The 41,505-nt window shown below is 39.9% G+C and carries 36 protein-coding genes and 1 pseudogene (1 of these 37 cut by a window edge); 20 read left to right on the top strand and 17 right to left on the bottom strand.

Annotated features, from left to right (window positions below; genetic code table 11):
• Positions 1-370 carry the start of a DNA topoisomerase (ATP-hydrolyzing) subunit B gene (gene gyrB / locus KK060_RS08265; protein ID WP_254153239.1) on the bottom strand. The gene continues 1,586 nt to the left of window position 1, outside the view, so 370 of the gene's 1,956 nt are visible here — the first part of the coding sequence; its start codon is at positions 368-370; its stop codon lies beyond the left edge, outside the window.
• Between the two features lie 805 nt (positions 371-1,175).
• Complete coding sequence (locus KK060_RS08270; protein WP_254153240.1) at positions 1,176-1,541, bottom strand: CoA-binding protein; 366 nt, start codon at positions 1,539-1,541, stop codon at positions 1,176-1,178.
• A gap of 85 nt (positions 1,542-1,626) precedes the next feature.
• Between KK060_RS08270 and KK060_RS08275 the strand changes: the two genes are divergently transcribed.
• A complete protein-coding gene (locus KK060_RS08275; RefSeq protein ID WP_254153241.1) occupies positions 1,627-3,537 on the top strand; it encodes a M61 family metallopeptidase in 1,911 nt (636 codons plus the stop codon).
• An 82-nt stretch (positions 3,538-3,619) separates the two neighbouring features.
• Here KK060_RS08275 and KK060_RS08280 read toward each other — a convergent pair whose 3' ends face one another.
• The 3 genes from KK060_RS08280 to KK060_RS08290 all read right to left on the bottom strand — a co-directional run bounded on the left by KK060_RS08280 (position 3,620) and on the right by KK060_RS08290 (position 8,084).
• Positions 3,620-5,191, bottom strand: a complete 1,572-nt coding sequence (locus tag KK060_RS08280; RefSeq protein WP_254153242.1) for an NAD(P)/FAD-dependent oxidoreductase — start codon at positions 5,189-5,191, stop codon at positions 3,620-3,622.
• Between the two features lie 70 nt (positions 5,192-5,261).
• The gene (locus tag KK060_RS08285; RefSeq protein ID WP_254153243.1) at positions 5,262-7,052 is read right to left on the bottom strand and encodes a toxin-antitoxin system YwqK family antitoxin; all 1,791 of its coding nucleotides are present in this window, start codon (positions 7,050-7,052) and stop codon (positions 5,262-5,264) included.
• A gap of 60 nt (positions 7,053-7,112) precedes the next feature.
• Positions 7,113-8,084, bottom strand: coding sequence for a tryptophan 2,3-dioxygenase family protein (locus KK060_RS08290; protein ID WP_254153244.1), 972 nt, complete (start codon positions 8,082-8,084; stop codon positions 7,113-7,115).
• 67 nt (positions 8,085-8,151) lie between these two features.
• Here KK060_RS08290 and KK060_RS08295 point away from each other — a divergent pair, with 67 nt between their 5' ends.
• A complete protein-coding gene (locus KK060_RS08295) occupies positions 8,152-9,372 on the top strand; it encodes an acyl-CoA dehydrogenase family protein (protein ID WP_254153245.1) in 1,221 nt (406 codons plus the stop codon).
• 198 nt (positions 9,373-9,570) lie between these two features.
• Here the strand turns inward: KK060_RS08295 and KK060_RS08300 are convergent, their stop codons facing one another.
• The gene (locus KK060_RS08300) at positions 9,571-10,653 is read right to left on the bottom strand and encodes a DUF1573 domain-containing protein (RefSeq protein WP_254153246.1); all 1,083 of its coding nucleotides are present in this window, start codon (positions 10,651-10,653) and stop codon (positions 9,571-9,573) included.
• 102 nt (positions 10,654-10,755) lie between these two features.
• Here KK060_RS08300 and trpS point away from each other — a divergent pair, with 102 nt between their 5' ends.
• Positions 10,756-11,727: a tryptophan--tRNA ligase gene (gene trpS, locus KK060_RS08305; RefSeq protein ID WP_254153247.1), complete on the top strand. Its 972-nt coding sequence runs from the start codon at positions 10,756-10,758 to the stop codon at positions 11,725-11,727.
• 76 nt (positions 11,728-11,803) lie between these two features.
• Here the strand turns inward: trpS and KK060_RS08310 are convergent, their stop codons facing one another.
• The gene (locus tag KK060_RS08310) at positions 11,804-12,163 is read right to left on the bottom strand and encodes a hypothetical protein (RefSeq protein WP_254153248.1); all 360 of its coding nucleotides are present in this window, start codon (positions 12,161-12,163) and stop codon (positions 11,804-11,806) included.
• A 231-nt stretch (positions 12,164-12,394) separates the two neighbouring features.
• Here KK060_RS08310 and hppD point away from each other — a divergent pair, with 231 nt between their 5' ends.
• From hppD to KK060_RS08330, 4 genes are all read left to right on the top strand, one after another.
• Entirely contained in the window at positions 12,395-13,489 is a 1,095-nt protein-coding gene (gene hppD / locus KK060_RS08315; RefSeq protein WP_254153249.1) for a 4-hydroxyphenylpyruvate dioxygenase, read from the top strand.
• A gap of 107 nt (positions 13,490-13,596) precedes the next feature.
• Positions 13,597-15,327 carry a phospho-sugar mutase gene (locus tag KK060_RS08320; RefSeq protein WP_254153250.1) on the top strand — a complete coding sequence of 577 codons (1,731 nt, stop codon included), beginning with the start codon at positions 13,597-13,599 and terminating at the stop codon, positions 15,325-15,327.
• A gap of 8 nt (positions 15,328-15,335) precedes the next feature.
• A complete protein-coding gene (locus tag KK060_RS08325) occupies positions 15,336-15,791 on the top strand; it encodes a DinB family protein (RefSeq protein WP_254153251.1) in 456 nt (151 codons plus the stop codon).
• A 50-nt stretch (positions 15,792-15,841) separates the two neighbouring features.
• Positions 15,842-17,233 carry an alanine/glycine:cation symporter family protein gene (locus tag KK060_RS08330; protein WP_254153252.1) on the top strand — a complete coding sequence of 464 codons (1,392 nt, stop codon included), beginning with the start codon at positions 15,842-15,844 and terminating at the stop codon, positions 17,231-17,233.
• A 20-nt stretch (positions 17,234-17,253) separates the two neighbouring features.
• On the opposite strand, the gene KK060_RS08335 is transcribed toward KK060_RS08330, so the two are convergent.
• Complete coding sequence (locus KK060_RS08335; RefSeq protein ID WP_254153253.1) at positions 17,254-18,699, bottom strand: TonB-dependent receptor; 1,446 nt, start codon at positions 18,697-18,699, stop codon at positions 17,254-17,256.
• Positions 18,700-18,875: 176 nt separating this feature from the next.
• Between KK060_RS08335 and KK060_RS08340 the strand changes: the two genes are divergently transcribed.
• Positions 18,876-20,249 carry a sodium-dependent transporter gene (locus KK060_RS08340; RefSeq protein ID WP_254153254.1) on the top strand — a complete coding sequence of 458 codons (1,374 nt, stop codon included), beginning with the start codon at positions 18,876-18,878 and terminating at the stop codon, positions 20,247-20,249.
• A gap of 8 nt (positions 20,250-20,257) precedes the next feature.
• Here KK060_RS08340 and KK060_RS08345 read toward each other — a convergent pair whose 3' ends face one another.
• Positions 20,258-20,692, bottom strand: a complete 435-nt coding sequence (locus KK060_RS08345; protein WP_254153255.1) for a tellurite resistance TerB family protein — start codon at positions 20,690-20,692, stop codon at positions 20,258-20,260.
• Between the two features lie 109 nt (positions 20,693-20,801).
• The gene (locus KK060_RS08350) at positions 20,802-22,490 is read right to left on the bottom strand and encodes an AMP-binding protein (protein ID WP_254153256.1); all 1,689 of its coding nucleotides are present in this window, start codon (positions 22,488-22,490) and stop codon (positions 20,802-20,804) included.
• Positions 22,491-23,576: 1,086 nt separating this feature from the next.
• Between KK060_RS08350 and KK060_RS08355 the strand changes: the two genes are divergently transcribed.
• The 8 genes from KK060_RS08355 (at position 23,577) to KK060_RS08390 (ending at position 30,210) form a co-directional block, all read left to right on the top strand.
• Positions 23,577-24,044, top strand: coding sequence for an Lrp/AsnC ligand binding domain-containing protein (locus KK060_RS08355; protein WP_254153257.1), 468 nt, complete (start codon positions 23,577-23,579; stop codon positions 24,042-24,044).
• Positions 24,045-24,162: 118 nt separating this feature from the next.
• Complete coding sequence (gene sufB, locus KK060_RS08360; protein WP_254153258.1) at positions 24,163-25,608, top strand: Fe-S cluster assembly protein SufB; 1,446 nt, start codon at positions 24,163-24,165, stop codon at positions 25,606-25,608.
• Between the two features lie 48 nt (positions 25,609-25,656).
• On the top strand, positions 25,657-26,412 hold the full coding sequence (sufC, locus tag KK060_RS08365; protein ID WP_254153259.1) for a Fe-S cluster assembly ATPase SufC: 756 nt from the start codon (positions 25,657-25,659) through the stop codon (positions 26,410-26,412).
• A gap of 7 nt (positions 26,413-26,419) precedes the next feature.
• The gene (sufD, locus tag KK060_RS08370) at positions 26,420-27,730 is read left to right on the top strand and encodes a Fe-S cluster assembly protein SufD (RefSeq protein WP_254153260.1); all 1,311 of its coding nucleotides are present in this window, start codon (positions 26,420-26,422) and stop codon (positions 27,728-27,730) included.
• A 3-nt stretch (positions 27,731-27,733) separates the two neighbouring features.
• Positions 27,734-28,975 carry an aminotransferase class V-fold PLP-dependent enzyme gene (locus tag KK060_RS08375; protein WP_302180036.1) on the top strand — a complete coding sequence of 414 codons (1,242 nt, stop codon included), beginning with the start codon at positions 27,734-27,736 and terminating at the stop codon, positions 28,973-28,975.
• 2 nt (positions 28,976-28,977) lie between these two features.
• Complete coding sequence (locus KK060_RS08380; protein WP_254153261.1) at positions 28,978-29,409, top strand: SufE family protein; 432 nt, start codon at positions 28,978-28,980, stop codon at positions 29,407-29,409.
• Positions 29,406-29,759: an SUF system Fe-S cluster assembly protein gene (locus tag KK060_RS08385; RefSeq protein ID WP_254153262.1), complete on the top strand. Its 354-nt coding sequence runs from the start codon at positions 29,406-29,408 to the stop codon at positions 29,757-29,759. The genes KK060_RS08380 and KK060_RS08385 overlap by 4 nt, the downstream gene beginning before the upstream one ends.
• 37 nt (positions 29,760-29,796) lie before the next feature.
• Positions 29,797-30,210, top strand: coding sequence for a BrxA/BrxB family bacilliredoxin (locus KK060_RS08390; RefSeq protein ID WP_254153263.1), 414 nt, complete (start codon positions 29,797-29,799; stop codon positions 30,208-30,210).
• Positions 30,211-30,316: 106 nt separating this feature from the next.
• Here KK060_RS08390 and KK060_RS08395 read toward each other — a convergent pair whose 3' ends face one another.
• The 3 genes from KK060_RS08395 to KK060_RS08405 all read right to left on the bottom strand — a co-directional run bounded on the left by KK060_RS08395 (position 30,317) and on the right by KK060_RS08405 (position 33,582).
• A complete protein-coding gene (locus KK060_RS08395; RefSeq protein ID WP_254153264.1) occupies positions 30,317-31,900 on the bottom strand; it encodes a Na+/H+ antiporter in 1,584 nt (527 codons plus the stop codon).
• A gap of 29 nt (positions 31,901-31,929) precedes the next feature.
• Positions 31,930-32,850 (bottom strand): NAD-dependent epimerase/dehydratase family protein, encoded by a 921-nt coding sequence (locus KK060_RS08400; protein ID WP_254153265.1) that lies wholly within the window; start codon positions 32,848-32,850, stop codon positions 31,930-31,932.
• Positions 32,851-32,925: 75 nt separating this feature from the next.
• Positions 32,926-33,582: a phosphoadenylyl-sulfate reductase gene (locus KK060_RS08405; protein ID WP_254153266.1), complete on the bottom strand. Its 657-nt coding sequence runs from the start codon at positions 33,580-33,582 to the stop codon at positions 32,926-32,928.
• A 490-nt stretch (positions 33,583-34,072) separates the two neighbouring features.
• On the opposite strand from KK060_RS08405, the gene KK060_RS08410 reads away from it, so the two are divergent.
• The 4 genes and pseudogenes from KK060_RS08410 to KK060_RS08425 form a co-directional block, all read left to right on the top strand.
• A complete protein-coding gene (locus tag KK060_RS08410) occupies positions 34,073-34,483 on the top strand; it encodes a 6-pyruvoyl trahydropterin synthase family protein (RefSeq protein WP_254153267.1) in 411 nt (136 codons plus the stop codon).
• Positions 34,443-35,135, top strand: a complete 693-nt coding sequence (gene folE / locus KK060_RS08415) for a GTP cyclohydrolase I FolE (protein WP_254153268.1) — start codon at positions 34,443-34,445, stop codon at positions 35,133-35,135. The genes KK060_RS08410 and folE overlap by 41 nt, the downstream gene beginning before the upstream one ends.
• Positions 35,136-35,231: 96 nt before the next feature.
• The gene (locus tag KK060_RS08420; protein WP_254153269.1) at positions 35,232-35,741 is read left to right on the top strand and encodes a MarR family winged helix-turn-helix transcriptional regulator; all 510 of its coding nucleotides are present in this window, start codon (positions 35,232-35,234) and stop codon (positions 35,739-35,741) included.
• A gap of 29 nt (positions 35,742-35,770) precedes the next feature.
• Positions 35,771-38,017: pseudogene (locus KK060_RS08425) on the top strand (aconitate hydratase); the annotation flags it as partial.
• A 442-nt stretch (positions 38,018-38,459) separates the two neighbouring features.
• Here KK060_RS08425 and KK060_RS08430 read toward each other — a convergent pair.
• The 4 genes from KK060_RS08430 to ribA all read right to left on the bottom strand — a co-directional run.
• Positions 38,460-39,095: an NUDIX hydrolase gene (locus KK060_RS08430; RefSeq protein ID WP_254153270.1), complete on the bottom strand. Its 636-nt coding sequence runs from the start codon at positions 39,093-39,095 to the stop codon at positions 38,460-38,462.
• A 21-nt stretch (positions 39,096-39,116) separates the two neighbouring features.
• Positions 39,117-39,896 (bottom strand): 5'/3'-nucleotidase SurE, encoded by a 780-nt coding sequence (gene surE / locus KK060_RS08435; RefSeq protein WP_254153271.1) that lies wholly within the window; start codon positions 39,894-39,896, stop codon positions 39,117-39,119.
• Positions 39,897-39,949: 53 nt separating this feature from the next.
• Complete coding sequence (locus KK060_RS08440) at positions 39,950-40,579, bottom strand: hypothetical protein (RefSeq protein ID WP_254153272.1); 630 nt, start codon at positions 40,577-40,579, stop codon at positions 39,950-39,952.
• Positions 40,580-41,505: GTP cyclohydrolase II (ribA, locus tag KK060_RS08445; protein WP_254153273.1), on the bottom strand; the 926-nt coding region annotated here is incomplete at its 5' end.

The following is a 41,505-nucleotide window of genomic DNA, read 5'->3' on the forward strand; positions in this document are numbered from 1 at the left end:
CACCATGTAACCCCCCTGAAACTTTATAGGTATTCTTATCAAATTTACCGCCAGCATGCAACACTGTAAGTACAACTTCAAGAGCTGACCTTTTCTCTTTTTCGTGCATGTCGGTAGGAATACCACGGCCGTTATCGAGAACGGAGATAGAATTATCTTCGTGTACAGTAACGTAAATGGTGTCACAATAGCCGGCAAGTGCCTCATCTATTGAATTATCTACCACCTCCCAGATCAAATGGTGCAAGCCCTTAATGCCAACATCGCCAATGTACATGGCCGGACGTTTGCGGACCGCTTCTAAACCTTCTAAAACCTGGATATTACTTGCTGAATATTCTGTAGGAGTCTTACCTTTTACTTCGCTCATTTTTGGAGTTTCAAACCGTCAAAAATAACCTTTTTGCCTTCTACGAGAGAACTTTCTCAGGAAAATAATTAACTATTTTTAGCTCCTGAAACAGGCCAAAGACAGGGGATTGAAACCTCGAGAAGAAGCTTTCATTTTCTTCTTTTCCTGGCCGATTGTTCAACAAAAACAGCAGTTAATTTATCTGTCATTTCCCTTTCCTTACGCTATTTTCAGATCAGCTTCCTATTTAGCAAATATCAGCGGGTAACGGTGCTGAAACGCCTGTAAATCACATAGATGCTTTATCAGTTGGAATGTGTATGTATTTTCTGCTGTGAGACAAATTGTGACGAATGTTCTTAGAATCACCTTATTGTCCCACCTGAGGCCATTAATGCCTTTGTTCCGGGCTTGATTGTCAGGTTTCCTATCAAATCTGCGGCTCAGCACAGCTAAGATATCAATGGGAATAGATTGGGAATTCATTCTGCCAGCACCGTGCGAGCACCATGTGTGCGCCATACCTGCGAGAAATACCCCTATTTCTCGCAGACATACTGTACGCAGGGTGCTGGCATGGTGCTCGCATCGTACATTTCGAAGCTTATTGCGCCGATATTGGAAAGCTAAATCGCAGCATTCGTAAAAAGACTAAAAATACCTTATGACCGCGTATGGATTGCGGTATGCCAGCCTACTTTTGCTCAAAAAGCAATACAATGGAAAAGATTAAAAAGATCCAATAACAGAAGTCAACGTACCATCAGTAATGAGATTAGCAGGTGAGAATCAGGAGACGCTACTTTTATTTCAAACAGAAGTGCTAAAACTGCCTGCTCCTGAGCATCACAAGCGTGCAACCTTCTACAGCTTCTACACCTTGCTGTTCTGCCATCTTTTCAAATTCGGGATTTTCTGTTCCTGGGTTGAAAATGATCCGTTTGGGCTTCAATTGGAGAATATAATCATACCACTCCGGCTGCCGTTGAGGTCCAATGTAAAGCGTCACAGTATCAACGTTTTCTACCTTCGGCTTTTGGAAAATATCAAGTATCTGAGTACCAAACACCTCTCCTTTTTTAATACCAATAGGCACTATTTCATGCTTATACTCCGTCAACATACGGGCTGCGAGGTAAGCGTATCTTGACTGATCTGTTGTGGCTCCTATTATTACTGTCTTCTTCACCTGAATTGGGTTATTTGAACTATTAAACAATTTCTATACGTTACCAACAAATTAGATATAACTTGGTTCAAATTTAATATCACTTATGCTATTTCGCTTATTTATTGCTTGTTGCCTGCTTATCTCAGCAACTGCTTTCGGTCAGTCTAAAAAAGGAAACGCTTATAACTACACGGTCGACTTAACCAGAGTTACCAATGACAGAGTCTATGTGGAATTATCTCCACCTTCAATTAGTGAATCCGAAACCATATTTTACTTTCCGAAAATTGTCCCTGGAACCTATGCCATTGCCGATTACGGCCGTTATATCGCAGAGTTTACAGCGGTCGATAAAAAAGGCAACAAACTTCCTATAGAGAAAATAGATGATAATTCTTATAGAATTAAAGACGCAAAGAAGCTCAGCAAAGTAACTTACTGGGTTGATGATACCTGGGACACCACAACAACAGGCCCGGAGATTTTCTGGCCTGCAGGAACTAACATTGAAGAACAGAAAAACTTTGTTATCAACACAAGCGGTTTCTTTGGTTACTTTGATGGTAAAAAAGAAAATCCTTTTCAATTTAACGTTGTCAGATCAAAAGATCTTTATGGATCTACAGGATTGATACCTTCCGCTACAGGTGCATCTCCATCCTCTATTAAATTGGAAAAAACCGGTGATAATCAGAATAAAGTAGTAGACGTATACAAGACCTCTGACTATGATCAGCTTGTAGATTCTCCGCTTATGTATAGTAAGCCCGATACTGCGCTTATCAAAGTAGCAAATACAGAGGTACTTATCGGATCTTATTCACCGAACAATAAAATCACTGCAAAGCAGATAGCAGCGAGCATTCGTGAAGTGCTTATGGCACAGAAAGAGTACCTGGGTGGAAAACTACCCGTTGATAAGTATGCTTTCATCTTTTATTTCACTGACAAGCCTGTTCTAAGTTACGGTGCTTTGGAGCATTCTTATTCATCCATGTACTATATGCCAGAGGCAACTATCGAAGAGATGAATCAGCAACTTCGCGATTTTGCTGCTCATGAATTTTTTCATATCGTAACGCCACTTACCGTACATTCTAAAGAAATAGACGACTTTGATTTTAACGATCCTAAGATGTCTAAACACCTGTGGATGTACGAAGGCGTAACAGAATATTTTGCAGGAAATGTTCAGGTTAAGTATGGTCTTATTACACCTGAAGAATACATCGGTACTCTCCAGGAGAAAATGCTTACTGCAGATCAGTTTAAGAATGATGTGCCCTTTACGGAAATCAGCAAATTTACGCTAGATAAATACCATGACCAGTACTACAATGTGTATCAAAAAGGTGCATTGATTGGATTATGCCTTGATATAAAATTGAGAAAGCTATCAAAGGGTAAATACGGGCTAAGAAACCTAATGCTTGATTTGTCAAATAAATATGGAAAGAATAAAGCCTTTGAAGATGATAAGCTCTTTGAAGAGATTACAAAGATGACATACCCTGAAATTGGTGAGTTCTTTAACAGATATGTAAATGGTACTGAACCTCTTCCCCTTCAGGAAGTATTTAGTGATGTTGGGATTGGTTACACGCCGGAAGAAACATTTGAAGATTATAGCCTTGGCATCGGAAACGAGAATGTAGGTGTTACCCAAATTGATAATAAACCAAAAATACAAATTGCATCTACTGCAATGATGAACGCCATGGGAACAGCGCTGGGCTTCCAGGAAGGAGATGTACTGATGAAAATTAATGGAGAAGAAATTCCGGATCTTGGCCCTGAATTCGGTCCATTTATTCAAAAACACATAGCAGCATTGCAAACTGATTCTGTTTTGACTTATACAGTATTAAGAAAAGATGTGAATGGCGAGAACAAGACTGTTGAACTTTCAGCTCCTGTTAAAAAAGTACAATTATCACGAAGACATAATTTAGAACCTCTTCCATCCGCTACTGAGGAGCAACTTGCGTTACGCGACTCGTGGCTAAAACCATAAGTGGCATTAATAGAAAAAAGTCCGGGATTGCATGCGGACTTTTTTCTTTTATACTTATTTATTTCTTGTTAACTTTTTTAAGTTAAACTGTCTTTACAATTTTAGTTACAGCTTCGGCACAACGCTCTCCATCCATAGCTGCAGATACAATTCCTCCTGCATAGCCCGCTCCTTCACCACATGGAAACAAGTTTTTTATTTGAGGGTGTTGTAATGTTTCTTTATCGCGTGGGATACGTACAGGAGATGATGTTCTGCTCTCAACACCAACAATCTGTGCTTCATTGGTAAAATATCCGCGCATCTTTTTTCCAAAAGCTTTGAATCCCTGCTGTAAAGCGTTAGAAATAAAATCGGGTAGCACTTCGCGAAGATCAACAGACGCAAGACCGGGCTGGTACGATGTTTCAAGCAAAGTCTTTGACACTTTTCCCTCTACAAAATCAACAAGCCTTTGACCCGGAGCAACCTGGGTACCTCCCGCAGCTGTACATGCGCGTCTTTCTATTTCTTCCTGGAAGCGAAGTGCGGCAAGTGGGCCATGGTCTTTATAAGCCTGAAAATCTTCAGGCTCAACCGCTACCACAATACCCGAATTTGCATATTTGGAATCGCGACGGGAAGGACTCATACCGTTTACTACAACTTCTCCCGGAGCGGTTGCTGCAGGTACTATAAATCCGCCTGGACACATGCAAAATGAAAATACGCCACGTTCCTTTCCTCTTACGCTTGCCTGATGTACAAGGGCATATGAGCTAGCAGGTAGATAAGGACCACGATCTATAGCGCAGTGATATTGAATCTGGTCTATCAATGTTTGAGAATGTTCTACTCGTACGCCTAACGCAAATGGTTTTTGTTCAATAAGAATTTTCTTACGATGGAGTAGTTCAAATATATCGCGTGCTGAATGGCCTGTTGCCAGAATAAATGCTTCTCCTTCAACCTTATTTCCATTTCTTGTTAACACAGCTGTAACAATGTCATTTTCTACAATAAGATCAGTTACACGACAATCGAAATGAACTTCTCCTCCGTAGTTAATAATTGTTTCTCTTAGGGCAGCAACAAGTTTTGGAAGTTTATTCGTACCGATATGAGGATGGGCATCAAACAATATATCGGACTTTGCCCCTTGCGATACCATTTTCTCAAGAATCCTGTTGATGTCGCCTCTCTTTTTAGATCGCGTATAGAGCTTGCCATCAGAATACGTTCCTGCACCTCCCTCTCCAAAACAGTAGTTGGAATCAGGATTTACAATGTGTGCTTTATTAATAGCGGCAAGGTCTCTTCTTCTGGCCTGCACATCTTTTCCTCTTTCAAGAATTACCGGCTTGTATCCAAGTTCTATCAGACGAAGCCCTGCAAACAAACCTGCCGGACCACTTCCTATTACAATTACTCTTGGTTTATTGCTAACATCACGATAGTCAAAGCTATTCTTTACAGGAACGTTATCTTTTATATCATATACTTCACATTGAAAACGGACGCATACTTTTTTACCACGAGCATCAATAGAACGCTTTACCGGGTTAACAACAACGCTTCCATCATTTGGCAAGCCTAGTTTCTTGTAAAGAATTGCTGGGAATAATTCCTCGTTGAAGGCCTCTTCAGGCCATAGGGTGAGTTCTGTAAGGTGCATAAGTCTGAAAGGTATCTATCCTTTATTGACGATTCACAAAGGTAACAATACACTTGAAGAAATCATTTCCTTAACGGAAAGAAAAAACGTGGCCGATATTTAAGCCGAAATGAATGCTGGCTGAGATCTTCGATTTCTTAATATCCTCGAAGTATGACTTGTATTGATCATCTACATCAAAGCCACGGTAACCGACGTTTCCTGAAACAAAAGTGTCGATGGTAATGCCTTTCGCATTATTACGCTTCATAATCCTGTAGCCAAAAACAGGGCCGTACTCGATGCGCTGTTCAACAGCACCAAAAGTGAAGATATTGGTGCGCGTAGAGGTTATAACCTCATTTACAAAATGGCCGTAGTTTGTGAACCTAACCTCATGTCCAAAATACCACATGCCGGCCTTCATCTGGTTGTAAAGCTTCTGCTTGATGCAAATAGCATATCCCCGCTCAAACTTTTTACCTGAGGGAATCTTTGAATCAGCCAAAAAGAAGGGATCCCTTATTCCAATGAATTCAAACTCATGACCTAAGCGTTCCTGCATATAGAATTCAAATGCAATAGGCAGCCGTCCTGCAAAGGTCATAATCGGATTACCTGCTATTATCAGACCTCTGAATTCGTTAAAACGGGCGTCAAAGTGTGTGAAGGTTCTTCTCTTACTGGAACCAGTATTTGCCGTGCCCTTGCCCGCCATCGATACGATATCTTTCCCTAGTTTTTTGTTATCGTAAAAAGGTCGATAGTAGCCTGAAAGCTTCCCGTCATTTTCATAAATCTCCCAGGTGCCTGTCTTTACTTCTCCATCTAAGGTACCCTTGGTCTGCAGGTTTCCGTTGGGATAATATCCATAGTACACACCTTTGCCATTTTTATATTCACACTCTCCCTCGCGGACTCCATGTTCATAATAATACTCCCACTTACCCTCTCGCTTGTCGTTAACAATCTTCCCTGTTGTTTTTAATTTCCCGCTGGAATAATATTCTCTATATTCTCCTTCACCTGCAGCATAAGATGTCTCACTCTTTACAATTCCACCTGTGCTCATCGTCTTCCATATTCCACTTTTCTTACCTCCCTCGTATTCTCCGGCAGATGATACTGATCCATCTTCAAAATAGTGCTCCCATTTTCCTGCGGGAATATCGTGAGCAAAAGAGCCTCTCGATGAAACTTCTCCATTGGGATAATACGTAATCCACTCACCTTGCTTCTTGCCATTGTTATATTCACCCTGCGATTGAAGTGTTCCATCTTCAGCGTAGAAGCGCCAGTGTCCAACATTTCTGGTGCCCATTCGTGGCCCCTCAGATAATACCTTGCCGGAATGATAGTACTCGGTATAAGTACCATAATCATCCGTGTAATCAATCTCCCCTTTTAAAACTCCATCTTCAAAGTACATCTTCCATAAGCCAACACGCTTGTTTGTTTTGTACTCTCCTATTTCTTTTACCTGACCGTTCTCGTAGTACATCTTCCATTCTCCATCCCGGCTCTTGCCGTTGATGTTCCCTTCCATACTTTTCCGGCCGCTCTCATAGAAGTATTCCCATACGCCAAAGTTGGCATTTTGCCGAAGTATACCACGCATCTTAAGGTTACCTGTCTCGTAGAAGAACTCCCATATACCTGTTGTCTCGTTGTTGGTAAACTGGCCTTTAGATTCAACCTTGCCGTTTAAGTAATAAGAAATGTATCGTCCGTGAAGGATGTTACGGATGGTATCTTTAACCTGGTAAACTTCCTTTACATGTTTACGCTCTTTGTCATGAAATGTCTGCCTTGTATATCCCTGTCCCAATAGCTGATAGGATATATTGAGTAAGAGAAGGGGTAAAAGGTATACCAGTTTCACTCGCAGAAATTATATCTGCTAATTTATCAAGATTATAAATGAAAGAAGTTGCGATGTAAGTTAATGGGTGATTTCATTCGTAATGTTCTTCTTAACAGCCGCAAGTCCCCACTCGCTTTTCTCCTGCTCAGACCATAGCTCAGGAAAGAACATTCTGCGTTGAAATCTCGGTGGCAGGTACTTGTGCCAGTTTGTTCCTCCGGTAGCTTTTACATTTTCAGGATCTTTCTTCAGATATCTGCCGGCTGATTTAAGATGGGCAAGTGGCCAGAGAACATTGGCGTAAGTGTCATATTCGCGAAGCTTCTCAATTATTTTTTCTTTTTGAGTTGCATTAGCGAAATTCTTCAAGAAGATCTGATGTAAATTTCTTTCCCGATGTTTATTAGCTACCGCATGGAATTCATTCATGTACTTATTCTCGAACTGAATAAGTGTTAATGTCTTCTTCCCTGTTGCAAGATCTGTTGCACCACTCTTCCAATAGATCTTTTCAAGCATAGCCGGAATATCAGCATTTTTCAAAACATCACGCTCTTTTTCTGTAACAAGATTGATCAGTTCGGTAGAGCCAAATTCAATAAGCCGGTATTGGGCAGATTGAAATCCGCTGGCAGGAAGTAACGCCATCCTGAACTTGAGGAACTGTTCTTTTTCCATACCTTCAACCATTACATCAAAAGATCCTTCAAGACTTTTAAAGTAGCGAATAATCCTGTCCAGGCGCTCTAGGAAAAATTTCTCATCAATTTCATTTCTGAAACAAATTTGTTCAATTTCAAGAAGAATGAGTTTAAAATATAACTCTGTGATCTGATGATACATGATAAACACCTTCTCATCAGGAAAACTTGTTTTAGGATTTTGTAAGCTTAGTAAGGTATCTACATGAATATAATCCCAGTATGTAATGTAGTCGGAATAGAGAAGGCCATCCAGGTAAGAAGAAAGATCCTGGCCCATATAATCATATTTGGCCTGTAGTTTCTTCAATTGTTCAATTAATTGATCATCAACCGGATTCTCTGCCATTTCTGAAAAAATATATGTTAATTACTTCCCTAAATTAGGGCGAAGTTAAAGGAATAATCCAAATAGTATGTCAGCACAAACCAGAACAGCCGAAAATAGCGGGAAGTCACTTAAACAAGACTTATTTGAGCATCCGGATTTTTATCAGATAGACGAACTTTTAACAGAAGAGCATAAATTGATAAGAAGTTCAATACGTGATTTTGTTAAACGTGAAATATCGCCATACATAGAAGATTGGGCACAACAGGCACATTTTCCCTATGAGATCGTAAAGAAGTTTGGTGATGTTGGTGCATTTGGTCCCAGCATTCCTGCTGAATATGGTGGCGGCGGACTTGACTATATCTCATATGGTTTGATCATGCAGGAGATTGAACGCGGAGATTCTGGCATGCGTTCTACCGCATCTGTTCAAGGCTCCCTTGTAATGTATCCCATTTATAAATTCGGCAGCGAACAACAACGAAAAAAGTATCTTCCCAAGCTTGCATCTGGTGAGTGGTTGGGATGTTTTGGATTAACTGAACCAGACCATGGCTCCAACCCTGGTGGTATGGTTACGAACTTCAAAGATATGGGCGATCATTACCTTTTAAATGGCGCTAAGATGTGGATCTCCAATTCCCCGAAAGCAAACCTCGCCGTTGTATGGGCCAAGAATGAACAAGGCAGAATACAAGGGTTAATTGTAGAACGTGGTATGGAAGGTTTTTCAGCACCTGAAACACATAACAAGTGGTCGCTGCGTGCCAGCACAACCGGTGAGCTGGTATTCGATAATGTAAAAGTGCCGAAAGAAAATCTCCTACCAGGAAAAGACGGCTTAGGAACGCCACTGATGTGCCTTGATTCTGCACGTTATGGAATAGCTTGGGGTGCCATTGGTGCTGCCATGGATTGCTATGAGTCAGCCCGCAGGTATGCACTTGAAAGAAATCAGTTTGGTAAGCCGATAGCCTCATTCCAGCTTGTTCAGAAAAAACTCGCAGAGATGCTTACAGAGATAACAAAAGCACAGTTACTGAACTGGAGATTAGGAACACTAATGAACGAAGGAAAAGCAACTACTGCCCAGATTTCATTGGCTAAGAGAAACAACGTGCATACCGCACTTGAGATTGCCAGAGAAGCACGGCAGATACATGGAGCAATGGGCATCACAGGAGAATACCCGATTATGCGCCACATGGCCAATCTTGAGTCTGTTATTACCTATGAAGGTACGCATGATATTCACTTACTCATTCTTGGCAATCACATTACTGGTATTCCTGCTTTTGTTTAAAATTATCGGATAAGTCTTAATTAGACAAGGCATAGAATAACTGACTATAGCGTTTAAACTGAGAAGAGTTCAGTTTTCCTTAACTTCTGTGCGGCGTTGGTGGGTGCTTGTTTCTTCAACCGTACAATACGTCATCTGAAAAAGAAAGGCGTGAGCTTTCCAAGCTCACGCCTTTTAATATCGAACATCAGGATTAACTTAATCGACGTATGCTGTAAAAGTAAAACGCTGAACAGGGTTCCTCGGGTCGTTGGTATAAATTGTTACTGCCTTTTGCTGTGTCCCCTTCCTGTCCTGTGAATTAAATGAAACCTTAATAACACTGCTCTCGCCTGGCTTCAACGATGTTTTTGCTGCTGATGCTGTTACGCAGGTGCAGTTGCCTTGCACTGCTTTAATATCCAACTGTTTTCTGCCTGTGTTTGTAAAGGCAATCTCACGATCAATGCTGCCACCTTCCCCAACTCTTCCAAATTCCAAAGAGGTATATGCCAGCTTCATCTGAGGTGCTTTTTGCATATCTTCAGCTGACAGCTGGGGGAAGTAATCTTCTATTGTTGCGTATACCGAAAAAGGCTTTACAGGATTTATATCATCGTTGGTATGCAGCTCTACGTTATCTGATTGAAAGCCATACTGGTTCTTAATCTTTCCGTTATAGCTAACCTTTAAAACGCCCCTCGCACCGGGTGCCACAGTTGTAGGTTGAATTTCAAGTTTAATATGAGCCGGAGAAACTCCTTTACCTGTAAATACCAATGGCTTATCGCCTCCATTAATAAAAGGAAACTCCTTCATCGCAAACTCATCTCTTAAAAACACTTTACCCATATTAAAGGCCGAAACCTTCAATTTCAAACTACCATTTGAAAACGTGAATTCCGATTTCTCATCGTGCATGCCTTCAGATGTTACATTTCCCTTTATCTGCAAAATCAAAGGGCTCGCTTCGAGATCCGTAGTGACAGTTAATGATTTATTGAAGTATCCAGGTCTTCCTTTAGGATTATAACTTGCTTGAATAAACCCATTCTTTCCTGGCGCTATTGGTTCTTTAGACCATCCGGGTGTAGTACAACCACAGGAAGCCTGAACGTTTAATATTTTTACTGGTCTTGATCCTGTATTTGTGAACACAAATTCATATGTCACTGGTCCTTTATCTTCAGCTACCGATCCAAAATCATGTATTTCTTCACGGAACTGCAGCACCTTTGTTTGCTGCCCCTGACTCACGTAGAAAGAAGTAAATAATAAAAGGAATCCAAATAGACTTTTCATAGGTTGAACTTGTTGCGCAAATTTAACGAATGTCGGCAGAAATAATTTCATCAATCAGCCAAATCCATTTCTTTGTAACTATTTCTTTTCTTTGCGATTAATATGGCACGAATACTAACTGGCATCCAAAGCAGCGGTAAGCCGCATCTTGGTAATCTCCTCGGGGCAATTATACCCGCTATTAAACTTTCTCAGCAACCAGGAAATGAATCGTTATTCTTTATTGCTGATCTTCATTCACTTACAACCATCAAGGATGCCCAAACAAGAATTAATAATACACGTGCAGTAGCTGCTGCGTGGCTGGCCTTTGGCTTCAATGTAGAGAAAAACTACCTGTATCGCCAGTCAAGAATCCCTGAGGTGTGTGAGCTTACCTGGTATCTTAACTGCATCACGCCTTATCCCATGCTTGCCAATGCCCACTCTTTTAAAGATAAAGCAGAACGACTTTCTGATGTAAATGCAGGCTTGTTTACCTACCCAGTATTGATGGCTGGTGACATTATTCTTTATGACGCTCACTTTGTACCGGTGGGTAAGGATCAGCGTCAGCACCTTGAAATGGCGAGAGATATAGCCACTGCGTTCAATAATCAATACGGTGAAACATTTGTTATTCCCGAAGCCAAAATCGAAGAGCAGGTAATGACAATTCCAGGCACTGACGGTCAGAAAATGAGCAAATCGTATGGTAATATCATCGATATCTTTCTTCCTGACAAGGAGCTAAGAAAACAAGTAATGTCAATTGTTACCGACAGCACTCCCCTGGAAGCACCAAAGAACCCGGACACCGATAACGTGTTTGCCATCTACAATTTGTTGGCAAGCGATGAGCAAAAGACAGCAATGCGAAATAAATACCTTGCTGGTAACTACGGCTACGGACATGCGAAGCAGGAGCTTTATGAACTTATCATCCTAAAATTTGCTAAAGAGCGCGAAGCATTTAATTACTATATGAGCAATACCGATGAGCTTGAAAAGAAGCTGGAACAGGGAGAAGCAAAAGCACGAATTATTGCGCGTGAAGTCCTACAAAGAGTAAGAAAGAAAGTAGGCTTTGCCTAAACTAAATCAATAGTAAGTAGTAATAGGACTACTACTTACTATTGTCAACTATGAATAGCTTTTAATATCAACCCAATTACTTGGCCGTCCAGACAACTTCTTGCTTGTCTTTGCCTATCAGCAATATAAATCGCGTTGGATTAGTTGTTAAAGTAAGTTTCGTGTCTTTTCCTTCGTACTTCTCTACCTCTACTGGCACACCTTTACCTATGTAAGCAATGGGCATTAAAACATCGGTATCAGGACAAAGCTCGTCGTGAATATCCTGTAGTACTTCTTCCAGGTACTCGCCATACTCATCCTGAAAATCGTCTTCAAGATCGTGAAGCTCTTCCTCTAGATCATCGTATTTTGGATTGTTGTAATCAAGCTTCGCTAGTTCTTCTCTCTTCTTTAAAATTTCCTGTACAGCCTTATCTAATGCTTTAACGTCCATGTTATAACTTTTTTGTAAAGATTATAGAATTCGTTGAAATACAAAACGACCGCAACAATTCTTCTGCCCGGTCCATCCCTTTTGTACATATAATATTTTGTATATCAGCACTTAATAAACCATATGAACAAATAAAAATTTATGTTTTTGAAATCAACAGAAGTTCATTCCAAATCCTTCTCTCCTACGTTTGCAAAGGCTACTTTTAACTGAAATTTAACCCTATAATTTATGGCACAAGACTTCCTCCCGATCAATGGAACTGACTATATTGAATTTTACGTAGGTAATGCAAAACAAGCCTCCCTATACTACCAGCATTGTTTAGGTTTTGAACTTGTTGCCTATGAGGGGCCTGAAACAGGTGTTCGCGACCGTGCTTCATATGTTCTCCAGCAGAACAAAATCAGGTTTGTTCTTACCACTTCATTACAAAAAGATTCTGAAATAGCTGAGCATGTAAAATTGCACGGAGATGGGGTTAAAGTTCTAGCTCTATGGGTTGATGACGCCAGAAAATCTTTTTATGAAACAACCACAAGAGGTGCAGAACCTGCGCATGAGCCAAAGGTAATTAATGACGAATTTGGAGAAGTAGTACTTGCCTCTATTAAAACATATGGCGATACCATTCACACATTTGTAGAAAGAAAAAATTACAAAGGCGCTTTCCTTCCGGGGTACAAAGCCAGAAAGAGTACACTTCAGATTCAACCAATCGGATTGAAACATGTAGACCATTGCGTAGGAAATGTTGAATTGGGAAAAATGAATTATTGGGTTGACTTCTATGAGAAAGTCATGGGCTTTAATCTGCTTATTACTTTCGACGATAACGACATTTCTACTGAATACAGCGCGTTAATGTCGAAAGTGGTGTCTAATGGAAATGGATACATTAAATTCCCTATTAACGAGCCTGCCTCAGGAAAAAAGAAATCGCAGATCGAAGAGTACCTCGATTTTTACCACGGCCCGGGGGTACAACACATTGCCATTGCTACTGACGACATCGTTTATACTGTAAGCGAATTACGAAGACGTGGCATGGAATTTTTATATGTACCTGATACCTATTATGAAGATATCCTCGAACGTGTCGGAAATATTGACGAAGATCTTAAGGAACTTAAAAAACTAAATATTCTGATCGACAGAGATGAAGAAGGTTATCTGCTTCAAATTTTCACAAAACCAATTCAGGACAGGCCTACTGTTTTCTTCGAAATTATTGAAAGAAATGGAGCCAAATCATTCGGTAAAGGAAACTTCAAAGCATTATTTGAGTCCATTGAACGTGAGCAAGCATTGCGAGGTAATCTGTAATAATCCTTTTACAGAAGTTATTTCGTTTAACCACTACAATATTCTCTATGGCGGTCGAAGTTGATCCGCCTTTTTTTATTTTTGAAACCATAAAATAAATTATACGCATGTCCGCACTTCTTGAACAAGTTCAAACCAAAGCCAAAACCTGGCTGAGTAGTTCAGTAATTGATCAGACAACCAAAGAACTGGTGAAATCATTACTTGAAAAACAAGACAATAAAGAGTTAATCGATAATTTCTATAAGGATCTTGAATTTGGAACCGGAGGTTTGCGGGGTGTAATGGGTGCAGGCTCAAACTGCATGAACCAGTATACAGTAGGTGTTGCTACCCAAGGGCTTGCCAACTATCTGAATAAGACTTATGCAGGTAAAACAATTAAGGTAGCCATCGCCCACGATAGCCGTAATAATAGCAGATTCTTTGCTGAAGTTACAGCCAACGTATTTTCAGCAAACGGAATCCATGTTTATCTCTTCTCAGAGTTAAGACCCACTCCTTTGCTCTCATTTGCTATACGTTTCTTGAATTGCCAATCAGGCGTTGTTGTTACCGCCTCCCATAATCCCAAAGAATACAACGGATATAAAGCATATTGGAGCGATGGAGCGCAAGTTGTTCCTCCGCACGACAAGAACGTAATTGAAGAAGTTAAAAAGATAACTTCTTTTGACCAGGTTAAATTTACCCCTGAAAAATCACTTATCCATACCATTGGCCCTGAAGTTGAAAAGGCCTATTATGAAGAAGTAAAGAAACTGATCCCTAATAAAGAAGTAATACAACGTCATCACAACATTCCATTGGTTTACTCAAGCCTTCATGGGGCAGGTATTACCATGGTCCCTGAATGCTTAAAGCAAATTGGTTTTACCAACATTCATGTTGTAGACGAGCAGAAGCAACCAGATGGCAATTTCCCTACAGTACAATCTCCCAATCCTGAAGAACAATCCGCCATGGAAATGGTGATTAAAAAAGGAAAGGCGGTAGGCGCTACAATGGTTATGGCAACAGACCCTGATACAGACCGGGTAGGCATTGGTGTTCGTAAATCAGATGGAGAGTTCACGCTCTTAACTGGCAATCAGGCATTCGCTTTAATGATGTACTTCATTATGAAGAATTTGAAAAGCACTGAAAATGCTTATATCGCTAAAACGATAGTTACAACGGAGCTTGTTGATACCATGGCAAAGCGCTTAGGCGTTGAGTGCTACAACACCCTTACAGGCTTTAAATACATTGCCGAATTAATGGGCAAGCTTGAAGGCGTAAAGAAATTTGTAGCTGCCGGAGAAGAGAGCTATGGATACATGGTAGGTGACTTTGTAAGAGACAAAGATGCTGTTTCTGCATGTGCTTTCTTTGCTGCCATGGCTGCAAATGCTACTGATCAGAATAAATCATTGTATGATTGGCTTATTGATATGTATGTAGAATTTGGCTTCTACAAAGAGCATTTACTAAATGTAACTAAAAAGGGTCAACAAGGCGAGCAGGAAATAAAGGCAATGATGGAGAGGTTTAGAGATAATCCTCCTGCTGAAATTAATGGAAGCAGAGTAGTGAGACTGCTTGACTATAAGTTTTTAAAAGAAAAGAACCTTTTAACAGGCAGCGAATCGCCTCTTGACTTCCCTAAGTCAGATGTGCTTCAATTCTATTTGGAAGATGGTAGCAAAGTTTCTGTTCGTCCTTCCGGTACTGAGCCAAAGATTAAGTTCTACATCAGTGTAAATACCAACCTACCATCAAAAGAAGCTTTTGACCAGGTAAATCAACAACTTGAACAAAAGATAAAAGGTATCGAAAAGTATTTGTTCTCTGCTTAAGCATAGCTATGACGGATCATTTCAGAGACATCATTGTAAAATTGTTCGACCGCGATCTTGACAAGTTAGCGGTAGAGATCAGTTTATATGACGATAAATCTTCGATCTGGAAAATTACAGGAGACATAAAGAATCCCGCTGGGAATTTATGTCTCCATCTTTGCGGCAATCTCCAGCATTACATAGGAAAAGTTCTCGGCGGCACCGATTACAAAAGAAATCGAGATTATGAATTTTCCGCAAGAGCTATTTCAAAAGAAACATTGCTTGCTGAGGTGAGAGAGACAAAGAGCACCGTTCATCACACGTTAGCCAACATCGAAGAAAACACCTTAGCGTCGCCATATCCGGAAAAAGTCTTTGATTACGACATGAATACAGATTATTTTCTGGTTCATCTGCAAGGGCATCTCAATTATCATCTGGGCCAGATCAATTATCACAGAAGACTTATCACTACTTAAGTAGTAGACTTAAAAATATTCTTTTATTTTAGCGATTCAACTTCAATAATTTGGAATCGCTAAATCAAATCCTTTCAGATACAGCAAGTATAATTTGGTGGCCAGTTCTCTTTCTTATCATAGGAGGAGGCCTTTATTTTCTCATCTACTCCAGATTTCTGCAATACAAATATTTTATTCATGCATTAAACGTATTACGCGGAAAGTACGATGACCCCAACGCACCAGGTCAGATTACAGCATACAGAGCACTATCAACTGCGCTTGCTTCTACTGTAGGTATGGGTAACCTTGCCGGTGTTGCCGCAGCAATTGCTATGGGCGGACCAGGCGCGTTGTTTTGGATGTGGGTCACCTCCTTTATAGGTATGTCTACCAACTTCTTTACCAGCGCTCTCGCAAGCATGTACCGGGGAAAAGACTCAACGGGCGAACTACAGGGAGGCCCTATGTATGTAATACGCGAGGTAATGGGAAAACGATGGCAGCCCTTAGCCACCTTATTTTGTGTTTGTTGTATGGTAGGATGTCTTCCAATCTTTCAAGCCAACCAGTTAACGCAAGCGTTGCTGGATATAGGATTGAAGCCCATGGGCCTCGAAGAATCTTTCATTACTATCGGCTCATCTTCTATCAGCGTCACCAAATTTATTATAGGACTAGTAATAGCTGTTATCTGTTCTTTGGTAATCATTGGAGGGATTAAAAGAATAGGCGCGTGGGCAGGCAGGCTAGTTCCGCTAATGATCGTACTCCATTTCGTTTCCGTTGTTATAATCCTGGTAACCTACGCCGATCGTATTCCTTATTATCTGGGACTGATTTTCAGGGATGCCTTCGCTGCCGATAATTACCATGGAGAACCATTCTTAGGAGGGGTAGTTGGTGGTATAATTATGTTGGGTGTAAGAAGAGCAACCTTCTCAAATGAAGCTGGAATAGGTACTGCCCCTATGGCAATGGGTGCCTCTAAAAGCGTAGAGCCTATACGTGAAGGATTAATTTCTATGCTGAGCCCTGTTATTGATACCATTATTAGTTGCTCGCTTACCGCTCTTTCTATTTTAGTAACAGATGCGTGGCTTACCAAAGACGCCAGTGGTATTACGCTTACTTCCCTCGCCTATCGTGCTGCCCTCCCGCAAGGGGGTGATTACGTGTTGTTGCTTTGCACCTTTGTTTTTGCCATTAGTGCATTATTCTCTTATAGTTATTACGGAAGAAAAGCGTTGTCGTTTTTGGTAGGAGAAAGAAAAAGTGCCTGGTATGACTACTTCTACTTGAGTACAATAGCATTAGGTGCTATAGCATCAATGGATCTGGTGTTAAACCTGATTGATATTGCCTTTGCCATTATGGCTATACCTACCATGATCTCAGGTTTAGTGCTTGCACCAAGAGTTATGAAAGAAGCAAAAGAATATTTTAAAAAGCTGAGTTAACACTCAGCTTTTAATATTTTCTAAGATTGACTTTCAACCTGGACCTCGCTCTCAGATTGAGTTAAGGGATAATCAAATAATCCAAAGCTCTTGATTGCCTCTTCAACTTTGTGAGGAACAAACTTCTCCCAGCCAGGTTCTCCCTTCTTTATCATTGCCAGTACATTATCTGAAATAATATGAAGATGTTTCGTATTTGCATCGCAAATATCTTCCATCTTATTATTCTCCATCAAATACCTGAATAAACTTTTAAGATTTGGAGGGAGCTCTTGCTCAAAGTCCTTTAACGTAAAGAGCTCGTTTGATCCTGCTCTTAATGCAGGGTAGATATAAAGCTTAACGTTATGCCCGAACAACGAAGCAAAGCATTCCAGGATACCACCGCGGATATTTTCATAAGTCTTTTCTTCAAAAACTTTTTGAAGAGCATATATACCCAGGATAATACCGATTTTTTTACCCTTGGTAATGCGCGACAAGTAATCTACCAACCTGTAGTATTCGAAATAGTTAGAGATCAAAACGTTTTGACCGAGCGAACAAATGATATCTGCCCGATGTAAAAAGTCCTTTTCATCAATTTTTCCGTCGGGACTTAAATCGTTTAACGTTAATTCTGATATTAAAACAATCTTGGAAGAATCAACATCAGGCTCTTTTCGGAAATGCTTTCTAGAACGCAACAGCATGTCTACATTAACATGGGTAGGCGGACGAAATCTTCCGCGCAACACAAGAACATTCTTTTTATAAAGCTCATCAGAAGGCTGCATTACATTGCCATCAGGTCCAAACATTGCTGCCTTTGTAAGGCCATTCTTAACAAGCTTCAGGGCCATTAAACGATTATCAACATGTTTAAAGTCTGGCCCAGAAAGTCTGAACATGTCTATCTCAATCCTTCTTGTAGTTAAACCGTCAAGCAGAGACATCAAGATCTCTTCAGGATCACTCATGAACATACATCCATAAAGCATGTTTACCCCAACATAACCAAGAGACAGTTGTTGCTGTAACGGATCTGTGTCATGCATCTTTATATGGATAACACACTCATTGGGTTCGGTTTTAGGTTGTAGCTGAAAACGAAGTCCCATCCAACCATGCCCCTGGTTCGTTCGCTCGTAATTAAGAATTTCAACAGTATCAGCAAAAGCAAAAAAACGCGTGTTCTCAATTCTGTGAGGAAGACGCTCAGGCAAAAGAACATACTCATGATCGAGCATTTGCATTAAACGATCTTCACAAACATAGCGATCGCAAACGCCATAAATGGCATCGCTAAATTTCATGTCATATGCCGAAATCGTCTTTGCAATAGTACCAGATGCACCGCCTACTTTAAAAAAATTGGCAGCTACCTCCTGCCCTGCTCCTATTTCAGCAAAAGAACCATAAATTGCTTTGCTCAGATTAATCCGTAAAGCTTTCTCCTGTGTTGTTAACTTTCTGAAATCATCCATAAAAGGCCTCCTATAGCTGATGTTAATTTAGGCAAATCGTTTTAGATCGACTCGAAGGTGTAATAAAATTAACACCATTGCTATGCTTGATTAGTCAATGCTATAACTGTTTTTTGGTAATTATAGTTTTAAGAACATACTTTGCCAACATAAGAACGTATTAATTTGATTTTTCGATGTCGGATAGAGGTAATTTTTCAGGCCGTATTGGATTTATTCTCGCTGCAACTGGCTCAGCAATAGGTCTTAGTAACATCTGGAGGTTCCCCTATCTGGCAGGTCAAAACGGTGGTGCCGTATTTGTAATTATTTACCTCCTCTGCATTTTCATCTTTTGCTTTCCCGTAATGATTGGTGAAATATCAATAGGCAGGGCTGCAGGAAGAGATGCTTACGGATCATATACTAGACTTGGTAACAAGAAATGGGGGCTACTCGGCCTAACCGGAATCGTTAGCAGTGTTATAATTCTCTCTTACTACAATGTAGTTGCCGGCTGGGCCTTTGGCTTCTTTGTAGAAATAGCGTTTAATAACCTCCTGTTAAAAAAAGATTTCTCGTCATTCTTTGGCAACTTTGTAAATAATATCTCCGCTAACCTCTTTTATTCATTTATATTCTTGCTGCTTACCTCGCTTTCGGTAATCGGTGGTATTCAAAAGGGAATTGAAAGAGCCAATAGAATTTTAATGCCGGCACTATTTCTTGTCCTGCTCGGATTAATTGGATATAGCTTAACACTTCCTCATGCTATGGAAGGCATTCGCTTTTACCTCATACCTGATTTCAGTAAAATAACTGCTCAAACAATTTTTGATGCATTGCGACTCTCATTTTTTACTTTATCATTAGGTGTAGGCGGCCTGATAACTTATGGATCTTATGTAAAAAAATCTGAAAACATTGTTTATGCTGCCTCCGTTGTAACCTGGGCCGATACAGTAGTTGCATTTCTCGCTGGACTCATGATTTTTCCTCTGGTATTTTCAGCAGGCCAATCTCCTGCTGAAGGTCCACCATTGGTATTCATTGTTTTACCTCAGATATTTCAAGACATGGGCCCGGTTGTTGGAAAACTCATGGGTAGTACTTTCTTCCTTTTGTTATGCTTTGCAGCTCTTCCATCATGTATATCGTTAATGGAAAACCCCGTGGCATACTTTGTAGACGAAAAAAAGTATCAGAGAAAAAATGTTGTTATAATACTTACAGCAGTAGTTTTCATAATAGGCCTGCCAAGTTTAATGAGTTTCGGAGCCGTCCCATTCCTCAATCAACTTCCGTTTTATAAGAACAGAGATTTTCTAACGTTTGTTGCTGATGTTACTGACATAACCTTAACCATTGGTGGTTGCCTGATGTGTATCTTCATTACCTACAAATGGAAGATTCATAATATGAATGCTGAACTAGCAACGGGTAACTCAAATTTCATGGGCACTTTAACGCAGCGCTACATCAACTTTACAATAGTATATGTGTGCCCCCTCCTACTCGGTGTGCTTTCTATCCTCGTGATTATCGATAAGTTCTTTGGCTTGTTTAGTTAGTAGTAAGCTTACTGCACAGCAAACTTTCTTTGTGCTTCAGCTTTAATCTCCTCCCACTCATCATCAGGCGGAGGAGTTCCCTTTTTAAAGGAAGAAATTAAATATTCAACCAACTCCCTTTTCATCCCAAACTGCGTTACAGCCTCCTCGCAAAATTTCACTTCCTGCTTATCCACGACCTCATCGGCATATACCATAAGGATAAGGTCATAAAGAAGATTCATTTTATCATTATGATTATCTGGAACATTTATTTCATACCTTTCATCACTATCAACAAGTGATTGTATCTGCCTCTCCTTTAATCCATAGCGCATCCCGATCTTGAATAAAAGCTTCTCCTCCTTCGGGTGCATATGTCCATCAGCTTTCGCTAACGCAAGCAAATTCTTAATATGGTTCTTCTTATAAGAAAGGTACTGATGTTCAAAAAATCCAATCATAAAGCGGGGTTTTATTATTTATCGCGGTAGCTAAAATTAACTATTTGTTTGTTACAAAAGAAGAATGGATTTTACTTAACAATCAAACTCTAACCTTGCCTCTTAATTCTTACACTGCTTTAGCTGCCAATGTTGCCTCTTGTTCTTTCAAAGCTCTTCTTAATATCTTTCCCACGTTCGTCTTTGGCAATTCCGTTCTAAACTCAACTCTTTTTGGAACTTTATAATTGGTTAGGTTTTCGTGGCAATATTGAAGTAATTCCTCCTGCGTTAATGACTGATCGCGTTTCACAACAAATATCTTTATCACCTCACCCGATTTCGTATCATTAACACCAATCGCTGCGACTTCTAATACTTTTGGATGACCCGCTACAACATTTTCAATTTCATTAGGGAATACATTAAAGCCTGAAACTTTAATCATATCCTTTTTCCTGTCAACAATCTTAAAGAAACCATCCTTGTCCATCACGCCTATATCACCAGTTCTGAACCAATGATCCTCAAAGAATACATCGGTATTATCACTATTCCAGTAACCCGCCATCACTTGAGGACCTTGCGCGCATATTTCTCCCACTTCTCCCTGTGGTAACTTATTACCTTGCTCATCAAAAATAGCTACTTCGGTGCTTGGCATCGGTATACCAATTGTTCCCTGTTTATGTTTACCATCCAACGGATTACAACAAAGTACAGGTGATGTTTCACTTAATCCATATCCTTCTACCAAAGGCGCTCCTGTTACTTCACGCCAACGCTTTGCAACTACATCTTGTACTGCCATTGCTCCTGCTACAGCTCCCTTTAGTTTAGAAAAATCAAGATTCTTGAAGTCAGGATTATTTAGCAGTCCGTTGAAAAGCGTATTTACACCTGTAATGATTGTAAACTTATGTTTCTTCAGCTCTTTTACAAATCCCTTGATATCCCTTGGATTGGTGATCATCACATTCTTAACACCTGTGCTAAACATCAGTAGCCCGTTCACAGTAAGCGCAAAGATGTGATACATAGGAATAGCCGTAATCATCACATCATTACCATCCTTGCCCATATAAGGTTTAAACCAATTTGTGATCATGGAGTTATGAGCTACAATATTGGCATGCGAAAGCTGCGCTCCTTTAGAAATTCCTGTTGTCCCTCCTGTATATTGAAGAATAGCGAGATCGTTAATAGCTACTTCTACCTTGTCAAATTGTAACGATGCTCCCTTTTTCAGGGCTTCTTTAAAAGATACTGCTTTCGGAAGATGATAATTTGGCACCATCTTCTTTACATTTTTAACAACAAAGTTTACAAGCGTTCCCTTAAATGCACCTAACAGGTCACCTAATTGTGTGATTATTACATGTTTGATTTTAGTATTCGCGATGATCTTTTCGAGATTACTCGCGAAATTGGCGACGATTACTATGGCTACCACCCCAGCATCTTTAAATTGATGCTCCATCTCGCGAGGGGTGTACAGCGGATTTGTGTTAACAACAACTAGTCCCGCACGAAGTGCACCGATAAAAGCAATAGGAAACTGAAGCAAATTCGGCATCTGGATGGCAATCCTTTCTCCCTTTTTTAAACCCAATCCCTTCTGAAGGTAAGCTGCGAAATCCCTTGCCATTTCATCTACCTCTCTGTAAGTGAGGGTAGCTCCCATATTTTCAAAGGCTATCTTTTCTTTGTACTTCAAACAGCTCTTGTCAAAAATTTCTACTATAGAGTTATACTCATATAGTGGAATTTCTTGAGGTATACCTTCCGGATAACTTTTAAACCAGGGAAAATCTTTCATACACTTTTTTCAAATTATTCTACTTTCAAAGCAAACGATTGTTTGCCAGCAAATCAATAGCAACAATAAGAAAGGTAGAAAAAAGAAAAAACGGCGTATCGCTATTTTACATAAGTGGGTCACCAGAAAATGCGATGGTTTCTGCCATAAGCTTCAACATGGCTTTTGCTTACTTTAGATAACAAGACGATAAGCTGCGAAATGTCCGATGCCAGCACCATGCCGGCACCGTGCTTACAGCGTGTCTGCGAGAAATAGGGGTATTTTCTCGCAGACATGGTGCTCGCATGGTGCTCGCACGGTGCTGGCAGGATCTTATCTCAAGCTATCAAGGCTATATTAAGGCGCATAGGTAGTAATGGTTTGTATAGGTAGTAATACTGACGATACAGCTACGGCGGAGCCTGGGCGAAGCCAGAGTCAGTTTCTGTTTCTACCAGCCATTATGTCTGCTGGTTGTCTTTCTTTGAATTGATGGATTTTATGCTTGTTCTGATAGAAATAATAAACCCACTTACTGATAGCAAGTGGGCTAGCTCTGAATAACTCATTAACCTAAACTGAGCTTGCTGTAGGGGAAGGACTCGAACCTCCAAGAAGTAGTTAGGTAATCGACCCGATCCTGGTTGTTTAGTTTAACTACGATCGGGATAGCGTTACTTTCTCCCATTAATCTCCACCCCCGAGACCGGAGGGCTTGTCTGCCAATTTCAACACCCTACAATGTTGGTTTAAGGTTCAAAGTTTCAGGTTTGAGGTTAAACAATAACAACAATAAACCTTGAACATTAAACTTTAAACAAAGTTAGCTGTAGAGGGAGGGCTCGAACCTCCACGGAGCAGTTAGGTCGCCAAAGGCTGGACTTTATCCTGTTACCTCCACCCTCGAGACCGGAGGGCTTGTCTGCCAATTTCAACACCCTACAATGTTGCTTTACTTTCTTACGTTTTTGTTTCGCTTGATTGTAAATTATGTAACAAAGTAACGCATAAACTGGTACCTAGATCAATAAATACATATAATAATTATACGGTTTTTAAAAATTAATGATATTTTTGAATATTAACTAAAAACCAGACAACACCATGGCCGAAAATTTTAAAGTTGATAATGTCGATCTTAAGATTTTAGAGATTCTCATGCAGGATGCTAAAAAACCTTATACAGAAGTGGCTAAAAAAGCCTTTGTATCAGGTGGAACCGTTCACGTGAGGATGAATAAAATGGAAGAAGCCGGCATTGTTGAGAAAACTACTTTGAAAGTTAATTATGCTAAGCTGGGTTACGATATAACAGCTTTTATAGGCATCTTTTTACAAAAAAGCGCCCTTTACGACCAGGTAATGGCAGCGCTTAAAACCATCCCCGAAATAACCAACATTCACTATACTACTGGTAACTACAGTATGTTTGTAAAACTGCACGTAAAAGATACCAATCATTTAAAAACCGTGCTTCACGATAAAATACAGCAGGTAGAAGGTATAGAAAGAACGGAAACGATGATTTCACTGGAAGAAAGCCTGGATAGAAGCTTGAATCTCACACAATAGACAGCCTCTATAATAATTTTGAAAACTTCTATGGGGAAATACTGCCGTAAAAGAACCTTAAAATTCCGTTTTTGTTATAGCTTTGTAGGTTAATTAAAATCGGTCTAAATAGACTACCATGAGTAAAGATAATCAGGTACTAGAAGAACTCACATCAAAGGAATATGAACACGGCTGGACTACAAATATTGAAACGGAGTCCGCACCGAAGGGTCTTAATGAAGACATTATCCGGTTCATATCTTCTAAAAAAAATGAGCCATCATGGCTGTTGGAGTGGCGCCTAAATGCTTATCGCCAATGGACCAAGATGAAGGAACCGCGTTGGCCAAACGTTACGTATCCTCCTATTAACTATCAGGATGTTATCTATTACTCTGCACCTAAGCAAAAAGTAACGCCAAAAGGTCTTGATGATGTTGATCCTGAATTAATTAAAACATTCGAGAAACTTGGTATTTCGCTCACAGAACAAAAACGTTTAACAGGCGTTGCAGTAGATGCTGTTATTGACAGCGTTTCTGTTGCAACTACCTTTAAAGAAACACTTGCTGAACTAGGCATTATCTTTTGCTCATTTGGTGAAGCCGTTCAAAAACATCCTGATCTCATCAAGAAATATATGGGGTCGGTTGTTCCTGTAACTGATAATTACTTTGCTGCATTAAATTCAGCAGTCTTTACTGATGGATCTTTCTGTTATATCCCTAAGGGAGTAAGATGCCCTATGGAGCTATCTACTTACTTTAGAATAAATGCTGCCAATACAGGCCAGTTCGAAAGAACATTGATTGTAGCAGATGAAGGTTCTTACGTAAGTTACCTTGAAGGATGTACAGCTCCTATGCGCGATGAAAACCAGCTGCATGCTGCAGTTGTTGAAATCTATGCAATGAAAGATGCACAGGTTAAATACTCAACAGTGCAAAACTGGTATCCTGGAGACAAAGATGGCAAAGGTGGTATTTATAACTTCGTAACAAAGCGTGGCTTATGCGCCGGCGATGGTTCTAAAATCTCCTGGACACAGGTTGAGACCGGTTCTGCCATTACCTGGAAATACCCTTCTTGTATTTTAAAAGGAGATAATTCAGTTGGTGAATTCTACTCAGTAGCAGTTACTAACAACCACCAGCAAGCGGATACCGGAACTAAAATGATTCACATTGGTAAAAACACCAAGTCAAGAATTGTTTCAAAGGGTATCTCAGCCGGGTATTCACAAAACAGCTACCGCGGCCAGGTGCATATTATGAAGCGTGCTGAAAATGCACGGAACTTCTCGCAGTGCGATTCACTTCTGATGGGAGACAAATGTGGTGCACATACGTTCCCATACATTGATGTTGAAAACAATTCAGCAAGGATAGAACACGAAGCAACCACTTCTAAGATTGGTGAAGACCAGATCTTCTATTGCCTGCAGCGCGGTATTGATGAAGAATCTGCCGTAGCCTTAATTGTTAACGGTTATGCGAAAGAAGTATTAAACCAATTACCAATGGAATTTGCAGTTGAAGCACAAAAGCTACTTGCATTAACCCTTGAAGGAAGTGTTGGTTAATACTTTAAAAAAAGACAAAGAATTCGAACATAAATATTACTCTGAAAGATGCTAAGCATTAAGAATCTACAAGCAAAGATTGATGATAAACAAATCCTTAACGGAATCAACCTTGAAATTAAACCAGGAGAAGTACATGCTATCATGGGCCCCAATGGTTCAGGAAAAAGTACGTTAGCTTCTGTACTCGCCGGTCGGGAAGAATACGAAGTAACCGGTGGCGAAGTGGATTTCTTAGGCAAAGATCTTTTAGAAATGGCACCTGAAGAACGTGCCCGTGAAGGTGTTTTTCTCGCATTTCAATATCCTGTAGAAATACCGGGCGTTAGCACCATCAATTTCATGAAGACTGCCGTAAACCAGATTCGTGAACATCGTGGACAACAAGCTTTGGATGCAGTTTCATTTCTTCAGATGATGAAAGAAAAAATGAAACTGGTTGAGATAGACCAGTCCCTTTTAAACAGGGCACTTAACGAAGGTTTCTCAGGCGGTGAGAAAAAACGTAATGAGATCTTCCAGATGGCCATGCTTGAACCTAAGCTTGCTATTCTTGATGAAACAGACTCTGGTCTTGATATCGATGCCTTGAGAATCGTATCCAATGGTGTTAACAAGCTGCGTTCGAAAAATAATGCAATCATCGTAGTAACTCACTACCAGCGCTTGCTCAATTACATCGTACCTGATTATGTACACGTGCTTTACAAAGGCAAGATTGTAAAATCAGGAACAAAAGAGTTAGCGCTTGAACTTGAAGCAAAAGGTTACGATTGGATTAAAGATGAGGTATCAGTAGCTTAAGCAAAACATGAGTATCACTACAACAGATAAAAATATTACTACGCAGGTTGCTTCATCTATAGAACAACGTCTTAAGGCTGATGCAACACCTCAGCGCCTGCAGGCATTACAAACTTTAAATACGCTTCAACTTCCAACCACCAAGAACGAAGAGTATAAGCATACGCCGCTAACAAGATTGCTTGAGAAGAATTTTACTTTTGCGAACGAGATTTCTGAAAGCACGCTAAGAGCTGAGGATTTAAACAGTCTTTTAATCGATGGCCTGGAAGCCGACAGAATTGTTTTCGTAAATGGTAAGTTTAATGAAAGCCTTTCAAGTGCCAAGTCTTCTACTTCGCTTAAAATCGTTCCTCTTAAAGAAGCCATTGTAAGTTCTGATCTTGCACGCCAGCATTTCGGCGCTTATGCTAACTTTAAAGAAGATGCATTTACTGCATGGAATACAGCCGAATGGTTAGATGGATTCTTTATTCATGTAGACGATAATGTGGTTATTGACAAACCAGTTATCTTTTATCATATTAATGATACGCAGGCAGGAGAAGTGCGCTCTTCTATTCGCAACCTAATTGTTGTCGGTAAGAATAGTGAAGTTACTTTTATCGAGAAATTCGACTCAATTGGTTCTGGCAATCACCTTTCAACACTCGTTACTGAAGGTGTTGTACATGAAAACGCAGGACTTAATTATTATACAATCCAGAATGATAAGGGCAACCGTTATCAATACGGATTGATGGAATTTTATCAGAAAAATTCAAGCCGTGTAAATACATATACCTTTACTCTGGATGGCAAAGCCGTTAGGAACAACCTTCATCTTAAATTGGATGGCGAAGGTATAGAATCACACATGTATGGTCTTTACTTATTAGGAGGAGATACTTTAGCTGATAATCATACAGTAGTTGATCATAAAAAACCTAATTCTTTTAGCAATGAACTGTATAAAGGAATTATGGATGGCAACTCTAAAGGTGTTTTCAACGGTAAGATTTATGTAAGACCAGATGCACAAAAAACCAATGCATTTCAGGCAAACCGTAACGTGCTTTTAACAGATAAAGCAACTGTAAATACAAAACCACAGCTCGAAATCTGGGCTGATGATGTTAAATGTTCGCACGGCTGTACTTCAGGTCAGATTGATGAAGAAGCAATCTTCTACCTTCAGGCCAGAGGAATCAGTAAAGAAACTGCACGTGCAATGATGTTGTATGCTTTTGCCGGCGAGGTATTGGATAACATTAAACACCCTGCTTTACACGCTTATATTGATAAGCTGGTGAGCGAACGGTTACACAAAAATTTCTAACACATGAGTACTACTACAATATCGTCTGCTATTGATGTTGAGAGAATAAGAAAAGAATTTCCTATCCTTCATCAGCAGATCAATGGCAGAGATCTTGTTTATCTCGATAATGCCGCCACCAACCAAAAGCCGAAGAAAGTAATTGATGCCCTGGTTGAATATTACACCGGATACAACGCTAATATTCACAGAGGTATCCATACGTTGGCTGAAAGAGCAACAAAGGCTTTTGAACAAACGCGTGAAACAGCAAAGCAATTTATAAACGCTGGTTCTACTGAAGAAATAATTTTTACCAGGGGTGTTACTGAAAGTATTAATCTTGTTGCGGCATGCTATGGTAATGCTTTTGTTAACGAAGGTGATGAAATTATTATCTCAACTATTGAACATCACTCCAACATTGTTCCCTGGCAGTTTGTTTGCGAACGAAAAAAAGCAAAACTGAAAGTTATTCCGGTAAGTCAAAGCGGTGAGCTTGACCTGGAGGTGTATAAGAGCTTTCTCTCTCCCAGAACAAAAGTTGTAGCGGTAAATCACGCATCCAACAGTTTGGGCACCATCAACCCGGTAAAGGAAATAATAAAACTTGCACATGAAGTCGGAGCTGTTGTTCTGATAGACGGCGCACAGGCAGGAGCCCATCTTGAAATTGATGTACAGGACATGGATTGCGATTTCTATTGCTTGTCGTCACACAAAATGTATGGGCCTACAGGAGCAGGTATACTGTATGGGAAAAAAGAACTTCTTGAGAAGATGCCTCCTTACCATGGCGGCGGAGAAATGATTAAGGAAGTTACTTTTGACAAGACAACCTATAACGACCTTCCTTATAAATTTGAAGCTGGCACGCCTAACATTGCTGATGTCATAGCATTTCGCCATGCAATGGAGTTCATCAATAGCTTAGGCAAAGAGAATATATCGGCTCACGAGCATGAGTTGCTCCTATACGCAACAGAAAAACTCTCGAGGTTAAAAGGAGTACGACTGGTAGGTCAGGCAAAATATAAAGTTGCCGTACTGGCTTTCGTTGTTGAAGGCATCCATCATTTTGATATTGGTCAAATGCTCGATGCCAGAGGTATTGCAGTAAGAACAGGACACCACTGCACACAGCCTTTAATGGAATGTTACGGCATTGAAGGAACTGTAAGGGCATCATTTTCGGTTTATAATACAAAAAAGGAAATTGATCAACTCGTAGAAGGACTCGAACGTATTATCAATTTCATGAAGTAGTAATGACGATAACTCAAATTCAGGACGATATTATAAACGAATTCTCCTTGCTGGATGGCGACATGGAAATGACCGTTTTTTATATAATGGAACTCGGTCAGAAACTATCTCCCATGCTTGAAAAAGACAAGGTTGAGGAAAATGTGGTGAAAGGCTGTCAGTCAAAAGTATGGCTTACCGCCACCCTTGAAAACGATAAGGTGAATTTTACTGCTGATAGCAACACGGCTATAACAAAAGGGCTGGTTAGCTTGCTGATAAGAATTTATAATGGCCAAAGCCCTGAAGATATTCTCAATTCCGACCTTCATTTTATGAAGCAGATCGGTATGGAGCGTTTTATTGGCACGCAACGTTCTAATGGATTTGCTGCTATGATAAAACAAATGAAGTTATACGCTTTGGCTTTTAAAACTAAAATGGGTGTGGTATGAGTGAACAATTGAATAATATAGAACAAACCGTTGGAGAGGCTACAATTCCCGAACTTCGCGATAAAGTTGTTCAAGCTCTCAAAACAGTATATGATCCGGAAATACCCGTTGATGTTTATGAGCTTGGACTTATCTATGAGATCAGCATCTACCCGGTAAATAACGTTTACGTTCTAATGACTTTAACTTCACCCTCTTGCCCTTCGGCAGAAGTAATACCCGGAGAAGTTGAACAAAAAATTAAAGCAATTGAAGGTGTGAATGATGTTAAGGTAGAACTTACCTTTGACCCACCCTATTCACAAGATATGATGAGTGAAGCTGCAAAGCTGGAACTAGGATTTATGTAAATTGTTATATAGCTGACTTTTAATTATTACAAATCATATGTATCCTGAACAATTAGTAGCCCCAATGCGCACAGAATTAACAAGTGCGGGGTTTACAGAGTTAAAAACACCTGAAGACGTTGAAAACTATCTTCAAAAAAAGGGAACAACATTATTGGTTGTTAATTCAGTATGCGGGTGTGCAGCAGGCGCAGCTCGTCCTGGAGTAAAAAATGCCTTACAAAAAACCTCTAAAAGACCAGAAAACTTAGCAACAGTTTTTGCCGGTGTTGATAAAGAGGCTGTTTCTAAAGCTAGAGAATTTACTTTACCATATCCTCCGTCTTCACCATCTATTGCTCTTTTTAAAGATGGTGAACTTGTTCATTTTGTTGAGCGTCACCACATTGAAGGACGTAATGCTCAGATGATTGCTGAACACTTAGTAGAAGTATTTGACGAGTACTGCTAGTACTGCTGATCTTACACTGTTGTAACCGAGTTTTGAAATTCCTTATAGCAGCAGAAGTAACAGGGCAGAGGCATAACAAAAGAGGCTACCATAGTAGCCTCTTTTGTTATGCCTTCTCAAGAATAAGTCGGGTCTCCTCCAGGTCTAACTCGTATTCAATTTTTCGCAACACCTCATCGCTTATAGCCCCCTGACTTCTTAACTGAAGAACCATATTCCGCTCTGTTTTCAGCAACTCCTGCTGAATGTTTTGAAATTGGTTAATCTGCTCGTCGTTTAACCTCTGCTGACCAACATTCTTATTCATCCGCTGAATGCGGATCTCATATTTTGTTTTTATCTGATTAAGTACTTCATCTGATAGAGCGAGTGAATAATTTTCTTCAATGTGTTCAATAACTGAAGAGGCAATTTTCAAACGCACTACCTGCTCCTGTTCATGATCCTTACCATCAGACTTAATTCCTAACAATTTAATTAGTGGTCTGAGTGTTAACCCTTGTACTACCAAGGTGGCAAGTATAACTGAAAAAGTAAGGAAGATGATAAGATTTCTATTGGGAAAAGGCTCTGATCCTTCAATCACGAACGGAAGTGCAAGTGCTGCTGCCAGGGAAACTACTCCCCTCATTCCTGACCATGCAATAATAGTTACGAGCCTTAAGCTGGGTCGCGGTTCACGCGTCCGGATTTCCTTGCTCAATATTCTAGGAAGATATGTAAATGGGTAAACCCAGATAAGTCGCCCTACAATAACGGCCGCACTTACTATCATTCCATACTTTATTAAGTCATAAATAGACGTGTCTTCAATTTGCTGATATACCACTGGCAGTTGTAGTCCGATAAGAATAAAAACAACACCATTCAAAATAAAGATAGCGGTCTTCCAGGCACTATAAGCCTGCAGCCGTGTTTGCTGAGAGAACATTGTTGAAGAGTTCCATCCTAAATATAATCCACACGTAACCACAGCAAGTACACCAGAAAGATGCAAACTTTCAGCTACAAGATAAACGATATATGGAGTTATAAAAGTAGATGTAGTATCTGTTGTTGGGTTGTCAGGTGTAATTTGATGAATCCATTTGAATACACGCCCAAGCGCTAATCCCAAAAAAATGCCTCCTCCTGCTACCAGAAAAAATTTCAATCCTGCTTCCCATAAATGAAAGGAGCCTGTTACAACTGCTGCCACTGCATACCGATATGCTATTAAGCCCGTGGCATCATTTACCAAACTTTCCCCTTCAAGAATAGTAATTACTCTTTTAGGTACACTTAAACCCTTTGTCGATGCTGCCGCAGCAACAGCATCAGGCGGAGAAATAATAGCTCCTAAAACAAAAGCCTCTGCCCAACCTAAATCAGGAATAAATTTATGAGCAATCCAGGCTACAGCACAAGTTGTAAATAAAACACAGCCGATAGCAAGCAGCGTAATTGGTCGTTTCGCGGCTTTAAATTCAGGCCATGAGGTAGACCAGGCTGCTTCATATAATATAGGTGGAAGAAATACAAGAAAGACAATTTCAGGGTGAAGATTTATATAGGGCAACCCAGGAATAAAACCGATTCCCATTCCTGCTATTACCAGTAGTATTGGATAAGGTATTTTAATCAGATCAGTAACCTGCGCCAAGGCAGTTACAACGGCCAACAAAACAATAACTGTAGCAATTTCTTGCATGCTTTAAACAACTTTAACTAGTAGGAAAACTAAAAGCTGAATTTAGCAAGGAACTCGGTTAATTCCTCCTTCAAAGATCTATTGTTTCTGATTTGAAGCGTATCAGTAATCAACGGGTTGACCTTCACATTTAACTCATGTAGCCTAAGATGTTGATTAATAAATATAAATTCAAGATCAGGTATCAATTCCTTTAAAATATCCAGGATGTCAAGGACTGTTACATTCTTATCAACTATATTATAGACGTCTCCAGGTAAATCAGCAACCAATAAATTACTAAGCCCTTTGGCAAGCATGTCAATATGAATAAACGTTCTCGACTGCTTACCATCTCCCTGAATAGTAATTAGCTTACTGAAATTCGCGTCAAAAATGAATTTATTAATAACAGCATCAAAGCGCATGCTCTTACTGTAGCCATATACATTGCCGCAACGCATAATATAGGTATCAATCTTCCCTATTAATCTTCTCACGTGTTCTTCGCCCCGAAGTTTGGATACCGCATAAAATGTTTTTGGGTCGGGAGATTTATCTTCGTGCGCTGGAATATTAGACGAACCATATACGCCTGTGCTACTGGCGTAAATAAACCTTTTAACATTACTTTCTTCTACAGCATACACAAGTTCTGCTGTTCCCCAGTGGTTTACCTGTTCGTAGATATGAGCTTCAGAATTAGCAAAGGGCGTGGTAACTTTTGCTGCAAGATGGTAAACAACATCTATTCCCTTCAGCACTTTTCGAAGGGCACGTGAATCAAGGAGTTCTCCTTTTACAAATTTTATCTTTGAATGATTGTAATGCCTTAACCCAAGGAAAAAATTATGATTAGGCCTGCTTAAGTTATCATAAATTACTACCTGCTCAACATCTGGCCTGGCAATAAGCATATGGGTTAGTTCTGTACCTATATATCCGGCACCTCCGGTAACTAATACTTTCATTTCCGTTATCAATTATTCAGGCGAACAACGCTCAACTACCAACCTCTCTTGCCTTTCTGCTATTTTAGTTTATTATTATTTGTTAATTAAATCAGTATGTAAGCCACATTCAATTTTATTCATCCCGAACCAACGCGCTTCTCTTTCCTGCATCTCGGGGTCTAATTTACGAGTACAGGGCTCACAACCTATACTCACGTACCCCTTCTCTTCAAGAGGGTGTCTTGGAAGGTTATACTCCTTTTGGTATTGCCAGATCATTTTTGCATTCCAGTCTAACATAGGATGAAACCTTGTACAACCATGCTTAGCAGGCTGCTCAATTTTCATTGCGGCCCGTACAGCACTCTGATCTGCCCGCACACCATTTATCCAGATATCATGCGCCATAAGAATGGCATCCATCGGTTGGGTTTTATTTAAATAACAGCAATGATCAGGATCTGATGTAAAAAGAAGTTTCCCATCAGGGTCTCTTTGCATGAATTTGGGAACATCAGATTTAAGATCAATGGTATTCAATCCAAATTGTTCTGTGATCTGATCACGAAATTTAACAGTATCGGGAAAATGAAAGCCTGTATTTATAAAATAGATAGGAATGGTATTATCAATTCTGCTCAGAATATGCAGTAAAACAAGGCTATGAGATTGAAAAGAGGATGTGGTAAAAAGAGTTTTTCCTGTTGCTTTATACCCGGTTATTTGGGCCTTTATACTTTCAAAGTCCATTAGAGATCAATTTTTATAAATCCTTAATTTTCAGTTAAATAATACATGGCATTGACAAGTAGCGGCTTAAAGTATTACTTTAGATACATAAACGTAACACTTTTTAACCTTGAACCTCAAATACCGACTTTTACTGGCTCTGCTACTAACGTTGATCATTTTTTGCTCTCAGGCATTAATGAGTTAAGCAGCCCAACAAATATCCACTAAATTAATGGATAAAATAATCTTTTTAAGGAAATAGTTCATCCCTTTGGGATAAAAGCCGATTAATAGTATACGGCTTTGTGATAAATACTACTATTTCTGACCGGAGAAGTGCTTGCAATTCTCTAGCATGGGTCTTCCATCTATCATTTCTATTTCTTAAGAATCTCGAACAATTGCTGGTTCTCCTGAACCTTTTGGCTATTATCCTGTTAGTCTATGAACATTGATTTATTTTTTCTACTTAGCTTAGAATTTTAAATTGATAGAGGACGAATCATAAATGAAGATAAAGGTTTCACGGAAAGAGCATTTTAACGCAGCGCACAGATTATTTCAACCGAACTGGTCTGACCAAAAGAATGATGAAGTTTTCGGCAAATGCAATAATCCCAATTACCATGGTCATAATTATGAGTTGATCGTAAGCATAATTGGCGAACCCAATCCAGAAACTGGTTATGTTTTTGATTTGAAAGCACTTAGTGACCTGATAAAAGAGAACGTGCTTCATAAATTCGACCACAGAAATTTGAATTTAGACACTGAATACTTTAAGAATCTTAATCCTACTGCTGAGAACATTGCTGTTGTCATATGGCGGATACTTAGGGAAAAAATAGACGAGAAGTTTGAATTGAAAATTACATTGTATGAGACCGAAAGAAATTTTGTTGAATATCCGGCCAATTAAACCTGTGGATTCCGAGGATATTGGCGATGATCATCTCGCCTCTTCATCAGAAACTCCCTTACGTCCTGATGCTTTTGACATTGATGACGAAGAGAAGATTGATCGCATAGAGAAGCACTTCCGTGAAATCATGCACATCCTTGGCCTTGACTTAAATGATGATAGCCTTGGAGGGACACCAAGACGTGTTGCTAAAATGTATGTTAAAGAGGTGTTTAGTGGTCTCAATCCCAAAAACCGCCCAACAGCAAGACTCTTTGAAAATAAATACAACTATGATCAGATGCTAGTTGAGAAGGATATAACCTTCTACTCACATTGCGAGCATCATTTTGTTCCTATTTATGGTAAGGTTCATGTAGCTTACTTCTCGTCAGGCAAAGTGATAGGTCTTTCGAAAATCAACCGAATAGTTCAATACTTCGCCAAAAGACCGCAGGTACAGGAGAGACTCACTGTGCAAATAGGCAAAGAAATGCAGCGTGTACTGATGACTGAGGATGTAGGTGTAGTGTGTGATGCTAACCATATGTGTGTTGCTTCTCGCGGAGTGGGCGATACGAATAGCAAAACAGGAACCGCTTATTTTTCTGGTAAATTCAATAATGAGAATATTCGGCGCGAGTTTCTGAATTATATTAACAGTAAATAAAGAGAGTTTACCGAAAAAGAATGTTACATTCTTGCTTTCTCTAATGTATTGGTTTTAAAATATTTATTTTGGTATAGCCTTAAACCTAACCTCAATATGTCATTAAGCCAGGATATTAAACAAAAAGAATTCCGTAGCGAATATCAAAAAGCAATTCTTAACATTCTTTATACTCATAATTATCTCATCACTCACATGAGTGATGCCTTTAAGGATTTTGATATAACCAGGCAGCAATTTAATGTTCTTCGCATTCTCCGTGGCCAATATCCTAAACCTGCAACTGTCAATCTTATCAAAGATCGTATGTTGGATAAGATGTCTGACACATCCCGAATTGTTGAAAGATTAAGACTTAAAGGCCTGATTAACAGGGAGGATTCTAAAAATGATAAGCGGGCGGTTGAAATCACTATCACAGAATCCGGATTAGAACTTCTAGAAAAAATGGAAGGACCTGTGGATAACCTTGAAAAATTATTATATAACCTTTCAGAAGATGAAACCAGACAGCTGAATACCCTGTTGGATAAAATGAGGGGAAGCCAGTTAGATGAATCAGAAATTGCTCATGAAGAACTGCTTAACCAACAAGAAAAATTTTAGTACTTTAGCGCACCTTTAAAACTACATCTATGGTATTCGATTTAGACATGGTCAAGGCGGTATATAAAGAGATGCCTAACCGTATTGCCAAGGCCCGCAAAGTCGTAAACAGGCCTTTAACACTTTCAGAAAAAATACTCTACTCTCACTTGCATGGAGAACAGGAGGTTTCCGATTTCACACGCGGTAAATCCTATGTTAATTTCTCACCCGATCGCGTGGCCATGCAGGACGCAACTGCTCAAATGGCATTGCTTCAATTCATGTCTGCCGGAATACCCAAGGTAAGGGTGCCTTCTACAGTACATTGCGATCACTTGATTCTTGCTAAAGACGGCGCTAAAAAAGATTTGGCTGACTCTTTAACTGCAAGTGGCGAAGTTTTCAACTTCCTCGAATCTGTATCTAATAAATTTGGTATAGGTTTCTGGAGACCAGGCGCTGGTATCATTCACCAGGTTGTTCTTGAAAACTATGCGTTCCCAGGAGGAATGATGATTGGTACCGACTCCCATACAGTAAATGCTGGTGGATTAGGTATGATTGCAATTGGCGTGGGTGGTGCAGATGCCGTAGATGTTATGGCAGGAATGCCATGGGAACTGAAATGGCCTAAACTTATCGGTGTTAAATTAACTGGTAAACTTAGCGGATGGACTGCTGCTAAAGACGTAATTCTTAAAGTTGCTGGTATTCTTACTGTTAAAGGTGGAACAGGCGCAATTGTAGAATATTTTGGCGAAGGCTGTGACAGCATTTCTTGTACAGGAAAGGCAACCATTTGTAACATGGGTGCTGAAATTGGAGCAACGACTTCAACTTTCGGATACGATGAGAAAATGGCTGAGTACCTCCGCGGAACAGGAAGAAAAGAAATTTCTTCCGTTGCTGATAAAATTAAAGAGCATCTTACAGGAGATCCTGAAGTATATGCTGATCCTGAAAAATACTTCGATCAGGTAATCGAAATAAATTTAAGTGAACTTGAGCCACATATCAACGGACCTTTCACTCCAGACAGAGCGATTCCAGTTTCTCAGTTTGCTGAAGAAGTTAAGAAAAACGGATGGCCTGAAAAGCTTGAAGTTGGTCTAATTGGTTCTTGTACAAACTCTTCTTACGAAGACATTACCCGTTCTGCTTCACTTGCAAAACAAGCTGTTGATAAGAAAATTAAAGCGAGAGCGGAGTTCACTATAACTCCAGGTTCAGAGCAGGTACGTTATACAGTAGAGCGTGATGGATACCTCGGTATCTTTGAGAAGATGGGAGGCGTGGTGTTGGCTAATGCTTGTGGTCCTTGTATCGGACAATGGGCTCGTCATACAAACGATCCTAACAGAAAGAACTCTATTATTACTTCATTCAATCGCAACTTTGCAAAACGAAATGACGGTAACCCAAATACACATGCTTTTGTAGCCTCACCGGAAATCACAACAGCATTTGCCATTGCGGGAGATTTAACTTTCAATCCGTTAACAGACACATTAGTTAATGATGAAGGACAAGCCGTTAAACTTGACGAACCATCTGGTGCAGAATTTCCTCCAAGAGGTTTTGATGTAAAAGATCCAGGATACCTTGCTCCTGCTAAAGATGGCAGCAAAGTAAAGGTTAACATAGATCCTAGTTCTAACAGACTTCAGGCTTTAGCTCCGTTCCCTGCTTGGGATGGCAATAATTTGATGGGCATGAAGCTGTTGATCAAAGCAAAAGGAAAGTGTACAACAGACCATATATCTATGGCAGGTCCGTGGTTGAGATTCCGAGGACACCTCGACAACATTGCAAATAATACACTGATTGGAGCTGTTAACGCTTTTACCGACAAGACGGATAGTGTTAAAAGCCAATTAACAGGAGAATATGGACCAGTACCCGCTACACAACGTGCTTATAAAGCCGCAGGTATTCCTACTATAGTTGTTGGTGACCATAACTATGGAGAAGGCTCATCTCGCGAACATGCTGCGATGCAGCCAAGGCATCTTGGTATTCGAGTGATACTTGTAAAATCATTTGCTCGTATTCACGAAACAAACCTTAAGAAACAAGGTATGCTTGCAGTCACTTTCTCTGATGAAGCGGATTACGACAAAGTTCAGGAGGACGATACTATCGATCTTATCGATCTAAAGGAATTTGCGCCTGACAAACAATTAACAATTGTATTGAATCATAAAGATGGTACATCTGATACAATTAGGGTGAACCATACTTATAATGCAGGTCAAATAGAATGGTTTAAAGCAGGATCTGCGCTAAACCTGATGGCAAAACAAATTACTGCTACAACTGGCTTTCAACAACCAATGTCCAGAAAGATTGTAACTAAGCCAAATGGCAAAAAAGAAGTTAAACCTTTAAAGGCAGTTAAAAAGGTTGCTAAAACTTCTGCAGTTGCTAAAAAAGCGGTAAAGAAAACCGTTGAGAGCATTGCAAAAGGAACTCCTAAAAAAGGAGTAGCAAAAGCTTCTGTTAAAAAGGTAGCTAAGTCTGCGCTTAAAAAGGTAACACCAAAAGCAGCTCCTAAAAAAGTGGCTAAAAAAGGCTTGGTTAAAAAAGTCGTTGGCAAAATTGTTAAAGCAGGAAAGATAGTTAAGGCAGTAGCCAAAGCTGTCGCTAAAAAGAAGACCGCGACAAAACCAGTGAAAAAGAAAAAGAAATAATTAATTAGTAACTGTTAATGAAGGCTGTGGGAAACTGCAGCCTTTTTTATTTTAGCATGGGTCGGACAACTTCACACAACTCGTTTAATATCATTGCCGTGGCTCCCCATACAACTTCACCTTCAATATCGAAATGAGGCGCCATCATTTTAAAGTCTCCTGACACCACGATCTCTTTGTTCTTGATAGCGTCCTGCTGTGTTATAGAGAATAAATTTCCTGTTAATATTCTCTTTACTTCCCTTGGGTCTGGGCGTAGTACAGGAATTCTATTGCATATGGCAACAATCGGGGTGACAATAAAATTACTTGGAATAACAAAGAAATCGCTAAGCTTTCCTATTACTCTCAAATCATTTCTGTTAATACCAATCTCCTCCTCCCCTTCTCTTAATGCAGTTTCAACTGCATCTTCTCCTGGCTCTGCTTTACCTCCCGGTAAACTAACCTGGTTGCTATGCGCACCTAAATACTCCTGTCTTTTTATGAGCGGAAATTTAATGTGCTCGTCATCGGCATAGAGAACAATTAATACAGCCCCAGGTTTAGCAGGAACTTTGTGCTCAAAGCTGGGAATGAGCGGTCCTACAGGGGTAGCACGCATCACATCATGCGCAAGTGCACCCGGAAGGGGTTGCTGCAGTCTATCTTCCAGTTCATTAAAGATCGACTGATGCTTCATTATATCAGTAATGAAATTTGTTTATTGTAAAATATCCCAGTCTTCATTGAGAACTGGAATTGCTGAATGAGCAGTAAGATCGAATTGACATGGAACAACGGATACGTAATTATTTGCGATCGCCCACTCATCATTATCCTCTCCTTTATCAAAGTTTACAAAATTGCCCATCATCCAAAAATATCTTCTCCCATGTGGATCGTAACGCATATCAAAATCCTCTATCCACTTTGCATTTGCTTGCCGGCAAATTCTTACTCCTTTTAAGGCTGCATCACGCTTCGGAGGAAAATTAACATTAAGTGCTACTCCTTTTGGCAATCCTTTTTCCAGCACCTGCATTGTAATCTTACGAATATACTCTTCTGTATGTGAAAAATCTGCCTTGTAAGAAAAATCACATAGTGAAAAACCAATTGCTGGAGTACCTTCAATAGCGCCTTCTATTGCTGCAGACATTGTCCCTGAATAGAGTACACTGATGGAAGTGTTGCTGCCATGATTCACGCCACTTACTACAATATCAGGTTGTCGCTGATCTTTCAATACAAAATGACGCGCCATTTTAACGCAGTCTGCCGGTGTGCCTGAGCATTCGTAGGCCTTAACGCCTTCAAATATAAAATTCTCTTCCAGCCTTAAGGATTCACCCACAGTAATTGCATGTCCCATACCTGACTGAGGGCTATCAGGTGCTACTACAATAACTTCCCCTATTTGTTTCATTACATTTACCAATGTAAGAATGCCTTTAGAGGTAATTCCATCATCATTAGAGACAAGAATAAGCGGTTTGCTCATGTTAAAAGCAATAAAGTTGAACCGTAAATCTACGAGGGAATTTGAAACTTTGACTATGAACCAGTCAAGGAATTATAATAAGCAACTATTTTAGCCATATCATACTTATCATCATAGCGCAACCGGTTAGCTTTAATGTATTTTTCAACCTCTTCATCCCTACTACCCATCATATTAAGGAGATTGTTTTTATTACCGACAAATTCTTCTATCGATCCATTTTCCTTTAAAAAATAATATTTATGGGACAAGACAAGCGTTGTATAAGAACCAAAATAATAAGGAGAACTGATTGTTTTATATTCGAGGTATTCGCGCGTAAGTAAAGTAATCTTGCCTTCCTCTAACAACTCAAAAAATATGGGAGTTTTATAGCCACCTACAGTATTAAAGGGAAGCGCGAAGAACTGCCTGTACTTATGAACGGATTCATCAAATATTTCAAAAAAGAGAACTTTACGTGCTGTAAAAACCTCCGGCTTGTTGTCTTTTATAACGTATTGAACAAGGTCCTGTTGTAGATCATATTTCAACATGCCCCTTAGCGTGTCTCCTTCTAACAATACCAATTTACCCTCATGCCACACTTCTGAAGGCCAGTTTTTTTGAGCAAGAACGGGTTTTGTCAGCAGGATTACTGCGAGAAAAAAGAACCCGGTACTTGTCAACTTAAACTTCCTCATTTATTTATTCCTTAAAATGGTATGTCCTAATTTATCACGTTTGGTCAAAAGGTACTTTTCATTATGGGGATTTGGAATAATCTCAATAGGGACATTGTCAACAATTTCCAGACCATATCCCATTAGGCCTACACGCTTTTTCGGATTATTTGTGATAAGCTTGATTTTGGTAATGCCTAAATCACGAAGTATCTGAGCACCAACCCCATAATCACGCTCATCCATATCGAAACCAAGTTTCAGATTAGCTTCAACCGTATCCCATCCTTCTTCTTGTAACTTATAAGCCCTTAATTTGTTGAGCAAGCCAATACCTCTGCCCTCCTGATTCATGTATAGAACAACGCCTTTGCCTTCACGCTCTACCATTTCCATAGCATGATGAAGCTGAGGGCCACAATCGCAACGACATGAACCAAAAATATCTCCAGTTACGCAAGAAGAGTGAACCCTTACCAATATAGGCTCATCTTTTTGCCAGCTTCCTTTCACTAACGCTAAATGGACGTCTTTTGTATTTATCTGTTCAAATGCAATTAACTTAAACTGCCCGTGTTCGGTAGGCATATCCACCTCTACCTGCCTGTTGATGAGCGATTCTTTCTTCAGCCTGTACTCAATCAAATCCTTAATAGAAACAAGCTTAAGATTAAATCGCTGTGCAACTTTTACCAGGTCTGGAAGGCGTGCCATGCTGCCATCCTCATTCATTATCTCCACCAAAACACCTGCTGGTTTAAAACCTGCGAGCCGCGCAAAATCTATTGCAGCTTCTGTATGACCGGCTCTTCTTAAAACACCACCTCTTTTTGCTTTAAGGGGGAAAATATGACCAGGCTTTCCTAATTCTTCAGGTTTGGTTTCCGGATCTACCAAAGCTCGAATGGTTTTAAACCTGTCGTGCGCAGATATTCCCGTGGTACAAC

Origin of the sequence: Chryseosolibacter indicum, from assembly GCF_018598585.1 — a bacterium.
GTDB classification, from domain to species: Bacteria; Bacteroidota; Bacteroidia; order Cytophagales; family Cyclobacteriaceae; genus Chryseosolibacter; species Chryseosolibacter indicus.

Coding starts and splice junctions, on each gene's coding strand:
- KK060_RS08275 (WP_254153241.1), top strand. CDS start 1,627: ATGCTATTTCGCTTATTTATTGCTTGTTGCCTGCTTATCTCAGCAACT.
- KK060_RS08280 (WP_254153242.1), bottom strand. CDS start 5,191: ATGCACCTTACAGAACTCACCCTATGGCCTGAAGAGGCCTTCAACGAG.
- KK060_RS08290 (WP_254153244.1), bottom strand. CDS start 8,084: ATGGCAGAGAATCCGGTTGATGATCAATTAATTGAACAATTGAAGAAA.
- KK060_RS08295 (WP_254153245.1), top strand. CDS start 8,152: ATGTCAGCACAAACCAGAACAGCCGAAAATAGCGGGAAGTCACTTAAA.
- KK060_RS08300 (WP_254153246.1), bottom strand. CDS start 10,653: ATGAAAAGTCTATTTGGATTCCTTTTATTATTTACTTCTTTCTACGTG.
- trpS (WP_254153247.1), top strand. CDS start 10,756: ATGGCACGAATACTAACTGGCATCCAAAGCAGCGGTAAGCCGCATCTT.
- KK060_RS08310 (WP_254153248.1), bottom strand. CDS start 12,163: ATGGACGTTAAAGCATTAGATAAGGCTGTACAGGAAATTTTAAAGAAG.
- hppD (WP_254153249.1), top strand. CDS start 12,395: ATGGCACAAGACTTCCTCCCGATCAATGGAACTGACTATATTGAATTT.
- KK060_RS08320 (WP_254153250.1), top strand. CDS start 13,597: ATGTCCGCACTTCTTGAACAAGTTCAAACCAAAGCCAAAACCTGGCTG.
- KK060_RS08325 (WP_254153251.1), top strand. CDS start 15,336: ATGACGGATCATTTCAGAGACATCATTGTAAAATTGTTCGACCGCGAT.
- KK060_RS08335 (WP_254153253.1), bottom strand. CDS start 18,699: ATGGATGATTTCAGAAAGTTAACAACACAGGAGAAAGCTTTACGGATT.
- KK060_RS08340 (WP_254153254.1), top strand. CDS start 18,876: ATGTCGGATAGAGGTAATTTTTCAGGCCGTATTGGATTTATTCTCGCT.
- KK060_RS08345 (WP_254153255.1), bottom strand. CDS start 20,692: ATGATTGGATTTTTTGAACATCAGTACCTTTCTTATAAGAAGAACCAT.
- KK060_RS08350 (WP_254153256.1), bottom strand. CDS start 22,490: ATGAAAGATTTTCCCTGGTTTAAAAGTTATCCGGAAGGTATACCTCAA.
- KK060_RS08355 (WP_254153257.1), top strand. CDS start 23,577: ATGGCCGAAAATTTTAAAGTTGATAATGTCGATCTTAAGATTTTAGAG.
- sufB (WP_254153258.1), top strand. CDS start 24,163: ATGAGTAAAGATAATCAGGTACTAGAAGAACTCACATCAAAGGAATAT.
- sufC (WP_254153259.1), top strand. CDS start 25,657: ATGCTAAGCATTAAGAATCTACAAGCAAAGATTGATGATAAACAAATC.
- sufD (WP_254153260.1), top strand. CDS start 26,420: ATGAGTATCACTACAACAGATAAAAATATTACTACGCAGGTTGCTTCA.
- KK060_RS08375 (WP_302180036.1), top strand. CDS start 27,734: ATGAGTACTACTACAATATCGTCTGCTATTGATGTTGAGAGAATAAGA.
- KK060_RS08380 (WP_254153261.1), top strand. CDS start 28,978: ATGACGATAACTCAAATTCAGGACGATATTATAAACGAATTCTCCTTG.
- KK060_RS08385 (WP_254153262.1), top strand. CDS start 29,406: ATGAGTGAACAATTGAATAATATAGAACAAACCGTTGGAGAGGCTACA.
- KK060_RS08390 (WP_254153263.1), top strand. CDS start 29,797: ATGTATCCTGAACAATTAGTAGCCCCAATGCGCACAGAATTAACAAGT.
- KK060_RS08395 (WP_254153264.1), bottom strand. CDS start 31,900: ATGCAAGAAATTGCTACAGTTATTGTTTTGTTGGCCGTTGTAACTGCC.
- KK060_RS08400 (WP_254153265.1), bottom strand. CDS start 32,850: ATGAAAGTATTAGTTACCGGAGGTGCCGGATATATAGGTACAGAACTA.
- KK060_RS08405 (WP_254153266.1), bottom strand. CDS start 33,582: ATGGACTTTGAAAGTATAAAGGCCCAAATAACCGGGTATAAAGCAACA.
- KK060_RS08410 (WP_254153267.1), top strand. CDS start 34,073: ATGAAGATAAAGGTTTCACGGAAAGAGCATTTTAACGCAGCGCACAGA.
- folE (WP_254153268.1), top strand. CDS start 34,443: ATGAGACCGAAAGAAATTTTGTTGAATATCCGGCCAATTAAACCTGTG.
- KK060_RS08420 (WP_254153269.1), top strand. CDS start 35,232: ATGTCATTAAGCCAGGATATTAAACAAAAAGAATTCCGTAGCGAATAT.
- KK060_RS08430 (WP_254153270.1), bottom strand. CDS start 39,095: ATGAAGCATCAGTCGATCTTTAATGAACTGGAAGATAGACTGCAGCAA.
- surE (WP_254153271.1), bottom strand. CDS start 39,896: ATGAGCAAACCGCTTATTCTTGTCTCTAATGATGATGGAATTACCTCT.
- KK060_RS08440 (WP_254153272.1), bottom strand. CDS start 40,579: ATGAGGAAGTTTAAGTTGACAAGTACCGGGTTCTTTTTTCTCGCAGTA.